Genomic DNA, 55070 nt, shown 5'->3' on the forward strand with positions numbered 1-55070 from the left:
GGCGGTCGTCTACGAGAGGGATGGGCGGTACGACCCCGACGCCGAGAACCCGCACTTCGGGGCGTACGACCGGTTAGACGAGTTCTTCGCCACGGCGGAGCCGAGACTGCGGACCTCACTCGGGCGCGACCTGTTCGAGGCGGTTCGCGCGCGGTACGAGGCGGCGAAAGCCGAGCGAGACGAAGCGGACGGCGAACGGTCCTGAACCGTCTCGCGAGCGTCCGCTGACGCGGTAAGCCGCGCCGTCTCCGAAGCGTTTGAAGGGGCGGCGGGAGTCGGTTCCGGCGTGGCACTCCTCTCTATCTTCGCGACGGCGATTCTCCCCATCGTCACCGTGGGCGCGGTCGGGTTCGTCCTCGGGCGCGCGACGGACGTCGAGACGGACTCCATGAACACCGTCGTCGTCTACGTCCTCGCGCCGGCACTCGTCTTCCACAGCCTCGCCACCACCTCCCTCGCGCGTTCGACGCTCGTCGAAGTCGCCGTCGCCGTGACCGCCTACCACCTCGTGATGATTCTGCTCGCGGAGGGCGCGGGCCGCCTGTTCGGCGAACGCGACCCGCTTCTCAGCGCACTCGTCCTCGTCGCGGCGTTCCCGAACTCCGGTAACTACGGCATCCCCGTCTCGAACTTCGCGTTCGGGGCGACGGGCCGTTCGACGGCCGTGCTCTTCCTGTCGGTGCAGAGCGTCCTCATCTACACGCTCGGCGTCTACATCGCCTCCCGCGGCGGCGGAAACAGCGGGCTCGAAGGCGTGAAGCGCGTGTTCAAGATACCGCTCGTCTACGCCGTCGTCGCCGCCTTGCTGGCGCGGTGGGCGGGCGTCGTCCCCCCGGCGGGGTCGACGGCGATGGAGACGCTGAAACTCGTCGGCGACTCCTCGATTCCGCTGATGTTGCTCATCCTCGGCGTCCAACTGGCGAAGACGGACGTGGGGTCGACGCTCTCGGAAGTCGGCGTCGTGACGGTGCTGAAGATGGCCGCCGCGCCGGCGGTGGGCGTCGCCATCGCCCTCGTCGTCGGGTTCGCCGACCCGACCGTCGGTCGGACGTTCGTCTTGGAGTGCGCCATGCCCGCCGCGGTGACGCCCCTCATCCTCGTCGGCGAGTTCGCGGAGGGCGACGTGTCGGGCGTCCCCGTCGCCGAGTTCGTCTCCACCGCCGTCTTCGTGACGACGCTGGTCAGCGTTCCGACGCTGACGCTCACCATCGCACTGCTCGAATCGGGCGTCCTCCTGTAGTCGCCCGTCCTCCGGTCCCCGTTCGTCGCCGCCCCGCCGCGCGCCGCCCTCCCGAACCCGTCGGAACTCGCCACGGTTTTGTTCCGACCGCCCGACGTTCGGGTATGACCATCGGATTCATCGGCGGCAGCGGTATCTACGAGGCCCTGCCCCTGCAGGAGACGCGCGAAGTCGACGTCGAGACGCCCTACGGCGACCCCTCCGCGCCCGCCGTCGTCGGCGAGTTCGGCGACACCGGCCGCGAGATCGTCTTCCTCCCGCGGCACGGCCCGGACCACCAGCACTCGCCGACGACGCTCCCGTACCGCGCGAACATCTACGCCCTGAAGGAACTGGGCGTGACCCACGTCATCGCCAGCAACGCCGTCGGCAGTCTGCGCGAGGACCTGCCGCCGCAGACCCTCGTGATCCCCGACCAGATATACGACCGGACGAAGCACCGCGACCTGACGTTCTTCGACGAGGGCGTCGTCGTCCACCAACCGTTCGCCGAACCGTACTGCCCGGAACTCGCCGACGTGATAGCCGACGCGGCGGAGGAGGCGGCGGACGCCGACGTGGTTCGCGGCGGGACGTACGTCTGCATCGAGGGGCCGCAGTACTCCACACGCGCCGAGAGCGAGTTCTACCGCGAACAGGGGTGGGACGTCATCGGGATGACGACCATCCCGGAGGCGAAACTCGCCCGCGAGGCGGAGATGTCCTACGCGACGGTGACGGGCGTCACCGACTACGACGTCTGGAAAGAGGACTCCGAGGTGACCCTCGAAGAGGTGTTGGAGAACGCCGCCGCCAACGAGACGGCCATCAAAGAGACGGTGGAGGCGGCCATCCGCGCCCTCCCCGAGGACCACGAGTGCGACTGCCACTCCTCGCTGGAGGGGACGATAAACACGCCCGACGACGCCATCTCCGAGGAGACGAAGGCGGACTTAGACCCCCTCATCGGCGAGTACGTCGACTAACGGTCGCCGGGGGCGTTCGGCGCGACGCGTCCGTTTAGGCAAACCAAAAGTAATTTAGCCCCGTTTAGGGTTGCCTAAAACGACATGACCGACGCGCCTACGCGACGGACGTATCTGCGCCGAACCGCCGCGCTCGCCGGTGCCGGCCTCGTGGCCGGGTGTACGGGCGATGGGACCGGCGACTCGACGGACGCGCCCGAGACGGGCGGGGGCGGTTCGGCGACGGAGACGAGCGAATCGACCGCCGGGGGGAGCGAGGGGTCGCACTCGGCGTCGATGAAGCCGATGGGGACCGTCGAGTTCGACGGCGTCCCCGAACGCGTCTTCACCGTCTTCCCGCAGTACGCCGACATGGCCGTCGCCCTCGGGCACGGGGAGAAGGTCAACTCGGTGTACGTCCCGGAGATGTCCGGGACGACGATGAACCACTACTACCACCACTTAGACGGCGTCTCCTTCGAGTGGAAGGGGCTGTCGGACCCCCTGAGCGAGGGACTGCGCAAGGAACTGCTCTTCGAACTCGACAGCGACGTTCACCTCGCGGACCCGGCGTGGGCGTCGACGCAGGACAACTGGGACTCCGGCGACGTCGAGGAGGTGTCCTCCCAAGTCGCCCCGTGGTTCGGTAACTTCTACAGCGGAACGCGGGCGGCCCCGCCCGAGGGGTACGACTACGAGTACTACACGCTCTGGGATCTGTTCGGCAACGTCGCCGACGTGTTCCAGGAACGGAAGCGGTACGAGGCGCTGGCGTCCGTCCACGAGGAACTCGTCTCCTCGATTCGGGAGTCGCTCCCGCCGAAGGAGGAGCGTCCGACGGCCGTCCGCGTCACCCTCGCGGCGGAGAGCGACACGTTCTACACGTATCACCTGAACAAGCCCGGCTACTGGCTGGCCGACACCCGGCCCCTCGGCGCGAACGACGCGTTCGCAGAGAAGGACTGGGGAAGCCTCTGGGGGACGGTGGACTACGAGACGATGCTGGAGGCGGATCCGGACGTCATCCTCCACCTCTGGGGGATGACGCCCAACTACAACATGGAGGACACGCTGGCGTCGCTTCGGGACCACCCCGTCGGGAGCAAACTGACCGCTGTGAAGAACGACTGGGTGTACCCCGCCGGGATGCGCTATCAGGGCCCCATCATGAACCTGTTCCAGATAGAGATGGGCGCGAAGCAACTGTACCCCGACGTCTTCGGCGAGTGGCCCGGGTACGCGAACGGCGAACCCTACCCGGACGTGCCCGCGGAGGAACAGTTGTTCGACCGGCAACGCGTCGCCGACGTGATCAACGGCGACTTCTAAGGCGCGGGCCGGAGCGGAGCACTCAGTCCGCTATCGCTTCGACCGGTTCGTCCTCGTCCTCGTCGCCGCCGCCCGCGGCGTCCTCCTCTTCTACGGCGTCGGGGTCCTGCACCCACAGGTCGCCGAACAGGTCGTCCTGTTGGAGGCGCACCGTCCCCCGGTGCGAGAGGAACAGAAGCGAGAGGTACGTCGTCACGGGCGTCTCCGTGGCCGCCCGAATCTCGCGGAAAAGCACCTCAGCGCGGCCGTTGGCGTACTGTTCGCGCAGCGCCGCCTCCACCTCGCGGATGGAGGACTCGATGTCCTCGGTGTGGGCGGTGTCGGTGACGTCCGCCGCCGACGGTTCGTCGTCGTCGCGGAAGTCGTCGGCGCTTCGGTAATCGAGCGTCTGCGTGCCGCGCTGGTAGCCCCGCGGGGAGTTCGAGGTGTCGTACTCGCGGCGGCGCTTCCACCACGACCCGCGTTCGGCGTCGCGGAGTTCGCGGACGAGTTCGTCCAGCGTCTCCGGCGACCCGCGGGCGTGCTTCCGGTCGAGGCGGCGGTCCATCTCCTCCTCTAAGGCGTCCACCGGGTCGAATCCGGGTGCGTCGCCCTCGTCGCCGCCGGCCATCGGGCCGTCGGGGCCCTCCAGCGCCGCCTCCCACGGTTCGAGTTCCTCCTCCGGTTCCTCGTCGGGTTCGAGCAGCGCGTCGCTCTTCATCCGCAGGAGGACCGCGGCGTAGAACAGCGCTCGCCCGGACGTTCGGAGGTCCGTCGAGTCGAGGCGGTCGAGGAACGCGTCGGTCACGTCCACCACGTCGATGTCCCACGGGTCTATCTCGCCCTCTTCGGCGAGTTGGACCAGCAATTCGACGGGTTCGACCTTTTCCGCGTCCTCGTCGGGAGCCTCGACGCCCTCGGGCATCACTTCGTCGCGCGGGTCAGTCATCCGCCGGAACCTCCTGTTCGGCGTCGGTTCCGTCACCGTCGCCGTCGCCGCCGTCACCGCCGTCGTCGTCGCCGCCGTCGCCGTCACCGAGTTGGATGCCGGTGACGGCGCTGACGTTGTCGCCCTGCATCGTCACGCCGATGGCGCGTTCGGAGCGTTCCAACAGCGCCGAGCGGTGCGAGACGACGACGAACTGCGCCCGTCCCGCCAAGTCGTCCACCATCTGGCCGACCCGTTCGGCGTTGGCGGCGTCGAGGAACGCGTCGACCTCGTCCAGCGCGTAGAACGGCGCGGGGTTGTGTCGCTGGATGGCGAAGATGAACGCGAGCGCAGTCAGCGACTTCTCGCCGCCGGACATGGCGTTGAGGCGCTGGATGGGCTTGTCGCCCGGTTGCGCCTTCATCGTCAGGCCGTCCTCGAACGGGTCCTCGGGGTTTTCGAGGTGGAGTTCGCCCGTCCCGTCGGAGAGGCGCTCGAATATCTCGGTGAAGTTCTCGTTGATGGCGTCGAACGCCTCCATGAACGTCGCCTTCTTCTGGGACTCGAAGCGGTCGATGCGCTCCTCGATGGCGTCTCGTTCCTCGACGAGCACGTCGCGGCGCTCCTGCAGGTCTTCGAGGTCCGACTTCACGTCGTCGTACTCGTCGATGGCGAGCATGTTCACCGGTTCGAGCGCCTCCATCTTCGCCGTCAGGCGCTCGATGTTCGACTCCACCTCGTCGTGGTCGGGAATCTCCTCGGGGTCGTACTCGCCGACCTCAGCCGCGAGTTCGTCTATCTCCCACTCCAGACGCTCGGCGCTCTCGCGCAGGTTCCGGAGGGCGGACTCGACGCGTTCGACCTTCTCCTTCTGCTCGTCGCGTTCGGACTTGGCCTCGCGGAGTTCGTCCTGCAGTTCGCGGCGGTCCTCCTTCAGTTCGGCCAGTTCCTCTTCGAGCTCCTCGACGGCTTCGCGCTTCTCTTCGAGGACGGACTCCTGCGCTTCGATTTCGGACTCCTTCTCCGCGATGACCTCCCGCGCGTCGGCCTTCTTCTCTTGGGCCGTCTCGACCGTCTCGTTGAGGTCCTCGATGGCGTCCTCGGCGTACTCCTTCTCTAGTTGGAGCTCGTTCAGGCGGCCGTCCAACTCGTCCATCCGGTCTTCGAGGTCGGAGATGTCGGCGCGGATCTCGTCGGCCTGCGAGGTGAGCTCCGGAATTTTCGAGTCGGCGAGCTCGGCTTCGAGGTCGTCTATCTCGGCTCGGACCTCCTCCATCTCCGACTCGCGTTCGTCTATCTCCCCGTCGAGCTCCCGCATCTCCTCGTCCACGGACTCGCGCTCCTCGCGGAGCTCTTCGAGTCGGTCTTGGAGGCTCTCGATCTCGGATTCGGCCTCCTCGACCTCGGACTCGGCCCGTTCGATGTCGGCCTCGACCGAGCGAACCCGGTCGTTCGCGTCGGCCAGCTTCTCGCGGGCGTCGTCGATGTCGTTCTCCACGTCGCGGAGCTCCGCTTGGAGTTTCTGCCGGTCGTCTTCGAGCGAGGAGATCTCCTCGGCGAGGCGTTCGAGGCGGCCCTTCCCGGACTTCGAGAAGGAGTACCGCGACCCGCCGCCGGACCCGCCGGTCATCGCGCCGGAACGCTCGACCAAGTCGCCGTCGAGCGTCACCATGCGGAAGTCGCCCATCAGCTCCCGCGCCGTCTGCATGTCCTCGACGACGAGCGTCGAACCGAGGACGTACGAGAAGATGGGTTCGTACTGCGCGTCGTACTCCACGAGGTTGCGCGCGAAGTCCACGACGCCCGGGTTGTTCGGCTTCCGTGGCAGTCCCCGGTCGTCCATCTTCGTGATGGGCAGGAACGTCGCGCGACCGGCGTTTCGGGACTTGAGGTAGTCGATGCACGACGACCCGACGCCGTCGTCGTCCACGACGACGTGCGCGAGGCGGCCGCCCGCCGCGGTTTCACAGGCCGTGGCGTACTCGCCGGTGACGGACCCCAGCTGGCCGACGGTGCCGTGGACGCCGGAGAGGCCGGCGTTCAGTATCGTCGTCACCGACCGCGGCCACGAGTTGTCGCCGTCGCGTCCGGCTTTCGTCTCCAGCTCGGCGTACTGCGACTGCTTGCGTTGCAGTTCGTCGGCCACCTCGCCGAGTTCGTCCTTGACGTCCGCCCGTTCCTCTTTCAGGTCGTCGACGACGCCGCGAATCTTCTCGCGGTTCTTCTCGGCCTTGTCGAGCTCCGAGTGGAGGTCGGAGAGTTTCGCCTTCAGGTCGGGCAGTCGCTCCTCGACCTCCTCTACCTTTCGTTGGGTCTCGGTTATCTCGTTGGAGCGACGGCGCGTGTCGTCCAGCAGTCGATCCTTCTCTCGCTGGAGGTCGTTCTTCGCCGTCTTCAACTCCTCCAGCCGCGACTTCCGGTCTTCGAGTTCCGCCTTGAGTTCGTCGTACTCGGTGTCGACGCTCGCTATCTCGGCTTTCACCTCGGCGAGTTCCGTCTCCTTCGACTGTACGTCGGATTTGACCGACGCCTTCTCGACTTTGACAGAGCGGATGTCGCCTTCCAGGTCGTCTATCTTCTCCTGCTTGCGGTCGAGTTCGACGAACGCCTTGCGGCGCTCGTTCTCGGCGTCATCGATGCGCTCCTCGGCGTTCTCGATGGCCGTCTCCAGGCGGGTTATCTCGCCTTTGACCTCCTCTATCTCGGATTTGATGCGGAGCTGTTCGTCTTCGCCCTTCCGCTCTATCTCCCGGGTGAGGTCGTCGAGTTCCTCCTCCAGACGGGTGACGCGACCCTGCCGTTGGTCGAGTTCCTCCCGGAGGTCTTCGAGGTTCGCCTCCTTCTTCTCGGCGCGGTTCGTCGTCCGTTCGAGGTCGGCGCGCTTGTCTTCGAGTTCGGCGGCCTTCAGGTAGCCCTCGTACTCCTCTCTCTCGTCGCGGAGCGACTTGTACTCTAACGCCGTCTCGCGTTCGTCTTCGAGTTGGTCGAGGCGCGTCTCCTTCTCCTCAATGCGGAGGTCGGCCTCGTCGATTCGCTCTTCGACGGCCTCCAGTTCCCCGAAGGCGTCCTCCTTCTTCGCGTCGAACTCGGCGACGCCCGCTATCTCGTCGATGATGCCCCGCCGTTGGTAGGCGGTCATGTTGATAATCTCGGTCACGTCGCCCTGCATGACGACGTTGTACCCCTCGGGGGTGATGCCCGCCTGCGAGAGGAGGTCCTGGATATCAGAGAGGTTGCAGGACCGACCGTTGAGGTAGTAGTACGAGTAGTAGTTGTCGTCCGTCTCCTTGACGCGTCGCTTGACGCGTATCTCGGAGGCGTCGCCGACGTTGTCGCTCCCGGCGGCGTTGACTATCTGCGACCGGTCAAGTTTGCCGTCGGAGTTGTCGAGGACGACGGTGACGCTGGCCTCTCTGGGGCCGGACGACTCGCCGTCGCTGCCGTCGGCGTGACCGGGGTTGTAGATGAGGTCGGTCAGTTTTTCGGCCCTGATACCTCGCGTCCGCGCGAGGCCGAGGGCGAACAGAACGCCGTCTATGATGTTCGACTTGCCGGAGCCGTTCGGACCGGTGACTACCGTGAAGTCCTCGTAGAACGGGATTCGGGTCTTCCGCCCGAAACTCTTGAAACCGTCAAGGACGAGCTCTTTGATGTGCATGGGTTGCTCGCGAGGGACGGAGCACCCGGTTACGCGACGATGATGTCCGAATCGTCGGTGGTGTCCGCCTCGTCTTCACTCTGGCCCTCGTCCGACTTATCCTCGTCGTCTGCGGCGTCGTCGATGTCGAACTCCTGGGAGTCGGCGTCGATGAAGTCGGCGTCGGTCCCCGGATTATCCGACGTCTCCGACCGCGATTCCGTCTGGGCGGGCGACTCGCCCGGTTTCGCCTTCGCCTTCGACTGAGACTGAGACCGCGACTGCTGGTTCGACTCCGCCGCCGGTTCGGCGTCGGCCGACCCGTCGGACGGCGACCCGTGACCGACCGGGCGCGTGCCCGTGCTCAGGTCCACTTCCACTTGGTCCTCGAGCAGTCGAACGCGCTCTTTCGTCTCCACCAACTCCTCCGTCAGGCCGTTGACGGCGGCCTGCAGTTCCGCAACCTTCGATTCGAGTTCCTCCACCCTGTTACTCATGTGTGCATACCCCGTCGGAGGTCACATAAACGTACGTCAGACACGTAGACGCAACTTGACAGTTCCTGTCTGCGCGGCGACGAGTCAGCGGAGGTGACGGTCGAGGAACGCCTCGGTCCACGCTAGCGTCCACTCGAACTGTTCGAGGTGGACGTCGTGGCCCGCGCCCTCCGCGACGACGCACTCGGCGGTGCCCGCCGACGCTTCGAGGCCGTCGTAGAACAGTTCCGACGCCATCGAGGGCGTCACGTCGTCCTCCGCGCCGTGCAGGAGGAGAATCGACGAGGCGTCGTCCGCGCCCACGTTCCGGAGGTGCGTCGAGGGCGAGGCGAGTTCGTACGCCTCGGGCACTTCCGACCGCGACCCGCCGAGGAGCGACCGTATCGACTCCCTCTCGGGCGTGTGCTCGAAGTTGTACAGACCGGCGACGCCGACGGTGGCGGCGAGGGCGTCCGCCGACCCGTCGCCGTCGAACGACGCCTCGCCGACGAGGTGGTCTGCGTCCGGCGCGAGTTCCGGGTGGCCGGGCGTGAGGGCGGCGAGGACGGCGAGGTGCGCGCCGGCGGCGTGGCCGAACGCGCCGACCCGGTTCGGGTCGAGGCCCGCCCGGTCCGCGTTCGCCCGGAGCCAGCGAATCGCCGCCTTCACGTCCCGAATCTGCGCGGGGAAGGCGGCGTGGTCGCTGCCCCGATACTCGACGGCGGCGCAGGCGAACCCCCGTTCCGCGAGGGCGAGACCGAAGCGCGACAGGTCGTCCCTGTCGCCCTCACGCCACTCGCCGCCGTAGACGAGAACGACCACCGCCCGGCGGGCGTCAGCGGCGTCGCCGCGGGGCGGCGCGGGCCGGTACAGGTCGAGGTGAAGCGTTCGCTCTGGCGGCGACGCGAACGGAACGCCCCTGAGTACCTCGACTGCGGCACCCGCGCCGAGAGAGTCGCGCATCGGGACGCGAATCGTCGCCCGCGGGACAACTAGCTTGCGCTTCGACGCGGTTCGGCGTGAGTGGTGGTCGATGCGTTCAGAGCGCCGGCTTATCACCGAGAGCGAGGAGAGGGTTCTTCGCCGTGTCGCCCGAAACGTACGTATGCAGACAGCAACCGACGATGGCCCGGTTTCGGCGGCGTACCGGTGGCTGCGCGAATTCTGGGAGTACTACCGAGGGTACACCCACACCGCGATTCACACGGCTTCGGCGGCGGCGCTCACCGGGTTCGGACTGCTCATCTTCGTCGACTCGCTCTTCGTGGCGCTGGCTATCGCCGCGTACGTCTGTCCGCCCATCATCCTGTACTCTCTCGGCGTCGACGTCGGGGCGGAGGCGGACTCGTCCGGAGAGACCACCGCCCACGGCGAATCGCGGACGGAGTCGGACGGCGATTCAGACAGCGATTCGGACAGCGACGACGGAGACAGCGATTCGGACAGCGACGACGGAGACAGCGATTCGGACGGAACCGACACGGACGCCGATGGGTCGGACACCGACACCGACACGGACGGGTGACCGCCGCCCCGCGACGAGTCCCGTTAGTCTTTAGCCGTGCGCCGTCAAATCCCGCGTAATGACCGCGAAGGCGCTCCAACAGCGCGAACTCGCCACCGTCATCGGGTTGGAGGTCCACGTCCAACTCGAAACGGACACCAAGATCTTCTGCGGGTGTTCGACCGACGCGGCGGCGGACGAAGAACCGAACACGCGGACGTGCCCCGTCTGTCTGGGTCTGCCGGGCGCGCTTCCCGTCCTGAACGAAGGTGCCGTGGAGGCGGCGGTGAAGGTCGGCAAGGCGTTAGACGCCGACATCGCCGAACACACCCAGTTCCACCGGAAGAACTACTACTACCCCGACCTGCCGAAGAACTTCCAGATCACGCAGTACGACGCGCCCATCTGCTCGGACGGCCACCTCGAAGTGTCCGTCGAGGGGACGCGCCGCGAGATCGGCGTCGAACGCGCCCACCTCGAAGAGGACCCCGGGAGCCTCCAGCACAAGGGCGGCAGCATCGACACGGCGGACTACACGCTCGTCAACTACAACCGCGCGGGCACGCCCCTGATGGAGATCGTGACGAAGCCCGACTTCCGGAGTCCCAAGGAGGTCCGCGGCTTCCTCGCCAAGTTGGAGGAGGTCCTCGAATACCTGGGCGTCTTCGACGCGACGCGCGACGGGTCGCTCCGCATCGACGCGAACATCTCGATGGTGCCGGCCGACGAGATGGCCGACGACGGCTCTCTGACCGAGGAGACCCTCGAATCGGCCAACCGCACCGAGGTGAAGAACATCTCCAGTCACAAGGGAGCGGAGAAGGCCCTCGCCTACGAGGTGACCCGGCAGAAGAACGCCATCGAACGCGGCCGCGCCGTCGAACAGGAGACGCGCCACTGGGACGAGACGCGCGGCATCACCGTCTCCATGCGGTCGAAGGAAGAGGAGAAGGACTACCGCTACTTCCGCGAGGCGGACCTGCCGCCCCTCGAAGTCGCCGATTGGAAGGAGAAGATATCCATCCCGGAACTCCCCGACGCCCGCCGCGACCGGTTCGAGGAGGAGTACGGCTTAGACGCCGAGTCCGCCTCGAAGCTCACCTCCACGAAGGAAGTCGCGGACTTCTTCGAGGAGGTCGCCGAGAGGTACGACGCCGACCTGGCCGCGACGTGGGTCGCCGACAACCTACTGGGCGAACTCAACTACCGCGACATGGCCATCACGGACGTGGACGACAGACTCGACGAGTTCACCCGACTCGTCGAACTCGTGGACGCGGGCGACATCACGACGAAGAACGCCGAGGAGATAGTGCTCCGCGAGATGCTCGACGAGGGCGCGCACCCCGACGATGTCATCGAGTCGGAGGGCCTCGGGAAGGCGGACGAGGACGAAGTCGAAGTCGCCGTCGGCGAGGCCATCGACGAGAACCCCGACGCGGTGGAGGACTACTACGAGGGTGAGGGCGGCGCGATTAACTTCCTCGTCGGACAGGTCATGCAGAAGACGGGCGGAAGCGCCGACCCCGGCGCGGTGAACCAGATGCTCCGCGACCGGTTGGACGAGTGAGATAGCCGCCGCTCCGACGGTCGCGGTTCGCCGGCGACGTCGACGAGCGAGCAACGCTCGTCGGGCCACCGGACTGCGTCCGGTGACGCCGCCCCCTCAGATGCCCTCGTTTTGGTGCTGGTAGACGAACCGTTCGATGCTGACGAACGCCGTCTCGCCGCAGGCCGAACAGGTGTCGGGCGCGCGGAAGTCCGCCGAATCGCCCTGCCCCTCCGGCGTTCCGGCGAAGATTGCGTGGCAATTCGTGCAGACGAATCGCTCCGGCATGTCTGGACTGTGTGCCATGTGACATCATCCGTCGGAAACGGGTTGACGTTTTTGTGCGGTTCAGACGACAGTCTCGTCCGCGAGGGGTGCGGCGGCGTCGCCGTCTACGTCATCGTCCGGCGGGTGCAGTGCGTCGTCCGGCGCGGGGAGAAACGCCGAGGAGAGCGGAGACGAACGCCGAGAGGCTTCGTTGCCATTGTCTCCCGCGTGCGCGCGAACGCGACGCCCGGCGCGCACGCCCGTTCTCGCGCGCACGCCGGCGCTGTCGGCCGATTTCCGTCGGATTCGGCGCGAAAGGTTTAGGCCGCCCCCTCACATATCGCCGCCCGATGAGCAACGGCCCGGAACTGATAATCACTGAGAAGGACAACGCCGCTCGGCGTATCGCCGACATCCTGAGCGGCGAGTCCGTGGAGGCCGAGCGGGTCAACGGGGTGAACGTCTACAAGTGGGGCGGCAAGCGCTGCATCGGATTGTCGGGCCACGTCGTCGGCGTCGACTTCCCGCCGGAGTACAACGACTGGCGAGACGTAGAGCCGGTCGAACTCATCGACGCACCCGTCGATAAGCACCCGACGCAGGAGAACATCGTCGCCGCGTTGCGCCGCCTCGCGCGGCGCGCCCGCCGAGTCGTCATCGCGACCGACTACGACCGCGAGGGCGAACTCATCGGCAAGGAGGCGTACGAACTCGTCCGCGACGTCAACGAGGACGTGCCCGTAGACCGGGTTCGCTTCTCCTCCATCACCGACCGCGAGGTGACGGAGGCGTTCGAGAACCCCGACGAACTCGACTTCGACCTCGCGGCCGCGGGCGAGGCGCGGCAGATAATCGACTTGGTGTGGGGCGCGGCGCTGACGCGCTTCCTCTCGCTTTCGGCCCGCCAACTCGGCGACGACTTCATCTCCGTCGGCCGGGTGCAGGGGCCGACGCTGAAGCTGATCGTGGACCGCGAACGCGAGATAGACGCGTTCGACCCCGAGGACTACTGGGAGCTGTTCGCCGACTTGGAGAAGGACGGCGAGGGCTTCGAGTCGCAGTACTTCTATCTGGACGATGACGGCAACGAGGCCGAACGCGTCTGGGACGGAGACGACGCCGAGGCGGCGTACGAGACGCTCGAAGACGTGGCGGCGGCGACGGTCGAGTCGGTCCGCCGCCGGACGCGGACGGACGAGCCGCCCGCGCCGTTCAACACCACGCAGTTCATCCGCGCGGCGGGCTCTATCGGGTACTCCGCCCAGCGAGCGATGAGCATCGCGGAGGACCTCTACACCGCCGGCTACATGACGTACCCCCGGACGGACAACACCGTCTACCCGGAGGATCTAGACCCCGAGGAGCTCCTCTCGGAGTTCAGCGGCCACCGCACGTTCGGCGAGGACGCCGACTCGTTGCTCGAACAGGAGGAGATAGAACCGACCGCCGGCGACAACGAGACGACGGACCACCCGCCGATTCACCCGACGGGCGAGCTCCCCTCGCCCTCCGACCTCTCGGAGGACGAGTGGGAGGTGTACGAACTCGTCGTCCGGCGCTTCTTCGCGACGGTGGCCGAGTCCGCCGAGTGGGAGCACCTCCGCGTCGTCGCGGACGCCGACGGCCTCTCTCTGAAGGCCAACGGCAAGCGCCTCGTGGAAGCGGGCTACCACGCCGTCTACCCGTACTTCAACTCCAGCGAGTCGTTCGTCCCCGCCGTCGAGGAGGGCGAGGAACTCGCGGTGACGGACACCCGAATCGAGGACAAGCAGACCCAACCGCCGCGGCGGTACGGTCAGTCCCGCCTCATCGAGACGATGGAGAAGATGGGCATCGGGACGAAGGCGACGCGGCACGACGTCATCCAGAAGCTGTACGACCGCGGCTACATCGAGAGCGACCCGCCGAAACCGACGCGGCTGGCGCGGTCCGTCGTCGAGGCGGGCGAGGAGTTCGCGGAACTCATCGTCTCAGAGGAGATGACCGCGCAACTGGAGCAGGACATGCAGGCCATCGCGCGGGGCGAAGCCACCTTAGAGGGGGTGACCGACGAGTCCCGCGAAATACTCGAAGACGTCTTCGAGGGGCTGATGTCCTCCGGCGAGGAGGTGGGCGAACACCTCCAGAAGTCGCTGAAGGCCGACAAGACGGTCGGCACCTGCCCCGACTGCGGCGGCGATCTCGTCATCCGAAAGAGCAGGCGCGGGTCGTACTTCATCGGCTGTGACTCCTACCCAGACTGCACGTACACCCTCCCGCTTCCCTCCACGGGCAAGCCTCTCATCATGGAGGACACCTGCGACGAACACGAACTGCACCACGTGAAGATGCTCGCCGGCCGGAAGACGTTCGTCCACGGTTGTCCGCTCTGCAAGGCCGAGGAGGCCGACGAACAGGAGGACCTGGTCATCGGCACCTGTCCGGAGTGCGGCGAGGAGCACGGCGGCGAACTCGCCATCAAGCGCCTCCGGTCCGGGTCGCGCCTCGTCGGGTGCACGCGCTACCCCGACTGCGACTACTCGCTTCCCCTCCCGCGCCGGGGCGACGTGGAGGTCACGGACGACTCCTGCGAGGAACACGACCTGCCGAAGATACGCATCACCTACGACGACGACAGGGAACCGTGGGACCTCGGCTGCCCCATCTGCAACTACCGCGAGTACCAAGCCCAACAGAACGGGTCGGAACTGGAGGCCGTGAAGGGTATCGGCGAGAAGACGGCCCAGAAACTCCAAGACGCGGGTATCGGCGACGTGAGCGCGCTGAAGGAGGCCGAACCCGACGCCCTCGCCGACGCGGTGGACGGCGTCGGACCCGACACGGTTCGGGAGTGGCAGGCGAACGCGGACTGAAACTCACCGCTCGTCGTTCGTCGGCCGAAAAGCGTTCCTCGATTTTCGCACGGTACGGAGCGGTTCGCACGAGGACGGCCCGTCGGGGTCGTCTCCGAACGGTTGCCATTCTGCCGCAACCGACTCGCTCATCCGCGCCATTTTTAACGCCTCCGGGGAGAAGTAGGTCCAATGACCGGGCCATGGACGGAGTGGGACCACGTCTTGAAAGTGGATCCAGACAAGGACCTCGTGGAAGGCGAGACGTTCGAGGACGTCTGCGCCACCGGGACCGACGCCATCGAAATCGGCGGGACGCTCGACATCACGACCGAGAAGATGCAACGCGTCGTCGACGCCTGCGCGAAGTACGACGTCCCCCTGTACCAGGAACCGTCGAACCCGGGCGTCGTCATCGAATCCGACGGCCTCGACGGCTACCTCATCCCGACGGTGTTCAACGCCGAGTCCTCGTTTTGGGTCACCGGCGCGCACAAAGAGTGGGTCCGGATCGACGGCCCCTTGGACTGGAACCGGACGACCACCGAGGCGTACATCGTCCTGAACCCCGAGGCGTCCGTTGCGGAGCTGACGGAGGCCGACACCGAACAGAGCGCCGACGACGTCGCGTCGTTCGCCGCCGTCGCCGAGAAGATGTTCGGACAGGAGATAATCTACGTCGAGTACTCGGGCATGTTCGGCGACACGGAGAAGGTCGCCGCCGCGCAGGACGCCCTCGACGAATCGACGCTGTTCTACGGCGGCGGCATCCGCGACTACGACGCAGCCTACGAGATGGGCAAGCACGCCGACACGGTCGTCGTCGGCGACCTCCTCCACGACGAAGGGGTGGACGCCGTCCGCGAGACGGTCGAGGGCGTCAACGACGCCCACGCGGAGCAGATCGAAGCCGAGTGAGCGGTCTACTTCTGTAACTCGACGGACGCTGACGCCCATCGCCGCGTTCTCCGTCTACTCGTGAACACCGTCGGCCGCGGTTCCGGACGAGACGTGAAACGGGAGGCTGCCGTCTGGTCCGCCGGGGCCGCCGGCCGACGAACACGCGTGTCCGACGACCGACGCGCCGACGACGAGTGCGAGGAACGAGACGGCCGCGCTCGCCGGTTCGCCGACCAACGGAACGGCGGCGACGACGCCGCCGAGAACGTGTCCGACGGTGCCCGCGGCGAGAGCCACCGAGAACGCGCGGGCGTACGCGCCGTCCCGAGCAACTTCGAGCGCAGTTTCGACGAGGCCGACGCCCACCGAGCGACGATGCGCCACGGCGACGAGAGCGGCCACGGAGAGGTAGCCGGCGACGATTTCGAGGACGACGATGGCGAGGACCCCCGCGAACAGGTCGAGAGCGGGGAGGACGCCGTTCCGGAGGTCCGCAAAGAGGTACGGCGAAACGAGGTGCGCGCGGTCGAATCCGATGGCGAATCGGAGGACGACCAGTCCGGGGAGGTGAAGCGGAAGCACCGCGAGGGCCGCCCGGCCGCCGGTGAGGAGAACGTCGCCCCACCCCCCGAACGTCGGCAACGCGGCGTCGGACTCGGCCGCGGAGCGAACGACGCAGACGGCGTATCCGAGGAGAGCGATACCGAGGATCGGAGCGACGGCCGACCCGAGCGTGAGCAACGCACCGACGATGACGGTCTCGGCTCGGCGTTCTGCGGTCGATAGCGACTCCATCGTGGCGGTGAGCGTCCGTCTCATCGTGGGCCGGAGTGGTCCCGTCTCCGTATATAAACCTCCGCTCGGCGGTCACCGGCGGTCACCGGCGGCGGCGAACGGGCCGAAGTGTGCTTAGCACTCCCACTCCGAGGTGAAACGACCGTTTTTAAGACTCGCCGGCGGAAACGCGGTCACATGCAGAACCGAACGTACACGGCAGACGCCGAACCCGGCGACACGGTGACCGTCGCGGGGTGGGTCCACGAGGTCCGCGACCTCGGCGGCATCGCATTTCTCATCCTCCGCGATAAGACCGGCAAGATTCAGATCAAGTTCGAGAAGGACGAGATGGACGAGGAGCTCGTCGAGACCGGTCTCGGCGTCCACCGCGAGAGCGTCATCTCCGTCACGGGCGAGGTGAAAGAGGAGCCCCGCGCGCCGACGGACGTGGAAGTCGTCCCCGAGTCCATCGAGGTCCTCGCGGAGGCCGACACGGAGCTTCCCCTCGACCCCTCCGGGAAGGTCGACGCGGAGCTTTCGACCCGACTCGACAACCGGACGCTCGACCTCCGCAAGGAGGAGGTGAAGGCGGTCTTCGAGATCCGCGCCGAGATTCTCCGGTCGGTCCGTAACGCCTTCCGCGAACTCGGCTGCACCGAGATCAACACGCCGAAGATAGTCGCCACCGGGACGGAGGGCGGCACCGAGCTGTTCCCCATCACGTACTTCGGCGAGGAGGCGTTCATGAACCAGTCGCCGCAGCTGTTCAAGCAGCTGATGATCGGGTCGGGCCTCGAACGCGTCTTCGAGGTCGGTCCCATCTTCCGCGCGGAGGAGCACAACACCCCGCGGCACCTGAACGAGGCGACGTCCATCGACTTCGAGTCGGCGTTCTTCGACCACACCGAGGCGATGGACGCCTGCGAGTACGTCGTGAAGGCCGCCTACGAGGGCGTCGCCGAGAACTGCCAGCAGCAACTCGAAGCGCTCGGCTTCGCCGACGACTTCGAGGTGCCCGAGGGCGAGTTCCCCCGTCTCACCTACGAGGAGGCCATCGAGCGGATCAACGCGACGGGCGAACTCGACGAGCAACTCGTCTGGGGCGACGACCTGCCGACCGAGGGCGAACGCGCACTCGGCGAGGACGTCGGCGAGCACTACTTCATCACCGACTGGCCCTCCGAGATAAAGCCGTTCTACATCAAGGACCACGACGACGACGAACAGCTCTCGACGGGGTTCGACATGATGCACCCGCGCATGGAACTCGTCTCCGGCGGGCAGCGTGAACACCGCTACGAACGCCTCGTGGAGGGCTTCGAACAGCAGGGTCTCGACCCCGAGTCGTTCGACTACTACACGAAGATGTTCAAGTACGGCATGCCCCCGCACGCGGGCTGGGGCCTCGGCGGCGAACGCCTCGTCATGACGATGCTCGGCCTCGACAATATCCGGGAAGCGGTGTTGTTCCCGCGGGATCGTCAGCGACTCTCTCCGTAGAGTTGCTACCGACGAGCGGGAACGGCGAGCAAATCTTCGATTTGCGAGTGAGTTCCCGCGAGACAGACAGCGTCTAAATCCGTAGGGCGAAGACGTTGAGAGCCGACGAGAGTCGCTAACGCTCCTCTCGTCGGACCGGCAGCGACTCTCCTCTTCAGTCGAGCGACTTTCGGTAGAAGAGAATCTCGAACGATTCGTCCGCCACTCGAACGCGGTCCCGCAGGACTTCCTCGAACGAGTTGCGTTCGTAGAGACGCCGCGCTCCGACCTGTTTCGGCGTCGTATCGAGGACGACGTCGGAGAAGCCGCGTTGTCGCGCGCGGCGTTCGAGTTCCTCGTACATCCGTTGTCCGTACCCGCGACGCTGGTGGTCGGGGGCGACGCGCATCCGCTTGAGTTCCGCCGTCGTCTCGGGCAAGTCGTCGAGGAAGTCGGTGACGTACCCCTCCGCCGGGCGGAACGCGCCCATTGCGACGATTCGGCCGTCCGCCTCGCCGACGAGGAACTCACCGCCTCCGTCAAGGTACGTCCCCCGGACGTCTTCGAGGTCCGGGTCGGGAACGCCTTCGACGAAGGAACCGACGTCGCGCATCGCTTCCTCGTGCAGTTCGAGAACGCGGTCGTGGTCTGCGGGTCGGTAGCGCCTGAGACGCAGCGACGGGGACATACCGGAAGATGACCCGCCGGCGTAATCGGTTTTTCGCGCCGTCGAGTCCCACGCCCCGCGGCCGTTTCACTCTTGCACGCAGCGACCCACGTTCCACTACAATGAGCGACGCACCTCCGCCGTCGAATCCGGACCTCTCGGAGACGGTGCTGGACGAACTCGCGGGACGGAGAGAGTCCCTTCTCGTGGGGGATCTGGTCATCCTCGCGGAACAGTACGACGAGGAGTACGCCGACGAGAGGGGCGTCCCCGTGGACCGCCTCGTCGCGTACGTCGAAGAACTCGCTCGAAACGGCTACTCGTTCGACCCCGACGGCGTCCGCGAGGGACTCGACGAGAAGGCCGTCGAGTCGGACTCCTTCGTCAGTACCGACAACGTGTACTGGGTCGGAGAGGACCGCGTGAGCGCGTTTCCGCCGCGGTGGCACGACGAACTCGAAGGGGAGACGGACGTCGCGCGGTACGTCGAGGTGATTCTCGACGACGTGGACGACTCGCGGTCGGCGTTCGACCACGGCGGGGCGGGCCGGGGAATCCCCGTTCAGGACTTGGTGAACGCCGTCGTCGCGATGAGCGAGATGACGCGAGAGCAGGTGACGACCGAAATCCGCCACCTCCACAACGAGGGGGTACTGGCCGAGAACACCAGCCAACACCCGGAAGCGCGGGTGCTACCGGCCGACGAAGGAGAGGGGGACGCTTCGTAACGGGGGCGTTCCGGGCCCCCCACGGCGGGCAGAAGACGACTCCGCGCATCGCCGACTCCTCCTGACTTCGAAGCGTACCAGACATAACGCTCGGGGAATCAATAGCAGACGATGACCGACGAGGCGACGGCGTTCGTCCCCGGGCACGTGACGGGGTTCTTCAGCGCGCACCCGGACGAGAACCCCGCGATCGCGGGTTCTCGCGGTGCAGGCGTGACGCTCACCGACGGGGTTCGCGTGACGGTTCGGCGGGACGAACGAGGAGACGACGGCGGTACGACAGAGAGCGACCCGAGGACGGGCGAGGCGGCCCGGCGGGTGTCGCCCGCCATCGTGACGTTGAACGGCGAACGCGTCCGGGTGGACCCCGTCGGAGGCGTCCTCGACGCACTCGGTGTGGACGAGGGGCGCGTCAGCGTCGCGGCGGAGACGCCGCTTCCCGTCGGCGCGGGGTTCGGCGTCAGCGGTGCCGTCGCCTTGGGCGTCGCGTTCGGCGCGAACGTCCTGTTCGGGCGCGGGCGGTCCGAGAACGAACTCGTGACCGTCGCCCACCGCGCGGAGGTGGAGGCCGGAACCGGCCTCGGCGACGTGGTGGCGCAGGCTCGCGGGGGACTCCCCATCCGCCTCGACCCCGGCGCGCCGGGGCACGGCGCGTTGGACGGCATCCCCGAACGCCCGCGCGTCGAGTACGTCACCTTCGGCGAACTCTCGACGGCGGCGGTGCTCTCGGGGGACACGACGGCGTTGACCGCCGCGGGGGAGTCCGCGCTGGGGGACCTGCGCGAGGAACCCACCGCGTCGCGGATGGTCGCCCTCTCGCGGCGGTTCGCCCACGAGGCTGGACTGCTCACCGACCGGGTGGCCGACGCCATCGACGACGTTCGGGCGGCGGGCGGTGACGCGTCGATGGCGATGCTCGGCGAGACGGTGTTCGCGTTCGGCACCGGCCTGTCTGACGCCGGGTACGACCCCGCGGTGTGCGACGTCCACACCGCGGGCGCGGGACTCCTGCCCGAGGAGTGAGCGCCCTCGAAGCCGAGTCGCGACGGACCGACCGACGACGACGCATCGTCCCGTTTTTCACCGCTTCGAACCAATCGCCGACAATGAGCGACATCGAGATTCCCGAGAGCCACCCGCGGTACCAGTCGCTTCTGACGCGACACCGCATCGAGGAAGGGGTGGAGAAGGGCATCACGAGCAGGCAGGGCCTCATCGCGGAGGGGCGCGGCGAGGCGTTCGACTACCTCCTCGGGGAGCGAACCCACCCCGCGGCCGACGAGGCGGAACGCGCGGCGGCGGCGCACCTCCTCCTCGCCGAGCGTCCGGTGCTCTCGGTGAACGGCAACGTCGCCGCACTCGTCCCCGGCGAGATGGTCGAACTCGCGGCGGCGGTGGACGCCGACGTGGAGGTGAACCTCTTCAACCGAACGGAGGAACGACTCGAAGCCATCGCGGACCACCTCCGCGACCACGGGGCGGAGGAGGTGAAGGGACTCGCCGCGGACGGCCGGATTCCGGGACTCGACCACGAACGGGCGAAGGTGGACGCGGACGGCATCGGCGCGGCCGACGTGGTTCTGGTCCCCTTGGAGGACGGCGACAGGGCGGAAGCGCTCGGAGCGATGGGCAAGACGGAGATAGTGATCGACCTGAATCCGCTCTCGCGGTCCGCGCGGGCCGCAGCGGTGCCGATAGTGGACAACATCATGCGCGCGGTGCCGAACATCACCGCGCACGCGCGAGACCTGAGCGACGCCTCCCGGGAGGAGTTAGAGCGAATCGTCGCCGAGTTCGACGCCGACGGCGCACTCGCGGCGGCGGAGGAGGCGATTCGGTGCGGTTCGCTCGACGACGCGGAGGCGGACGCCGAGACGGAGGCGGACGCCGAGGCGGCGCGGACGGACAACTGAGGCCGACGCGGTGGTTCGCTACCGGAATCCGCTCACCAATACCGCCGTCCACTGCGCGGCGTCGCGGCGGCGGCGCACCTCGATTCCGTCGACCCACTTTATCCACTGGAAGCCCCGGCGGTCCGGCGCGACCAGACGGAGAGGAAAGCCGTGGCCGTGCGAGAGTCGTTCGCCGCCGACGTGCGTCGCCAGGAGCATCCCCCGGGCCTCCTCGATGGGGAACGACCACCGGTAGCCCGTCACGGAGTGGACCGTCACCCACCGGGCGTCGTCGGCGGGCCCCGCCGCGTCCAGAATCGACCCGAGGCGGACGCCGCGCCAGTCGCGTTCGGCGTACCATCCGCTGGTGCAGTCGAGGAGGACGCGCCGTTCGTCGTCGGGCGCGAGTTCGTCTGCGGAGAGATCCAGCGTCGAATCGGTCAGGCCGCCGACGCGCAGGCGCCACGACTCCTCGTCCACGGGGTCGGGGTCGTCGGCGACCCAACTCGTCACCGGGAACGAGGCGTTCCCCGCTTCCGTCTCGCCCTCGGGTTCGAGTCCGTCCCCCTCAACGGGTTTCGACCCGGTGAAGCGCCGCCGCCGTCCGGGCGTCTCCAACGCGACGGCGAGGAGTTCCTGCGCGCGAAACAGGAGTGCGCCGCCGACGAGAAGCGCGCCGTACCGGAGCGCGGTCCTGCGGCCCTCGAAGTCGGTTCGGCGGGGCGGTCGAAAGCGCGTGACGAGGTGCGCGAGTACGAGAGGCAGGAGGACGAGTCCGAGTCCCACGTGGAGGTTCAGCAGGTTCCAGTACGCGAGGACGCGGGCGTTACCGCCGAGGACCCACCAGACGCCCGTGGCGAGTGCGGCGACGGCGACGGTCGCGGTGAGAACCGAGAGCGCCGTCGCCCGGTCCCACAGGCGAGAGTCGGTGACGCGAGTACGCACCCGGCGGAGTTTGAAGAACAACAGGAAGACGAACGCGACGCCCACGACGGAGTGGACGTAGAACACCGGCCAGTGTTCGGGGCGTCCGGCCCCGAGGCTGAGGACGCCGCTTCCGAACTCGACGAGGACGCACGCCAACAGCGACCAGTCGACCAGTCGCGGCGGCGGTTCGACTCGCGCGAAGAGGCGGCGGACGCTCCTGTCCGTCATACCGCCGTTAGGGGGTCGGAGAGAAAGAAGGCGTCGCCGCGCGGTGCGTCGGGGTCCGGGAAGTACAACGCAACTCGTCTACCAAGACTCGATTCGCGATACTTGATGAGATTGTTCTATCGAAACGCTCAGGACGTGACAGGAACGGTGTGCTGACTACAGAGGGTGCATCCATCGCAGACACCTCGTTTATTCCGTCTCTTCAACTCTGAACTAACCGCTAAGTAGCGCGTGCGAACGGTGCGAATATATAGGAACTCGTCTGATACGACGTATGGTACTAAGCTTGGCTGCGTACGTCTACGCTTCAATTAGAACAGACAACCACGATCTCAACGGTGGCTTCGCATTCATTCTCTTCCTCGCGGATTCGTTTACCGCAGCCGCCTTTGGCCCACCGTTACTTTAGACACAGTGTACTCTACGTCGGTTACGTTCCCGGAAGTTCTATTCGAACTGTATAGCTCCTGTACTCACCGACTCGGCTGGTTCATATCGAGTGCTGACCCGATGACCGACTCGCGCCCTCTATTCAGCACAACTTGGCGGTACTCCCAATCCGCCAGCATGAGGACGGCTACGGGTGTCTCATCCAACCAACCCGCGATTGAATGGACGGATCGCCATCGGTGGGCGCTCACGACCCGGCACACCCATGAGGATGTCCTCACCGACCGTCAGTTCGAATTCTTGCTGGAAGCGTGTTCGACACTTTCAGCGCCACACGATTTCGAAGCGAGATTCATCTGTCTCATCGTAGGGCGACTCGGGCTTCGCGCTGGCGAGATTGCACACTTTCAGACTGCGTGGGTGAACGGGGACCGACGGACGATCCGCATCCCACAACACGAACCGTGCCGGTGCGGATACTGCCGACGACAGGCCCGACAGGAAGCCACCCACAACGACGACCTCTCTGTCGAGGATGCTGTCGCGTCCCGGTGGCATCCGAAGACCGTAGCCTCAGCTCGACTTATCCCATTTGACCTCTCGCTTCGGCTGGAGCTGTGTATCGAGCGTTTTGCTAACCGGTACGATGCGTTTCCCCGCTCGCGGTCAACGATTAACAGACGAGTGCAGGCTGCCGCAAGCGCGGCTGACCTCTCGGGGCGGGTCTATCCACACTGTCTGCGAGCGACCGCTGCCAGCTATCACGCCTACAAAGGCGTCGCCCGGGTGCCGCTCCAAGCTCTGATGGGGTGGGGCGATTTAGCGACTGCACAGAAATACATCCGTATCTCCGGGACAGCGACTGCCGACGCGCTGCGTCGAGTCCACCACCGATAGGGACTCCTCAAACGTCCCTCAGTGACGGCGTGCCGGATACAGAGGATGAGTCCAACAATAGTCAGAGATTGCATCTACTCTGTACCTTCTGGAAACGTCTCATTACTACCGAGTAGGAACTTTGAGGAAGATGACGGGAGAGTAGAGAGTCATGAGTCCAACCGTCCACGAGGTTCGGAACGCAATTCGAGTGGCGACGGGTCGCTTCGAACGGGAGTTCGAGGCGTCGTTCACGAAGGAGGAGCTGCAGGCGATCTGTGAGGCACTCGAAGTCGATGTCGATGAGGCGGGGTGGCCATCGACAACGCGGATGCGCCGACTAATCCGGGCACAGGTCGGCATCGCGGAGTCACTGGAGGCGGCGGACGACTCCACGTTCCGGAAGGGCGAGCTTCAAGCGATTGCTGACGGGGTCGGGGCGTCATCCGAGCCGTAGTCGCCAGTCTCTCGATCAGTTTGCCTGCTGTGAGTCCCGATCCGAAGCTCTCGAGTGAGAGCGCCTTCTCTGCAGCACAGCCACTGAAACCTACTCAAAAGCTGTCAAAAGCGACGTGCTGACTACAGAGGATGGATTGATCAACCTGGCAGCCCGGCCGGTATCAAGCCGAGTAGTTACGACCCCGCCGTCGCGTTCGCCGCCCAGTCCGGTTTCTCAACGTCGGTGCTCCCCACGTCGGACAGGGTGTACGCCTCCGTAATCCTCCGGGTGGAGTAGTCAGTCCAGACGAATTCGTACTCATAGTGGCGGATGACGCCGTTTTCGTCGATCAGGAGTGTCGCTGAGAACTCCTCGTACCACGAACTCGCGTTCTCGCCTCCTGGCAACGAGGCGGACAGCGCGTCGACGCCGGTGGCCTCGTAACGCATCACCGGAACGCCCTGGAACGTCTCGACGCCTTCACGCTCGTAAGTGGCGTCAATCGCAGCAAACGCGTGCTGGCCTCCGCTGTCGTTGTTGAACCATCCACGCCAGAGATACCGCTCGCCCGACTCGTTGAACACCGGGGCGCGGAAAGAACTCACTCCCGACCCGTTCTCCGTCCGGGACAGGGTGTACTCCGCACTTCCGTTCGAGTAGACCGAACGGTTCCCCGAAAAGTAGCCGGTGGTGTGTCCGAGGTACTGTGAGTCGCCGGGCTCAACGAGAAACCGGGCCGTCTCGTTCATGTACGTGAAGTTCCTTTCTGAAGGGTGGAGAACGCGATCCTTCCGGGTTTTCTCGATCAAGAGCGTGAAACTCGTGTTCGCTAGCGCGTCCGCGTGGGTGTCGAACACCGACTGGTCGATGGCCGACGCGTTCGGGAAATCGGCAGGGGACGCATCGGGCGACGCTCCGTTCCCACCCGTGCCTTGAAGTCCAGTACATCCTGCGAGGACCAGGAGGGCGACGACGGCAATCGCTGAGAGCAGGGACGTACGCATAGGCTTACTATTCAATTATCTACAATTAAGGCTGACGGGTAATTCCACCTCTCGGACACAGAGCGATGCCACCCTAACCCCATGTTGTGATTCTCAGGAGAATCAGCCCCGAACCGATTGCAAGATACGCGCACTCTATTCAGCATCGACAGAACAGATTATTCTAGTGTTGATAGGAACGGAGTGACCGATACAGAGGGTACACCTCTCAGGGAGACTTCGTTTATTTCGTCTCACCGGTGCTGAACTAACCGTTAAGTAGGTGTGCGAATGTCTCACCGACACCTACTCAATCGTGAGTGTTGTTCTTGGACCATGCCCTCTGAAAACCCCAGTATTATCGACCGTATTGGTCAAACCCTCGTTGTTGCTATTCTCGTATATCTGACGACATTTATCCTTCTCGTAGGTATTGGCTCCGTCGGGGCGAGTATCAACCCACTATTCGCAATTCTTCTCGGACTCTTTGTCACGTATGTTGGATTCTCCCTCTATTACTATCGGAATCCAAGCGAAGTTGAGTTGTAGACGCTCTGCACAAAGCATTTAGTTAAATAATAGGGCTGTTCACTCATGCCCCTCCGACCATCACGCCGACAGTCCATCCTTCTAATAACCTCCGCCCTTAGCGCAACCGCTGGCTGTCTTGACTCATCTAGCGACACGGAATCCACTAATGAATCACCCACCTCTGCTTCACCTGCTGAGACCCCTCTTGAGACACGTACCGACGTTCAGTTCACACTCTGGAATAGAGATGATGAATTACATACTATCTCGCTAATCGTTACTACTGGCGGAGAACAGGTGGTTGAGCAGTCAAGAGAGCTGAGTTCACATACGAGTGTAGATGTTTTTGAAGCCCTCAAGCAGAACGGAACATATACCGTAACAGCACAAATCGAAACGGGAGCTAAAACTACAGTAAGGGTTGAGGACCTCTGCGCGAAGAATGAATATCTACAGATACAGGTAGAGAATGAAGAAACCGTGACGGTTGTTCGTAAAATGCAGACTGTTGACCCACAACCTACTTGTTAGAGAGTGTGTGCTGAGTAGGAAGTAACCTACCTGTACCGACCGATTCTGACAATCAACGCCACACTGGGTCCCCATGACCGAGACGCGCTATCTATTCAGTACGGCCTCGTCAAGCTATCACTAATCGAGTATCTCTATGAAACGGACGAGACGGGGGATTTGCGCTAAAATATGACCAAAACAACCGCTCCGGGCAGTCGTACCGCGACGAGCGGAGCGAGTCGCGGAATGTTTTCGGTCGAGCTTTTTGCGATGTTCACGAGACGCATGGCGTCTCGTGCGCCAGCGAGAACGCTCGCGTTCTCGCGAGAGCGGTGCGCCCGCGGCGCACCCGAATCTGCAAAAAGCTCGTTAGTCGTCGGCGCGCGCGGCGTCGCCCGTTAGGTCCGAGGGGAGGTTCGCCTCCAGTCGGTCCCTGTCGTGCGGCGCGTCGAAATCTATGTCCGGGCCGACGGGGACGAGTCGCTTCGGGTTCAGGTCGGCGTGACTCTCGTAGTAGTGCCGGACGATGTGGTCGAAGTTGACCGTCTCCGCGACGCCGGGCAGTTGGTACAGTTCCTTCGCGTAGTTCCAGAGGTTCGGGTACTCGTGGATGGGCCGGCGGTTGCACTTGAAGTGGGTGTGGTAGACGTGGTCGAAGCGGACGAGCGTGGCGAACATCGCGACGTCGGCCTCCGTCAACGCGTCGCCGACGAGGTATCGCTGTTCGTTCAGCACCGTCTCCCACCGGTCGAGGGCGTCGAACAGGTCGGAGACGGCCCGGTCGTACGCCTCCTGCGTCTCGGCGAATCCGGCGCGGTAGACGCCGTTGTTGATGGGTTCGTAGATCGCGTCCAAGGCGGTGTCCACCTCGTCGTGGTAGCCCTCGGGCCAGAGGTCAACGTCCCGCGTCGCGTACTCCTCGAACTGCGTGTCGAGCATGCGCATTATCTCCCGGGACTCGTTGTTCACGACGGTCTCTTCCTCTTTGTCCCAGAGGACGGGCACGGTGACGCGCCCGGTGAACTCGGGGTCCGCGCGGGTGTAGATGTCGCGCAGGTACGGTTCGTCGTAGAGGGGGTCGGGGTACTCCTCGGAGAACTCCCAGCCGTCGTCGATGCGGACGGGTTCCACGACGGACAGGGATATCGCGTCCTCCAGTCCTTTGAGGCGGCGCGTCATCGCGGCCCGGTGCGCCCACGGGCACGCGCGCGAGATGTAGAGGTGGTAGCGGCCCGACTCCGCCGGGAACTCGGCGTCCGAGTCCGCCCGAATCCGGTCGCGGAACGACGTCTCCTGGCGGTCGAACTCCCCCTCCTCGTTCGTGGACTCGTAGGCGTCGATTCGCCACTCGCCGTCCACGAGCATGTTCACCGACGACCACCTCCGTGAGTCGGATGTCGCGTCATGGCGCGACGTACGGGCTCGACGGGGTAAACCGTTCGGCGGTCTGGCGGCGGCCGTACAGGGACGGACGAGTTAGAATCTGACACATTCACTGAAACACATCGATTTAGTGACGTTTATGACCGATACTGAAGAACACGCCTATGGAGCATGGTATCAATAGACATAGACACGGAAGACGGGCAACGCGAGATACTCCGACGCATGCTCACCATCAGGGCGTTCGACGACAAGGTGGGCGAACTGTTCGAGGACGGCGAACTGCCGGGGTTCGTCCACCTGTATATCGGCGAGGAAGCCGTCGGCGTCGGGGCGGCGGCGGCGTTAGAGGACAAGGACCTCATTGCCTCAACGCACCGGGGTCACGGCCACTGCATCGCCAAGGGACTCGACCCCGAGGGGATGATGGCCGAGGTACACGGCAAGCAGAAGGGGTACTGCAACGGCAAGGGTGGGTCGATGCACATCGCAGACGTCGACGCCGGGATGCTCGGCGCGAACGGCATCGTCGGCGCGGGGCCGCCGTTGGCGACGGGCGCGGCGCTTTCGGCGCAGATGCGCGACTCCGACCAAGTCGCGCTGGCGTTCTTCGGCGACGGGGCCGTCGCGCAGGGGCAGGTCCACGAGTCCATCAACCTCGCGGCGACGTGGGACCTCCCGGCCGTCTTCCTCGTCGAGAACAACAAGTTCGGCGAGGGGACGCCCGTCGAGAAGCAACACAACATCGAACACCTGAGCGAGACGGCGGAGGCGTACGACATCCCGGGCTTCACCGTGGACGGCATGGACGTCGTCGCGGTGAACGAGGCGGTCAGGGAGGCCCGCGAACGCGCCGCGAACGGCGAGGGGCCGACGTTCATCGAGGCGGACACCTACCGCTTCCGCGGGCACTTCGAGGGGGACCACCAACCCTACCGCGACGAGGATGACATCGGCGAGTGGCGCGAGGGCCGCGACCCGATACAGAACTTCAAGAACCGCCTGTTGGAGGCGGAGACGATAGACCAAGACGAGTTCGAGTCGATGCGCGAGGAGGCGCACGACCGGATAGCGGCGGCCGTCGAGTCCGCACAGGCGGCGGACGACCCGGCCCCGCACGAGGCGTACGAGGACATGTTCTCGATGCACGTACCGGACATCGACCGATTCGCGCGGTCCGCCGCGACCGACGGCGGGCGGAATAACGGAGGAGAGAGCCGATGAGCACCGAATCACGACCCGGCGACAGCATAGACCAGACGGAGACGATGACGATGCGGGAGGCCATCAGGGCGGCCCTCCGCGAGGAGATGCAGGACGACGAGAACGTGTTCATCATGGGCGAGGACGTCGGCGAGTTCGGCGGCGTCTTCAGCGTCACGGACGGCCTCGTGGACGAGTTCGGCGAGAACCGCGTCCGCGACACGCCCATCAGCGAGGCGGGGTTCACGGGCGCGGGCGTCGGCGCCGCCGCGACGGGGATGCGACCCGTCGTCGAGATAATGTTCTCGGACTTCCTCGGCGTCGCCTCCGAGCAGATAATCAACCAGATGGCGAAGATGCGCTACATGTTCGGCGGGAAGACGGAGATGCCCATCACCGTCCGCACCACCGAGGGCGGCGGGATGGGCGCGGCCAGCCAACACTCCGGCACCCTCCACACGTGGTTCGCGCACTTCCCGGGCCTGCTTGCGGTGGCACCGGGAACGCCGCGGGCCGCCAAGGGCTTGCTCAAGTCGGCCGTTCGCTCGGACGACCCGGTGTTCTTCTTCGAGAACAAGATGATATACGAACAGGAGGGCGAGGTGCCGACGGACCCGAACTACACCGTCCCCCTCGGGCAGGCGAGCGTCGAACGCGAGGGCGAGGACGTGACCGTCGTCGCCACCCAGCGCATGGTCGGCGAATCGCTGGACCTCGCCGAGGAGATGGCGGGGCAAGCGAGCATCGAGGTCATCGACCTCCAGTCTCTGTACCCCCTCGACACGGACACGCTGGTCGAGAGCGTCGAGAAGACCGGTCGCCTCGTCGTCGCCGACGAGAGCCCCCTCTCCTACGGCACGCATGCGGAGGTGATGGCCCGCGTGATGGAGGACGGGTTCTACAGTCTCGACGCGCCGCCGATGCGCGTCGGCGTCGCCGACACCCACATCCCGTTCAGTCCGACCTTAGAGCAAGAGGTCATCCCGTCCGCCGAGGACGTGCGAAGCGCGGTGGAGAAACTGGTGTAGAGTGACCGCCCGAGTCGGGCTGGTCGTCAACCCCGCGGCGGGGCGCGACATCCGCCGCCTCACCGGCGGGGCGAGCGTCAGCAACAACTACGCCAAGCGCCGCACCGCCGAGTGCGTCCTCGCCGGCGTCGGCGTCGTCGAGGGCGCGGAGGTGCTCGCGATGCCCGACGCCTCCGGCATCGCGGAGCGCATCCTCGATTCGGCCCCCGACGGCGTCGAGACCGGACTCCTCGACTTCGCACCCGAGGGCGGCCCCCGAGACACGCGCCGCGCGGCCGAACGCCTCCGAGAGGCGGCCGACGCGGTGGTCGTCCTCGGCGGCGACGGGACGAACCGCGACGCGGGGACGAACGTCGGCGACGTGCCCTTAGTGTCCGTCTCGACGGGCACGAACAACGTCGTCCCGACGGCGGTGGACGGCACCGTCGCGGGGATGGCCGCGGCCCTCGTCGCCGACGGCGCGGCGGACGCGGAGGCGGTCAGTTACCGGCACGGAACCGCCGTCGCCGAGGTGGACGGGCGCACCGGTCGAGAGACGGTCACGGGCCTCGCCACCGTCGGCGTCGTGGACGAGGCGTTCGTCGGCACGCGCGCGCTCTTGGACTCGGAGAGTCTCGTCGGCGGCGTCGTCTCCCGCGCCGCCCCCGGCGAGATAGGCATCTCCGGCGCGGCGGGCGCAGTCCACCGCGTCGAACCGGACGACCCCGGCGGCGTCGGAATCCGCTTTGCGCCCGCCGGGGAGGCGTCGCGCCGCGTCCGCGCCGTCACCGTCCCGGGCGTCGTCTCGGAACTCGGCGTCGCGGAGTGCCGCCGCCTCGACACCGAGGAGTCGTTCGCCTTCGAGGCGGAGACGGCCGTCGTCAGCGCCGACGGCGAACGCGAACTGGAGGTCCGCGACGCCGAAATCGCGATTCGCCCGGTGGACGACGGCCCGCGAATCGTGGACGTGGACGCCGCACTCGCCGCCGCCGCGGAGGGGGGGTTCTTCGTCGGGCGGTAGGCCGCCGACGCGTCGTCCGCGCGGACGTTCTCCCCCGCACCCAACACACTATTTCACGAACTACCATTAAGAATCTCGCATGGACTCGGACTCGATACCGAACCTCGACATCGACGTACCGGAGATAAGCCAAGTCGCGTTCGTCGTGGAGGACATCGAAGACGGGATGGACCGCTTCGGCGGCGTCCTCGGCGTCGGCCCGTGGCAGGTGTACCACTTCGAACCGCCGACGCTCCACGACACGACGTTCCGCAGCGAGGAACGGGAGTACTCGATGACGCTCGCCCTCGCGGACGTGGGCGGGACGATGATAGAACTCATCGAACCGTTGGAGGGCGAGAGCCTCTACACCGAACACCTCGAAGAACACGGCGAGGGCCTCCACCACGTCGCCTGCTTCGCGTTCGAGGACCCCGAATCGGTGGTCGAAGCGTTCGAGGACGAGGGGATGCCCGTCGTCCAGAGCGGTGTCTACGACGAGACGCCGTACTGGTACTTCGACACGGAGGAGGAGCTGAACGGCGTCGTCTTCGAGACGGCGGCGAACGTCGAGGCGATGGGAGAACCCGACGAAGAGTACAGGTAAGCTCAGGCGGGAGTCGCGGCGTCCCGCACCTCGACGTCGCGTCGGGCGGCGACGTGACCGCGAATCGTCAGCCTCACCGGCCCGTCCTCGAAGGCGGTGTACGAGGTGTCTATCTCCACGGACGCCGTCGTCTCCTCGCCCGCGGCCACGTCGCGTTCGACCACGCGCGACTCGTCGTCGTCGGCTATCACGTGCGTCGGCCAGTAGACGGCCGCGAGGAACCGACCGTCCGTCTCGGAGACGTTCCGCGCCGTCAGCGAGACGGAGAGGGTCTCCCCCTGCGACACCGACTCGGGGACCCCCAGCGAAACGAGTTCGAACCGGGGCGACGGCGCTTCGAGGCGGTCGGCCATCCGAGTCGGAAGCGACCACTCCGAGTCGTCCGGTTCGAACCGAATCCGGGGGTTCGAGGCCGACAGCGGAGACGGCACCTCGAAGGCGAGGAACGACCGGTCACTGCCGCCGAAGTTCTGCCCCACCGGACTGCCCTCCCGACCCGCGACGGAGCGGTTTATCCCTCCGGCGGTGTCGGAGAGGCCGGGGTTCCACGAATCGGCGTCGGTGCGGAAGGTGAAATCCGACCCCGAGAGGCCGTCGGGCGGTCGGACCGACGCGACGACGTACTGCCGTCCCTCGACGGCGAGGACGCCGCCGGACCCCATCATCGACTCGTACGTCACGGCTTTCCTGACGACGGGGTCCTCCACGACGACGCCCGAGACGGGCGTCGAATCGGTCCTGTCGGGCGTTTTGTCCGTTCCTCCGTCCGTCGATTCGTCGGTTCCGCTCTCCGATTGCAACGACGCGCGCGAGAGACACCCCGCGCTCCCGGAGACGCAGAGTCCGCAGAGGGCGAGCATCCGTCGGCGGTCCATATCCGGCCGTTTCGCACGCCGAGATAAGTACTTTCAGTAGATTCGAAGAGGCGTTTTCCCGTTCCGACCGGCGCGCAGTCGTCGGGAACGGACGTTCTTGTCGCCGCCATCGTCGTCGGAATCGTCGGCGTGGTGAACTACGGGTGCGCGCCGTCAGAAACGGTCTCTAGACGGCCGTCGCCGGGTGATTCGCGGGGCGGTTCATCGCCCCAGTGAACGCCGTCACGCCCGCCGCCAGTCTAGGGAGACGGGCAGGTCCTCGCGGAGGAGTTCGTTGACGTGGCAGGTTCGCTCGCCGTTGCGCACGATGCGCTCTACCGTCTCGTCGTCGGCGTCGGTGTCGAGCACCGCGGTCAGCGATACCGACTCGACGGACCCCTCCGGCGGCGTCGCCTCCGCCTCGACGGTGACGTTCCGCACGTCCGCGTCGCGGATGTCCGCTTGGACGCCGATGCTCGCAGAGAGGCAGGCCGCCAGCGAACTGACGAACAGGTCCACCGGCGTCGGCGCGGTGCCGCCGCCGAACTCCTCTGTCACGTCGAAGTCGTACTCGAACGAACCCGCCTCGACCGTTCCCTTCAGGTCGGGGCCGACGGACGCCGTCGCCGCCGCCTCCGGGAGTTCCGCCGGTTCGGGTTCGGACGCCTCCACGCCGTCTAAGAGGGGCCACGGGTCGTCGAGGTGGTCCGAGAGGGTGGCCATGAAGCGCGCCGCGTCCGCCCCGTCCACGACGCGGTGGTCGAACGACAGGTCGAGGGGGAGCATCCGGCGGGTGGTGAAGTCGTCGGAACCGCCACCGTCGTCCGGGACGACCCGTTCTTCGACGGCGTTGACGCCGAGGATGGCCACCTGCGGCGGGTTGATGACGGGGTCGAACGACTCCACGCCGAGGACGCCGAGGTTCGAGACGGTGAACGTCCCACCCGACAGGTCGTCCATCGAGTAGTCGCCGTCGAGGACGCTCCGGGTCACCTCCCGACGCGTCTCGGCGAGTTCCGACAGGGAGAGCGAATCGACGCCGCGGACGACGGGCGCGAGCAACCCCTCCTCGACGTCCACGGCGACGCAGACGTTCTGGTCCGCGTGGAGGCGGTGGGTGTCGTCTCGGAAGGTGGCGTTGAACCCCGGATGCTCCGCGAGCGTCGCGGACAGTGCCTTCAGGAGGACGTCCGTCAGCGACACGTCCGCGCCGAGTTGCTCCGCCGCGGCGTCCGCCGCCGCGAGGGCCGTCTCCGCGTTCATCGTCCGGTGGACGGTGACGTGGACGGACTCGCGGTAACTCTTCCCGAGTCTGTCGGCGATGGTGCGGCGCATCCCGGACAGTTTCCGCTCCTCGGTCACCGCCGGGCCGGCGGATTCGCCGGCCGCCTCCCCGCCGCCGGATTCGGCCGCCGTCTCCACGTCCTCCTCTGTGATAGCGCCGCCCGGGCCGGACCCCTCGACGCTCCCGAGGCGCACGCCGAGTTCCTCCGCGCGCTTCTTCGCCCGCGGACTGGCTTTCACGTCCTCCTCGTCGCCCGGACCGCCGGATTCGGCCGCCGCCTCCACGTCCTCCTCCGTAATCGCGCCGCCGGGACCCGACCCCTCCACCGTCGAGACGTCCACGCCGAGTTCCTCGGCGCGCTTTCTCGCGCGCGGACTGGCCTTGACGTCCGCCGCGGACCCGGAACCGCCCCCGGAGTCCGCGCCGGCCGCGGTTCCGCCGCCTTCGCTCGTCTCCGCGCCGGATTCCGCCGTCTCCGTTCGCTCCTCCGCGTCGGGCGCGTCCTCGACGGCCCCCGCCTCGAAGTCGGCCATCAGCGAGGAGATGTCCTCGTCCGCGCCGGCGACGATGCCGAGTGCGGCCCCCGGCGGGACGGACTCGCCCGCCTCGACGCCAACGTGCCTGAGAACGCCCGACTCGCGCGCGTCTATCTCCGCCGTCGTCTTCTCGGACTCTATCTCCGCGACGGGGTCGTCCTCCGCCACCTCGTCGCCCTCCTCCGCCAACCACTCGACGACCGTTCCGGAATCCATCTCCAGCCCTAACTTGGGCATCTTGACGACGTACGACATGGCGCGAACTACACCGCAATCCATGTTAAACGATAGCACGCGACGCAAATCGTGAGAGTCGCCGCGAGCGACGAACCCGCACAGTTATAGTAGTGGATGATACTACCTAGTGGTATGTCCGGCAAGATGTCAGACTTCGACGGATTCGCGGACGTGAGCGAGGCGCAGGTGACGCGAGCGATCGCGACCGATTGGACTGAGGAGTTCCTCGACAGGATAGACACGGAGGTAATCGTCGTCGGCGGCGGTCCCTCGGGTCTCGTCGCGGCGAAGGAACTGGCCGAACGCGACGTGGACGTGACCATCGTCGAGAAGAACAACTACCTCGGCGGCGGGTTCTGGCTGGGCGGCTTCCTGATGAACAAGGTGACCGTCCGCGACCCGGCCCAGGAGGTACTCGACGAACTGGGCGTCCCCTACACCGAGAGCGACGAGGCCGAGGACCTGTACGTCGCCGACGGCCCGCACGCCTGTTCCGGCCTGATAAAGGCCGCCTGCGACGCGGGCGCGACGGTCCAGAACATGACGGAGTTCACGGACATCGTCGTCCGCGACGGCCACCGCGTCGGCGGCGTCGTCCTCAACTGGACGCCCGTCCACGCCCTGCCGCGCGAACTGACGTGCGTGGACCCCGTGGCCGTGGAGTCCGACCTCGTTCTGGACGCGACGGGCCACGACGCCGTCGTCATCTCGAAACTCGCCGAACGCGGCGCACTCGACGCGCCCGGCATCGAACACGCCCAAGAGCACAACACCGGGATGGATCAGACCGACGAGGGCGAGTACGGCGCGCCCGGCCACGACTCGCCCGGCCACGACTCCATGTGGGTCGGAAAGAGCGAGGACGAGGTGGTCGAACACACCGGCGTCGTCCACCCCGGCGTCGTCGCCTCCGGGATGGCCGTCGCCACCGCCCACGGCCTCCCGCGGATGGGGCCGACGTTCGGCGCGATGCTCCTCTCGGGCAAGCGCGCGGCGCAGTCCTGCCTCGACGAACTGGGCCGCGACGCCCCCGCCGTGGAGTACGGCGCGACGCCCTCGCCCGCCGACGACTGAACGCCCTGCTCGAAAACGACCGCCCGCACCGCTGACGAACCGACCGACCCTCCACTCCCTTTCCGGCGATAGCTCACGTTCCGTCGCGGTTGGCCTCCGACTCGACCGCGTCCTCCCGAACCCTCCCGCCGCGGACGCGCGCGAACCCGAGTGCGCGAACGTCGCGCCGGACGCCCGTACAGAGGCGTTCGAGTTCGGAGTGGGCGGCGACGAGTCTCTCGTCTAAGAGCGTCGCGGGCGAGTCCATCCGCCGGCCCCCGCCGGGCGGCGTGGTGGCGCGGACGAGGCCCGCGAAGACGGCGTTCAGCGGTCGGCCGAGCGGAGACGTGCTCCGGCCCAAATCGCCCAACGCGAGTCGCCCGTCGGGACCGACCAGCGTCGCCCACGTCCGCACGGCGGCGGCGGGGTCGGGGAGCATCCCCGAGACGAACGTCGCCAGAACGGCGTCCGCCTCGCAGAGGGGCGGGCGCGTCGCGTCGCCGCGGACGACGTGGACGTTCTCCCAGCCCTCGCGTTCGACTCTGTCGCGGGCGACTGCGAGGACGCCCGGCGTGAAGTCCACGCCGACGACGGTTCCCGAGGGGCCGACGCGTTCGCGGAGGTGCGGGAAGTTCGCGCCGGTGCCGCACCCCATCTCGACGACCGTATCGCCCGGTTGCGGATCGAGGGCGGCGATGACGCTCTCGCGGAGGTCGGCGACGCCCGGCGTCCGTCGGGCGACGAGGTCGTACACCGTCGCGTACCGCGAGTAGAACTCCTGCGTCGCGGCGGTGCCGTCGGTCATGGGAGGAGGGTTCGGAGGGACCGCCCGGTCAGTTCAGGAGGGTGTCGCGGACGGTCCGTGCGACCGTGTGTGCGTCCGGACCGAGAATGTACGTTATGGCCTCGATGCCGTAACCGCCGGTCTGATAGATGACGAACGTCTCCGTCAGGTCGTCGCGGCCCGCCACCTCGTCGGCGATGGGGTCCGCCTCCGCGTCGGGGTCGAACTCGATGACGGTGTAGCCGGCGTCGGCCAACGCCGAGACGACGTTCTCGTCGTACCGGACGTTCAGGCCGGCGCTGACGTCCGCGCCGCCGCGGCGCGCGTCGAGGAGGACCGACGCGACGTGTTCGCTGACGCCGAACTCGGGGTCGCTCGGGACCGTGGCGCGACCCTTCACGTCGAAGATTCGGCCGGGGACGGCGGCGACGTCCTCGATGCCCGCCGCGTCGGGCAGACACTCCGCGAGGTTCGACCCGACGTTGGGGATGAGTCCTGCGAATCCGCTCGCGTTCGTCAGGGTTCGCAGGCCGCGCCGGACCGACGACCGGACGCGTTCGGCGTTTCGGAGGCCGCTGTCGGGGTCGTGGACGCTCAGGTCGCCGTCGTACTCGGCGAGTCCCGGCATCTCCGCTTCGTGCATCGACGCCAGCAGGTCGCCCTGTTCGAGGCGGCGGATGAGCACCTCCGCCTCGACGAGGGCCTGCACCGGCGTCATGTCGCCCGTCGCCAGTCCCTCGCCGATCCGGTCCACGAGCTCGACGACCCGTTCGTCTTCGAGGAACGCCTCGCGGCGGCCCACCTCGCCGTGGGCGTACTTCGAGACGGCGCTTTGGCTGATTCCGAGGGCGTCGGCCACCTCGCGTTGGGTGAGGCTGCGTTCGCGGAGGTCCTCCGCGAGCATCGACCGGAACGTCGGGAGGAACTCCTCGACGACAATCTCCTCGACGAACCTCATCGATCCTCCCCCGCCCGTTCGCGCGCGCCGACGAACTCGGGGTCGTCGCCGATTCGGGAGGCCTGCGGCCCCGTCTGGTTCTGGTACTTCGACCCGCGGTCGGACCCGTACGGCCGGTCGGCCGCCCGCTTCAGTTCGGTGAAGACGAGTTGGGAGACGCGCATCCCCGGCGTGAGGGCGACGGGCGCGGTGCCGAGGTTCGACAGTTCGAGCGTTATCTGCCCCTTGTAGCCGGGATCGACGATACCCGCGGTGGCGTGGATGACGATGGCCAGACGGCCGAGCGACGACCGGCCCTCGACCGTCGCCAGCAGATCCGGCGGAATCTCGACCCGTTCCTTGGTCGTCCCGAGGACGAAGTCGCCGGGGTGGAGGATGAACTCCTCGCCCTCCTCGACGTACGTCTCGGTGACGTACTTGCTCACCTCGTCCTCGCGGTTGGGGTGGATGCAGGAGATGTTCGTCCGTTGGAACTCCAGGAACTCCGTTCCGAGTCGCAGGTCGATGCTCGCCGGTTGGACCTGCATGTCGATGTCGTCTATCGGGTCCACGACGAGGTCGCCCGCCTCCAGGCGTTCGAGGATGTCCGCGTCGGAGAGTATCATACAGGAGTGAGGGCGTCGGTAGCGGGTAAAATCTCTCATTCTCGTCGCCTCCGAAACGCGACGCCCGCGGCGCGCCGTTCACGCCGTGAACGTCGTTCACGGTTCGACACGCGTTCGACCTGTGAAAATGAATCGTCGCGTGCATAATTTTCTGGACAAATATATGCTCTAACCGCGGATAATACGGCGTAATGGCAGTACATTCGACCGGCGCGGGTGGATTGCGCGAGGGGAGCGACCGGGAACGTCCGGGGACGACGGCGGCCGCAGAGGCAACGGCCGAGGGCGAAACGAAGGGCGTCTTCGACCGCGTCCTCGTCGCCGTCGAGGGAGACACCCACGAGGAGGTGGCCGAGGTGGCCGTCTCGGTGGCCGCGAGACACGGCGCGAGCGTGGACGCGCTATCGATAGTTCGGATGAACGCCTCCGTGGACCACTGGGACGTGGTGGTCGAACGGCGAGAGCGAAGCGCCGAGGCGGCACTCGACGCCGCGGGAGACGCCGCCGCGGAGGCGGGACAGTCGGTCGCGAAGCGACTCCGGTACGGCGACCCCGCCGAGGAGATAACGCTGTACGCCGAGGGGAACGGCGTCGATCTGGTCGTCCTGGGCGAACCGAACCGGACCGGCCTCCGGCGGTTCCTCTCGCCGAAGAGCGTCACCGACCGCGTGCGCAAGTCGGCGTCCGTGCCGGTTCTCACGGTCCCCGCCGCGGACGGCGCGTCGGAGACGACCGATCCGCGCGCCGCGCCGGAACCCGACTCGACGGCGTAGGCGGCGTCGGCGTCCGCCGCCCCGGAGAGAAGAACCTTTAGCCGGCGGCCGTCGATTCGGGGTATGAAACAGGCCATTGTCGCCCGCGCGGACCTCGGCATGGGCCGCGGGAAACTCGCCGCCCAGGTGGCGCACGCGTCGCTTTCGGCGTACGAGGACACCGACGACCGGACGCGCTCTCAGTGGAAGGGAAGCGGTCAAAAGAAGATCGTCCTGAAGGCCAACGGCGAGTCGAAGCTGTTCGAACTCGCGGACGCCGCCGAACGGGAGGGACTTCCCCACGCGATAATCCGCGACGCCGGGCACACGCAACTCGACCCCGGAACTGTCACCGCACTCGCCGTCGGCCCGGGGCCCGAGGACGCGGTCAACCGGGTGACGGGCGACCTCTCCCTGTACTGATATCGCCGCTTTCACATTGAACGGGCCAAATTGCTTACCTAACGGCAGGTTCCATTCCGAACGATGAAAGAGTTCGCCGCGTCTAACCCGGACGAGACGCTTCTCGACGTGTTGGAGAACGCCAACGACGTCATCACCGTTCGGGACGCCGAGACCGGCGAGACTCTCGCCGTGAGCGGGGGCGTCGAGGAGATGTTCGGCTACACCCCCGAGGAGTTCACCGCCCGGAGCATCGAGGAGTACAGCGCCGACGCCGAGGCGTTCGACCGGGAGGAGATCGAGACGCGGTTCGAGGAGGCGCGGCGCGAGGGGGAAGCCACGTTCGAGTGGAAGGTGAAGGCGAGAGACGGCACCGAGTTCTGGACCGAGGTGAACCTCTCGCGGACGGAGATCGGGGGCCGCGACTGCCTCCTGAGTGTCGTCCGCGACATCGACGACCGAAAGGAGAAGGAGAGCGAGTTAGAGCGGTACAAGCGACTCGTCTCTCTCGTCTCCGATCCGGTGTTCACCATCGACGAGGACGACCGCATCGACTTCGTCAACGACGCCGCCGTCTCGCTCAGCGGGTACTCCCGCGAGGAACTGCGGGGGGCCGACCCGAGTCGCATCGTCGAGTCCGAGGAGGACGAAGACGAGTTCGAGAAGATTCACCGACTGGCGGACGCCCCCGACGACTCCGTCAGACTGGAGGGGACCGTCCAACGCCCGGACGGGAGCACCCGAACCATCGAGGCGAACATCGCCCCTCTCCCGACCGAGAACGGGGAGTTCAGCGGTGCCGTCGGCGTCGCACGCGACATCACGGCGCGAAAGGAGAGGGAGGAACACCTCAAACGGTTCGCGAGCGTCCTCTCGCACGACCTCAGAAACCCGCTGAACGCCGCACAGGCGCAGGCGACGCTCCTCAGGGAGGCCGAGGGCGTCGAGAGCGACTACCTCGATACGCTGGATCGGCTCCACGAACGGATGGCCGACATCGTAGACGACGTGTTGACGCTGGCCCGCGAGGGGACGACGGTCGAGGACCCCGAACCGGTCGAACTGCGGCGGGCCGTCGAGAAGGCGTGGGAATCGACGCCGTCCGACGAGGGCACAGTCGTCGTCGCGGACGAACTCGGCACCGTCCGCGGCGACCCCCGGCGCGTCCGCCGCCTGTTCGAGAACCTCCTCGACAACGCCGTCACCCACGCCGGGCCCGACGTGACCGTCCGCGTCGAACCCCTCCCGGACGGCTTCGCGGTCACCGACGACGGACCGGGCATCCCGCCGGAGGAACGCGACAGCGTCTTCGAGTACGGCTACTCGACGGCCGAACGCGGGACCGGGTTTGGACTGAACATCGTCGCCGAGATAGCGAAGGCCCACGGGTGGTCGGTCTCACTCGGCGACGCGGACGCCGAAGGCACGCGGTTCGAGGTGACCGGCGTGTCGAGGTGACCGGCGCGGACGGGGTGACGGCGAGGCGGGGACGCCACGGTTATGTATCGGCAACCGAGAACGTCTACAATAGCACGATGACCGGGGACCGACCGACCGTCCTCGTCGTCGAGGACGAGGAGACGGTCGTCGAAGCGTACGCACTGTGGCTCTCGGACACGGCGGACGTCCGTACCGCGACCGACGGCGAGGAGGCCCTCGAACTCGTGGACGACGACGTGGACGCGGTGCTCCTCGACCGGCGGATGCCGGACCTCTCGGGCGACGAGACGCTGGCGAAGATACGCGAACGCGGCTACGACTGTCGCGTCGCGATGGTCACCGCGGTGGATCCCGGCGTGGAGGCGACGGAGGGGTCGTTCGACGCCTACCTGACGAAGCCCGTGACCAGAGAGGAGATAGTAGACACCGTAACGGAGCTTCTCGAACTGGTGCGCGATGACGACGCCGGGGAGTAGGCTACGCACACCTCCGAGGACTCGCTTCGCTCGTCCTCGCACGAACCGGAGGGGCCTTGTCGGTCCGGCCGGAAGGTGCGACGACCGGACCTGCCGGGGAGACACAGATGCGAGAGGCACACCCACTCGAACGGCGCGTCGGCATCGAACGGTACGTGAGCGACGCCGCGGGGACGGGCGGCCGTCTCCGGGCGTCGCCCGAGGACTTCAGGGTCCGCGAACTGGAGGCGATGGACCCCGAGCCAGCGGATTCGGACCCCGGCGACTACCCCCACCTCCTCCTGCGGGTCACCCTGCGCGGGTGGGACACGAACGACTACGCGCGCCGCCTCTCGGACGCCCTCGGCGTCAGCAGGGAACGCGTCGCGTGGGCCGGAACGAAGGACAAACACGCGGTCACGACGCAACTGTTCACCGTCCGCGACGTGGACCCCGACGAGATTCCCGAGGTGCGAGACGCCGACGCGGACGTCCTCGGACGAGTCGGACGCGACCTCGGGTTCGGCGACTTGGCGGGCAACGCCTTCGAGATTCGCGTCACCGACGCCGACCGCCCGGAGAACGCGGCAGCCGTCACCGCCGAACTCGCGTCGTTCCTCGCCGACGAGGGCGGCGACGCGAAGGACGGCGCAGGGGCCGCCGCGGGCGGTGACGGCGGCGATCCGTCGTCCCCCGCCGCCGTGGCCGTCCCCAACTACTTCGGCCACCAGCGATTCGGCAGTCGCCGCCCGGTGACCCACGAAGTCGGCCTGAGCGTCGTCCGCGGCGAGTGGCGCGAGGCCGTGTTGACGTACGCCGGCAATCCGTTCGAGGCGGAACCGGAGGGGACGCAGGAGGCGCGGCGGTTCGTGGACGAACAGGCGGCGTCGTCGGACCCCGACTGGGCCGCCGCCGTAGAGCGGATGCCGAACCGCCTGCGGTACGAGCGGTCGATGCTCCACCGCCTCGCCCAAGACGGCGCGGAGACGGACGACGACTGGCGGCACGCCCTCGAAGCCGTCCCGCGGAACCTCCAGCGACTGTTCGTCAACGCCGCCCAGTCGTACGCGTTCAACAGGATACTGAGCGAACGGCTCGAACGCGGGATGCCCCTCTCGCGCCCCGTCGAGGGCGACGTGGTCTGTTTCTCCGACCGCGACGCGCCGGAGGGCCTCTACCGACCCGACACCGACCGCACGCAGGTCGCCACCGGCCGCCGGGTGGACGTGATGGCGCGGCACTGCGAACGCGGGCGGGCGTTCGTCACCGCGCCCCTCGTCGGCACCGACACCGAGTTCGCCGAGGGCGAGGCCGGCGAGGTCGAACGCGGCGTGATGGACGAACTGGGCCTCGAACCCTCGGACTTCGACCTGCCCGGCGAGTTCGACTCCTCGGGAACGCGGCGGGCCGTCCTCCTCCGGACCGAGGTGGACGTGGAGGCGGAGTCCGACGCGTACACGCTCTCCTTTTCGCTCCCCTCGGGGTCGTACGCGACGGTGCTCCTGCGGGAGTACCTGAAGACGAGTCCGAGAGCGCAGTAAGTCGGTCTCTCGCTCTTCGTCGTCCGCACGCCCGAACCGTCTTCGCGCGAGACGGTTCGGATGACGCGGCGCTTTTATGCGGCCGCCGCTTTCCGACAAACATGGACTGTGGGCGGTGCGGGACGCCGCTAGAGAAACCGGGAGACTACTGTCTCACCTGTAACACCGCCAACTGCGACACCGTCGTCGTCGTCTTCGAACGTGCGCGCGCCGAACTGACGATGCTCGACGAGGAGGACGTGATAGGGGAGACGACGGTGACGACCATCCCCGAGGACGGCGACGAGAGTCGCGTCGTCGAACTGCGGAACTTCGCCGGACTCGTCGCCGACGAGGTGCGGCGGAAGCGCCCCGAGGAGGTGTACGCCGCGGGCGACAGAGACGTCCTCCGCGAGGCGCGCGCGCAACTGCACCACGAGTTCTTCCGCGTCGCCGGCGAGAACCCGGTCGAACGCGTCCTCGAACGGCGCGGGGAACGCGCCCTCGAAGTCGTGGAGACGCCGCCGCGGGAGAAACTCGGCGGGACGCACTCGACGCTCATCGGCGGGCGGAAGGGCCGCCGCGCCATCGGCGTCGTCGCGGGCCACCCGCACGTCAAGAAGATAATCCCCGGCCCGATAGACGCGAGCGGAAAGGGCTCCCGCACGAGTCTCCGCGCGAAGGTGACCCGCGCCGACGGCAACGGCAACGTCCGACTCCTCCTGCGCGACGGGTCGAGCGTACAGGAGAACCGCGTCGTGACGACGGCGATGGACACCGAAACCGGCGAGTTCGTCCGCGACGACCTGAACGACGCCCTGCGCGAGGCGGAACTCCAAGACGGCGCGTGAGGGGCGTCGCGGACGCCGGCGCACGCGACGGAGGCGTGCCACGCCGGCGCACGCGGCGGAGACGACTCGTAGGCTTTATCCGGCCGCCCCGGGTATCAGGCGATACTATGGCCGAAAAGAAGGCACGAAAGACCGGCAGCGCCGGTCGCTTCGGCGCGCGATACGGGCGCGTCGCCCGACGCCGGGTCAAGGAGATAGAAGCCGAGATGCGCTCCGCGAAAGTCGACGGCGACGACGTGACGCGCGTCGGCACGGGCATCTGGAAGAACGAGGAGACGGGCGAACTGTTCACCGGCGGCACGTACCGCCCGCAGACGCCCGGCGGAAAGCAGGTCCGTCGCTCCATCCGCGCGGCGCTCTCGTCGGACGACGACGAGTAACGCGGAAGATACAACACGCTTCACCACTCACGACACACAATGAGCTACAAGTGCTCTCGCTGTAAGCGCGACGTCGAACTGGACGAGTACGGCGGCGTGCGCTGTCCGTACTGCGGGCACCGCGTCCTCCTGAAGGAGCGCGCGCCCGACGTGAAGGAAGTCCCGGTCGAGTAACTCCGCTTTCTTTCTCTCTCGACTCGATGGACGGCGCGTACGACGCGACGCTCGAATTCTCCTACGCCGACGAGCGACGCGCCCGCGCCGTCGCCGAGAGCGTCCGCGTCGAAGTCGGCGAGATAGACGACGCCCGATCGGCCGCGAGCGTCGAACGCGAGGGGCGACTCGTGCGCGTCCGCGTCGACGCCGCGGACCTCGTCGCCCTCCGGGCGGGGACGAACTCGTGGCTCCGCCTCGTCTCCGTCGCGGAGACGGTGGCGGCGGACGCCGACCGGCGCTGAGACCGAGGCGCACGACGCGTCCCGGGGTCCCACTCAGCGGGCGGAATACGGGCCTTTTTCAGTCAGCATCCCGTCGGCCCGAGTATGCAGGGTAGTCTGCCGCCGGAAGCACAGGAGAAACTCGAGGAACTGCAGGACCTGCAGGAGACCGCACAGCAGGTCGCCGCGCAGAAACAGCAGGCCGAGTCCACGCTCACCGAGTCTAAGACGGCGCTCGAAACGCTCGAAGACGTCGACGAGGACACCGTGATGTACCGAGAGATCGGCGAACTGCTCGTCGAGACGGAGTACGACGAGGCGTACGACGACCTCGAAGAGAAGGTCGACACGCTCGAGATCCGCGTCGAGCAGCTCAAAAAGCAGGAAGAGCGAGTGCAGGAGCAGTTCGAGGACCTCCAGAGCGAACTCCAGCAGATGCTGCAGGGCGGCGCGGGCGGCGCGGGCGGCGGCCCGATGGGCCCCGGTGGCGCAGGCGGCGCGTAAGCGACGATGCCGTCAGACGAAGAGGTCGTGGAGACGGCCGCCGAGGCCGCGGAAGGCGTCATCTTCGCGCGCTACAAGCAGTCCGAGGTCACCGACTTCGACGTGACGGTGACGTTCGAGGACGGCGTCCTCGACGTGGACGTGTACGTCAACGCGCCCGACGACGCCGACGCCGATGCCGACGAGGTGGCCGACGAAGCGGCCCTCGCGGCGCGGGACGCCGTGGACGAACTGTTCGACGAAACCGACGCGACCGAGCAGTAACGGCCCGGTCCGCGCGGAGCGACTTTTTGACGACGTCCACTCGTTCATGAGAAATCATTATATTTCTCTGTGCTATATGGTGTCATATGGCAACGAGAAACCGAGGCGGTGGGACGCCGTTGGAGCGACTCCGAACGCACTACGAACGCACTCGGATGCGGTGTACGGCCTGCGGATACGAGGACGAGGACGGCGAGTGGACGGCGACGACGACGGGTCGTCGGGTGAGGTACGAACACGTCTGCCCGAGTTGCGGAACGGTCGATACCGCCGAGATACGGCTGTAGATCGACCGGAATCCGGAGAGAGGAAGACGGGGAGTGGCTACGCGAACAGGAAGATGAGGACGCTGACGGCCATCGCAGCGAGGATGACGGAGGCGGCGAACGCGCCGCCCATCGAGACGACGGCGTTGGCGTGACTGGCGAGCGTCTCCGTGCGGTCGTTTCCGAAGACGGTCACCTCGGCGAGTTCGACCGCCACCCCCGCCTCGACGGGTTCGCAGTCCTCCCGAGCCTCCGCCACGAGGTCGGAGACGAGCGTCCGGAGTTCGTCCCAGTCTATCGCCGCGCCGACCTGGTTGTCGGCTTTCACGGTGTTGACGATGTGGGTGTCCGTCGTCATCACCTCCGCGATATCGACCGCGTTCTCGCCCTCGGTGAGGTCCGAGAGCAGTTCGTCGCGGAGCCCCGGTTCCATGTTGTTGCCGTCCACGAGGACGTACGCCGTCGTCTGCCCGTTCACCTCGGTGACGGAGACGCGGATGCCGAGGGGGCCGATGCCCTCCATCGGCGTCCACTCCGTCCGGTGCCACGCGACGCCGAGGGAGACGTCGCCGCGTTCGGCCTCGCGCAGTTCCTCGCCCGCCAGTCCCGCGGCGGTTATCATGTCGAAGGAACGCCGCGACCCGGGGGTGACGTGACCCAAGTCGGGGCCGTCGAGGCCGTTGTTGCAGTTGTGCGCGTCCACGAGGAGGACGTCGTCCAAGCCTCTGGTCCGCGCCTCCGCCGCCGCCGAGAGGCCGACGGCGTACTCCACGTCGTCGGCGAACCCCGGCGCGTACGTCGAGACCAACACGGCGTCGTCGCCGAACCCCTGTCCGAGCATCTTCGCCTCCCCGGACTCCGTGCGGACGCTCTCGGTCGCTTCGGTGCCGTACTCGATGCTCCGGTAGGCGTCCTCGGCGGTGTCGAGGATGGTGTCCACCTCGCGTTCGGTGACGAGGTTGAAGTCGTGGCCCGCGGTGGCGTGCGGCGGGAACGCCAGCCCCTCCGAACGCCGCGCGACGCGTTCGGGGAAGTTGCCGCCGCCGATTTCGCCCATCGGCCCCGGGTGGATCATCGGCAGGACGAACCGCGCCTTCTCGGAGCCGCCGGGTTCGCGGAACGACAGGACCGTGACGGGCACGACGGCCTCCTCGCCCAGTTTCTCGAAGAACGTCTCTAACTCCCGGGAGCCCTCCGCGACGTGGCCGATGAACCCGCCGAGGAAGTCGAGCATGGAGACGCCGAGACTGCGCCGCCACGGCCGGTCCACGACGACGACGAAGCCGTAGACGAAACCGGCGTACACCGCACACATCACGCCGAGGAGGAGGAAGTGGTCGGGCGAGAGACCGGAGAGCGCGGCGGGGGCGTGGTCCGCCCGGGAGAGGTACGGCGTCAGGTACGCGCTGAGGAGCGACCCGCCGAACGAGAGAAAGCGGAGCGTTCCGCTGTAGACGAACAGGAGCACCGCCGCCGTCAGCGTCTGGATGCTCGCCGGCACCGCCGCGACGAGAATCGACAACTGCGAGACGGCCATGATGACGAGCAAGCGGAAGGCGAACACCGACGCGAGGGCGACGACGAGGGCGTCGAAGACGAACCGCTGGTCGAGGGGCGTGAACACGGAGACGGTGGCGGCGACGGTGACGATGGCGACCATGATCACCTCCGAGACGAGGGCCAGGAGCGACGACCGGTTCGGGGTCAACTTCCCCCCGACGAACCGGTCTACGCCGGTCGTGCCGAACACCGCGACGATGGTCGGGATGCCGATGAAGAAGATGCCCTCCCACGCGTCCTTCCCGAGGAAGAACAGGCCGCGCCACGTCCGGGCCGCCTCGCCCGTGTCGAACGCGGCGACGCCCGCCATCGCGGCCAGGAGGAGGGCGAACCCGAGGCTGGCGTACCAACTCGGGGCGCGGAAGATGAACCGCGATAGCCCCGCGAGGTCACTTTGAGTCGCCGTCATGCTGAGACGTTCACGTCTTCCGTAGTAAAACTCGTGCGACTACTGTTCGCAGATGCCGAGGAAGTTCTCGAACACCGCTTGGCCCTCCTCTGTGTGAGCGACTTCGGGGTGCCACTGGACGCCGTACAGGTCGCGGTCGGTGTCGCTCATCGACTCGATGCCGCAGACGTCGCTCGTTCCGGTGTGGACGAACCCCTCGGGGAGTTCCTTCACCTCGTCGGCGTGACTCGCCCAGACGCGCGTCTCCGGCGCGAGCGACCCGACGAGGGGATCCTCGTCGTCGAGGATTTCGACGTTGACGTCGGCGTACCCGCCGTAGTCGCCCGACCCCACCGCGCCGTCGAGTTCGGCGGCGAGGATCTGCATCCCGAGACAGATGCCGAGGACGGGAACGTCGAGTTCGAGGTAGTCCGCGCAGTTGCCGATGCGGTCCATGTCGGGACCGCCGGAGAGGACGACGCCGTCGGCGTCTATCTCCTCCGCGGGGGTGTCGTTGTCGAGGAGTTCGACGTCCACCCCGAGGTCGCGGAGCGCCCTGTGTTCGAGGTGGGTGAACTGACCGTGGTTGTCGATGACGACGATGCGGGTCATCAGTTGCACACCGCTAGTCGGGAAGCAGACAAAAAGCGTCCGGAACGCCTCGGCGGGGAGGCGTCGCCGAAGTCGGACGGTTCGGCGTCGTTCCGGGGAAACCCCGACAGGTAAAGTTCTCCGCCCTCTTGCGTGGGGACGTGGACACACCCGGCGTCCGTTCGTACACGCGCCTCCGACCGGCGGCGAGGGCGGCCATCGGTCTCGTCCTCGCCGTCGCCGTCCTCGCGGTGTTCGTCTGGTTCACCGGCGGCGTCGCCGTGCTTCGGGCCATCTCGCGGGCGGACCCCGGCCTCGTCGCCGTCGGGAGCGTCGCGGGCGTGGCGGCGATTCTCTCGTGGGGGGAGGCCCTCCGGCGCGCCCTCGGCGGGACGAGACCCATCGGCGGCCTGAAGTACCGCCTCACCTACCTCTCGGGCGACTTCGCCCGGCAGGTGCTCCCGATGGGACGCCTGAGCGGGTCCGCGATAATCGCGTACGCGGTGAGCAGACCGTTCGACTACGAGTACGAGGAGGGACTCGCCGCGGTGACCGTCACCGACCTCCTGAACCTCGTCTCCGCCATCTCCCTCTCGACGCTCGGCCTCGCCATCGTGTTCCTCCGCGCGGGCGTGGGCGACGTGCGGACGTTCCTCGGCGGCCTGACCGGCGCACTCGTCGTCGCCGTCGGCGTCGTCGCGTTGGTGACCCGGCGGCGACGCGCCGTCGAACGCGCCGTCGAACTCCTCTCGGGCATCGTCTACCGCGGCGCGGTTCGCCTCGGCGTCGAGTCCGTCGCCCGTCGGTTCGAACCGGAGACGATGCGCTACCGCGTCGCGAGTTACTTCGGCGCGTTGGACGCCGTCGCGGACGACAGGCGGCGCGTCGCCGCCACGGCGTCGTTCGTCGTGGTCGGGTGGATGGCGTTCGCCGCGTCGTTGACGGCGGCGGCGGCGGCGTTGGGCGTCGGCGTCCCGTTCGCCGCGGCGTTGTTCGCCGCGCCCGCCGCCGGCCTCGTCGGGTGGTCGCCGCTTCCCGGCGGGACCGGCGGCGTCGAGGTGGCGGTCACCGCCGGGTTGGTCGCCGTCGCCGGCGTCTCCGTCGAGTCCGCCGCCGCCGTCGCACTCCTCTACCGCGTCTGCAGTTACTGGGTCGTCGTCGCCGTCGACGCCCTCGCGACGGGTCTGCTGACGGCCCTCGAAGCGAGCTGACCCCTTTCAGAGCGACTCCGGGTCGAACCGCCGGTTCTCGCCGTCCCACTCCGACCTGTCGTTCTCCTCGCGGGTGTCGAGGTACACCTCCACGCCGTTGCCGTCCGGGTCGTCGAAGTACAGTGCTTTGCTGATGCGGTGGTCCACGGGGGCGAACTCGACGCCGCGGTCGGCGAGGCGTTCGGCGGTCCGCCGGAGGGCCTCGGGGGACGGCACCTCGAACGCGGCGTGGTAGAGGCCGACGCCCATCCCCGGCCCGGACGCCTCCGGACCGACCGCTTGGAGGGCCACGTCGTGGTGGTGGTCGCCGAAGGTGAGAAAGGCGTAGTTCACGTAGCGTTCGGCGACGGAGAGGCCGACGACGTCGCGGTAGAACGCGACGGCGCGGTCGATGTCGCGGACTTTGAGGTGAACGTGTCCGAGTTTCGAGGGCGCGGCCTCGGCGGGCGTCCCCCCGGTGGGCGTCTCGTCGGCGGGCGCGTCGTCGTCCATACGGCGGGTACGCGTTCGACCGTCAAGACGTTCACTCCCCCGGACGGGCGGACGGCCCTCACTCGTCGCCGAACCGGTCCGCGGCCGACTGGAAGCCGAACTCCGCTTGTTCCTTCGTCCGGCGTTCCTCGCGCGCGGCGAACGCCTCCGGGTCGGGCGAGGCGTCGTCGTCGATGCGGGCGAACGACTTGTGGACCTTCGTGTGACACCACCGACAGAGGGCGACGGTTATCTCGTGGTTCGGTTCGTCGGCGTCGCGAGACGAAGCCTCGCGGCCCGACGAGCGTCGCTCGTCGACGTCGCTACTGCTCCCGTACGACAGGTGATGTTCCTCCAACAGCGGTCTGCTATCGGACTCGTGGGCCATCCGGACCTCTTCGAGTCCGCACCGGACGCACTCGCGCCCGTCGGTGGTCGAACGGTAGTGCGGGCAGTCGCGCCAGTCGCACTCCTCGTCGGCGACGAGGCACTCGTAGTCGTCGGCGCGGCGCGCGGCGGCGAACGCCGGGTCGTCGCCCGCCCTGTCGAGGGCGAACCGGCACCGCCCGTCGCCCGTGAGGTGGTCGCAGACGCCCGCGTGGTCGTACGGGTCGTCAACCCCCACGGGCGTCCCGGTGGGCGTCTTCTCCATGTCCGTCGCTTCGGACTCCGGAGGCCTTCGTTCTTCCGTCGCGAGGCGGCGGGGCGTCCGCCGGAGTCGGAGCGACCGTCCAGCCGGTTATCCGACACGTACGCGACCTGAACTGTTTTGTAGGACGACCGCAGAAGGCAACGCGTGCAGGTCGAACACCTCCGAAACGGGAACACACGAACGCTGGCCGCAGACGTCGACGTGGCCGACTCCTTCCTCGCGAAAGCCCGCGGGCTGATGTTCCGCCGGGACGTCCCCGACGACTACGCCCTGGTCTTCCCCTTCGACGACACCGACAGGCGGAGTCTCCACATGGTGTTCGTTCCGTTCCCCATCGACGCCCTCTGGCTCTGCGGCGGCGAAGTCAAGAAGAAGAAGCGCCTCTCCGCGTGGACGGGCGTCGGGTTCGGCGTCGCCGACACCATCGTCGAACTCCCCGCGGGGGCGGCCGACGACGTGGACGTGGGCGACACGATTCGCATCGAGTGAGGCGCGAATCCGACGGACAAAATCTGTCGGGAGGGGTCGTTTTAAGTACATCCACGGCAACGGAGTGTGTGAGCACATGACTCGTGGTCGATTTATTCGGGGGTAACCCCAACAACACCCCTACATCCGTTTTGGATTCAGACGACCGGGTACAGCTTCTAGACACGACTCTGCGCGACGGAGAGCAAGCGCCGGGTATCTCGCTGACGCCCGACGAGAAGGCGGACATAGCCCGCGCTCTCGACAGGGCCGACGTCCCGTACATCGAGGCCGGTAGCGCCTGCACCGGCGAGGGCGAACGCGAGACCATCCGCAAGGTCACGTCGCTCGGACTCGACGCGACGGTGACGAGTTTCGCCCGCGGCGTGCAGAACGACGTCGACCTCGCACTCGACTGCGACGTGGACGGGGTGACCATCGTGGTCCCCGGAAGCGACAAGCACATCGAGCGAAAGGTCGGCACGACGCACGACGAGGTGGTCGAGAAGACCCAAGCGCTCGTCGCCTACGCGAAGGACCACGGCCTCTGGGTCGAGGTCATCGGCGAGGACGGGTCCCGCGCGGACCTCGACTTCCTCGAACGCCTCATGCGCGCGGCGTACGACGCGGGCGCGGACCGCCTCTGTTACGCCGACACCGTCGGACACGCCAGTCCGGAGACGACGTACGAGTACGTCGCCCGCCTGGCGGACATCGGTCCCACGTCCACCCACACCCACGACGACTTGGGGTTGGGGATGACGAACGTCTACGCCAGTCTGGCGGCGGGCGCGGACCTCGTCCACGCCACCGTCAACGGCATCGGCGAACGCGCGGGCAACGTCGCACTCGAAGAGGTCGCCATCGCGCTGTCGCACTGCTACGGCGTCGAGACGGCGAAACTCGACGAGCTGTACGACCTCGCACAGAAGGTGGCGATGGCGACGGGCGTGCCCCTGCCGCCGAACAAGGCCGTCGTGGGCGAGAACGCGTTCACCCACGAGAGCGGCATCCACACGGACGGCACGCTGAAGGACGACACGATGTACGAACCGTACCCGCCGGAGACGGTGGGTCGGGAGCGTCGCCTCGTCCTCGGCAAGCACGCCGGCCGCGCGGGCGTCCGTGCCGCACTCGAAGAGCACGGCGTGGACGTGAGCGAGGAGGAACTCGCCGCCGTCGTCGAACGCGTGAAAGCGCTCGGCGACCGAGGCAAGCGCGTCACCGACGCGGACTTGCTCGCCATCGCCGAGGACGTACAGGGCCGCGAACGCGACAGGCGCGTCGAACTGGTGGACCTCACCGCCGCGTCGGGCGGCGGGACGCCCACCGCGAGCGTCCGCCTCCGCGTGGATGACGAGGAACGCGTCGCCTCGGGCACGGGAAGCGGACCGGTGGACGCCGCCGTCGAGGCGGTTCGCTCCGCCCTCGGACCCGACGCCGACGCGCAACTGGACTCCTACCACGTCGACGCCATCACCGGCGGCACGGACGCCGTCGTCACCGTCGAGGTGGAGATGAGTCGCGGCGACCACTCCGTCACCGTCGCCGCGTCGGACGCGGACATCACCCGCGCCAGCGTGGACGCAATGGTGAACGCCCTCGACCGACTCCTGCAGGCGGAAGCCGAGGAGTCGAAACCCGCGCCGCAGGCGGACGACTGACCGGGGTCGCCCGGTAGTCGGGCACCTCGCCCGGCGACTCGTTCTCCCCGACGCCGCACGCCGCCAGCGACCGCTCTCTCGTCCGTCGATAGCGGCGAAGAGTCGAAGCCGTCAGCGGTCCGCTTCGGCGACGAGGTGGGTCCGTCCGGGGCGTCGCTCGAATCGAACGTCCATCCCTTCGAGGTTGGACCGCGCGAACTCCGCTACGTCCCACGTGGAGACGTCCGTCACGTCGATTCGTTGCGTCTCGCTCGGACGGACCGCTCGTTTCTCGACTGTCTTCGCGTGCATACTTTCACTACGGCGTGAAATGATATGTACCTCAGCCTAGGAGAGTGAAAGTAAAAACCGACCGAGGGCGCTGGTGCGGCCCAGAGATGGTACGTTCGTGGTAACTTCCGCCCGAGGGGGTCGAGCGCGCGGTTCAATATCTCGCGTCGCCTCCTAGAGCGGCGATGAAGCGAATACAGACCGAGATGGACATCGACGCGCCGCCGGAGGCGGTGTGGGACGCCCTCACCGACGTATCGGCGTACAGCGAGTGGAACCCCCAGACGGTGTGGGCGTCCGGCGAGGTTCGGGAGGGGGGCGAGGTGGCCCTCCGGGTCGAACCGAGTCGGTCGCGCCCCGCGACGCTCAAAGCGCGCGTCGAGACGGTCGAACCGGAGCGAACGCTCGTCTGGACGGCCCGACTGCCCGTCCCCGGCCTGTTCGCCGCCCGCCACGCCTTCGAGTTGGAACCGCGGCCGGACGGCGGCACGCGCCTCCGAAACACCGAGACGCTCTCGGGACTCCTCGTGCCGTTCGTCGTCCGGAAGGACGCGGAACGGGACTACCACGCGATGAACCGCGCCCTCGCCGACCGGTCGAAGTCGGTGGCCGTCGGGGGAAGCGACGGAGCGCAGAAACGCGCCGCTTGAGGGTCGAGTCTGCGAGAACGCGCCGGGGGTGAGATTGTGAACCTCACTCGCTCACTGCGTTCGCTTGCTGGTTCAAATCTCAGTAGGGCGCACAACGCACGTCACGCGTAGCGAGAGACACGGAGGTCTCTCGCCGGGTGACGTTCGGAGAAGCGCCGAGGGTGAGATTTGAACTCACGTGTCCGAATGGACAGTAGATTTCGAATCTACCGCCTTGGCCGGGCTAGGCTACCTCGGCTTGCACACGTTCGTAATCGCGGGGTTCATTAATCGGTTTCGATTTTCGCAGACATCGGGGGCGTGACCCAGACTACTAAGTCGCGTGCGGACGCGTGACAGGCATGGACATCCCCGACGCGAGCGAAGCGTGCAACGAGGTACTCCGCGAGGTGTCGCGGGCCGTCGTCGCCGACAATGCGTTCCTCGAACGAATCCTCCTCGGCGTCCTCGCGCGCGGTCACGTCCTGATAGAGGACGTGCCCGGGACTGGCAAGACGCTCACCGCCCGAAGCGTCGCCACCGCCCTCGGCCTCTCCTTCTCGCGCGTGCAGTTCACGCCGGACCTCCTCCCCTCGGACGTCACCGGGACCAACATCTACAACGAGTCGGACCGCACGTTCGAGTTCTCCGAGGGCCCCATCTTCGCGAACGTGGTCCTCGCCGACGAGATAAACCGCGCGCCGCCGAAGACGCAGGCCGCGTTGCTGGAGGCGATGGAGGAGGGGCAGGTGACGGTGGACGGCGAGACGCACGCCCTCCCGGACCCCTTCTTCGTCATCGCGACGCAGAACCCCGTCGAGAGCGAGGGAACCTTTCCCCTCCCGGAGGCGCAGGTGGACCGCTTCGTCGTCAAGACGGAGGTCGGCTACCCCGACGTCGACGGCGAAGTCGAACTCCTCCGCCGCCGCCTCGGACGGGAAGCGCGGAGCCCCGAGGTGGGGTCCGTCCTCCGCGGCGACGACGTGGCGGAACTCCGCCGCGCCCCCGAGGCGGTGCGCGTGGACGACGACGTGCTCAGGTACGTCGCGGACGTGGCGCGGGCGACTCGCACCGACCGGCGCGTCGAGGTGGGCGTCTCCCCCCGCGGGACGCAACGACTGCTCGAAACCGCCCGCGCGCACGCCGTCCTCGCGGGCCGCGAGTACGTCACCCCCGACGACGTGAAACGCGTCTCCCCGTCCGTGCTGGCGCACCGACTCGTTCTCACGCCGGACGCGCAGGTGAACGACATGCGGAAAGCCGACATCGTCGCGGACGTTCTCGAACGCGTCGCGGTGCCGACGCTCGACTGATCAGCGCCGGCGTCCGCGTCCGACCCTCCGGTCGGACTCGCCGCTTCCGCGAAGCGCGGAGACGAGAGCCACCGCGCCGAGGAGCAACAGGACCACCGCGGAGACGGGTTGGCCGCCGCCGACGGCGAGGTAGACGGCGTAACAGACGGCGGACCCGAAGACGCCGACGAGGAGCGTCGTCGCCGCGTGGACGGCGACGAGGCGCGAGGAGTCGGTTTCGCGCCCGAGTTGCTCGCCGACGCCGAGGGCGTGGTCCGCGGTGTCCCACGCGAACGCGGTTCCGAGCGCCGCCAGAAGCACGGGTTCCGGGGGGCCGCCCCGCACGCCCGCGAGGAGGACGCTCGCGAACAGGGCCGCGGCCCCCCACGTGAGGAGGCGGCGCGAGGCGCGGTAGAGGCCGACGCCGAGGAGGAGGACGCCCGCCGCCGCCGGCGCAACCGCGCTCTGCGATGCGAGCGTCGCCGAGACGAGGGTGACCGTCGCCGCGAGGAGGGCGAGCGACGACCCGAGGACGGGCGGCGAGCGGGTTATCTCGCTCACGCGGACCACCGCCGCGCGGCGCGGGCGAGTTCGGTCGCGAGGGGTTCCTCCCCCCAGTCGAGGACGCGGATGCCGGCCCGTCTGAGCCCGTCGATTCGGTTCTCGCGCTCGATTCGGGCGAGGCGGCGTCCCGGACTGTCACCGGCCGTCGGGTCCGGGCTGACAACGGTCACGAGGTGGCCGTAGGCGTCGATGCGCCGGGCGGTGAGCGTCGCCACGTCGTCGGCCAGCGGAGAGAAAAAGAGCACCTGCGCGTCCGTCGGGAGGCGGCGGCGGAGGCGGCGGATGGAGACGGCGACGAAGTACGCCTCCTCGGAGGGCGTCGGCGCGAGTGCGGGGTGAGAGCCGAACAGTTCGCGGGCGCGGACGCGGTGGTCGTCCCCCGTCCCGGGCGGGAGCCAGCACTCGTGCGGCGAGAGGGCGGCGACGCCCACCCGGTCACCGCTATCGAGGAGCGACGAGAAGGCCTGCGTCGCGGCGTCCACGCTCCGTTCGACGGCGTTCCGGTCGCCCTCG

General features: G+C 67.3%; 59 protein-coding genes and 1 tRNA gene (2 of these 60 only partly in view). 37 read left to right on the forward strand and 23 right to left on the reverse strand.

Annotated elements, in window-relative coordinates; genetic code table 11:
- The 4 genes from ACFQEV_RS15840 to ACFQEV_RS15855 form a co-directional block, all read left to right on the forward strand.
- Nucleotides 1-205, forward strand: partial view of an HD domain-containing protein gene (locus tag ACFQEV_RS15840; protein ID WP_379698088.1) — the end only. Its footprint begins 434 nt before the window's first position; the window shows 205 of its 639 coding nt (coding positions 435-639); the start codon falls outside the window, past its left edge; the stop codon is at nt 203-205.
- Between the two features lie 81 nt (nt 206-286).
- A complete protein-coding gene (locus tag ACFQEV_RS15845; RefSeq protein ID WP_379698090.1) occupies nt 287-1240 on the forward strand; it encodes an AEC family transporter in 954 nt (317 codons plus the stop codon).
- 104 nt (nt 1241-1344) lie between these two features.
- Entirely contained in the window at nt 1345-2205 is an 861-nt protein-coding gene (gene mtnP / locus ACFQEV_RS15850; RefSeq protein ID WP_379698092.1) for an S-methyl-5'-thioadenosine phosphorylase, read from the forward strand.
- Between the two features lie 84 nt (nt 2206-2289).
- Nucleotides 2290-3513, forward strand: a complete 1224-nt coding sequence (locus ACFQEV_RS15855) for an ABC transporter substrate-binding protein (protein ID WP_379698095.1) — start codon at nt 2290-2292, stop codon at nt 3511-3513.
- A 22-nt stretch (nt 3514-3535) separates the two neighbouring features.
- On the opposite strand, the gene ACFQEV_RS15860 is transcribed toward ACFQEV_RS15855, so the two are convergent.
- The 4 genes from ACFQEV_RS15860 to ACFQEV_RS15875 all read right to left on the reverse strand — a co-directional run bounded on the left by ACFQEV_RS15860 (nt 3536) and on the right by ACFQEV_RS15875 (nt 9496).
- Nucleotides 3536-4441 (reverse strand): segregation/condensation protein A, encoded by a 906-nt coding sequence (locus tag ACFQEV_RS15860; protein WP_379698098.1) that lies wholly within the window; start codon nt 4439-4441, stop codon nt 3536-3538.
- Nucleotides 4434-8078 (reverse strand): chromosome segregation protein SMC, encoded by a 3645-nt coding sequence (smc, locus tag ACFQEV_RS15865; RefSeq protein ID WP_379698100.1) that lies wholly within the window; start codon nt 8076-8078, stop codon nt 4434-4436. The genes ACFQEV_RS15860 and smc overlap by 8 nt, the downstream gene beginning before the upstream one ends.
- Before the next feature lie 29 nt (nt 8079-8107).
- A complete protein-coding gene (locus ACFQEV_RS15870) occupies nt 8108-8554 on the reverse strand; it encodes a DUF7518 family protein (RefSeq protein WP_379698103.1) in 447 nt (148 codons plus the stop codon).
- Nucleotides 8555-8638: 84 nt separating this feature from the next.
- Entirely contained in the window at nt 8639-9496 is an 858-nt protein-coding gene (locus ACFQEV_RS15875; protein WP_379698106.1) for a prolyl oligopeptidase family serine peptidase, read from the reverse strand.
- A gap of 142 nt (nt 9497-9638) precedes the next feature.
- Here ACFQEV_RS15875 and ACFQEV_RS15880 point away from each other — a divergent pair, with 142 nt between their 5' ends.
- Together ACFQEV_RS15880 and gatB are read left to right on the forward strand one after the other, a co-directional pair.
- Complete coding sequence (locus ACFQEV_RS15880; protein ID WP_379698108.1) at nt 9639-10058, forward strand: hypothetical protein; 420 nt, start codon at nt 9639-9641, stop codon at nt 10056-10058.
- Between the two features lie 58 nt (nt 10059-10116).
- Nucleotides 10117-11607: an Asp-tRNA(Asn)/Glu-tRNA(Gln) amidotransferase subunit GatB gene (gatB, locus tag ACFQEV_RS15885; RefSeq protein ID WP_379698110.1), complete on the forward strand. Its 1491-nt coding sequence runs from the start codon at nt 10117-10119 to the stop codon at nt 11605-11607.
- A 96-nt stretch (nt 11608-11703) separates the two neighbouring features.
- Here gatB and ACFQEV_RS15890 read toward each other — a convergent pair whose 3' ends face one another.
- Nucleotides 11704-11892, reverse strand: coding sequence for a hypothetical protein (locus tag ACFQEV_RS15890; protein WP_379698112.1), 189 nt, complete (start codon nt 11890-11892; stop codon nt 11704-11706).
- Between the two features lie 311 nt (nt 11893-12203).
- Between ACFQEV_RS15890 and ACFQEV_RS15895 the strand changes: the two genes are divergently transcribed.
- Complete coding sequence (locus tag ACFQEV_RS15895) at nt 12204-14705, forward strand: DNA topoisomerase I (RefSeq protein ID WP_379698114.1); 2502 nt, start codon at nt 12204-12206, stop codon at nt 14703-14705.
- A 171-nt stretch (nt 14706-14876) separates the two neighbouring features.
- Entirely contained in the window at nt 14877-15602 is a 726-nt protein-coding gene (locus ACFQEV_RS15900) for a phosphoglycerol geranylgeranyltransferase (RefSeq protein ID WP_379698117.1), read from the forward strand.
- A gap of 54 nt (nt 15603-15656) precedes the next feature.
- Here ACFQEV_RS15900 and ACFQEV_RS15905 read toward each other — a convergent pair whose 3' ends face one another.
- The gene (locus ACFQEV_RS15905) at nt 15657-16403 is read right to left on the reverse strand and encodes a DUF4013 domain-containing protein (RefSeq protein ID WP_379698119.1); all 747 of its coding nucleotides are present in this window, start codon (nt 16401-16403) and stop codon (nt 15657-15659) included.
- 153 nt (nt 16404-16556) lie between these two features.
- On the opposite strand from ACFQEV_RS15905, the gene aspS reads away from it, so the two are divergent.
- Nucleotides 16557-17861, forward strand: a complete 1305-nt coding sequence (gene aspS, locus ACFQEV_RS15910; protein WP_379698122.1) for an aspartate--tRNA(Asn) ligase — start codon at nt 16557-16559, stop codon at nt 17859-17861.
- A gap of 154 nt (nt 17862-18015) precedes the next feature.
- On the opposite strand, the gene ACFQEV_RS15915 is transcribed toward aspS, so the two are convergent.
- Nucleotides 18016-18528 carry a GNAT family N-acetyltransferase gene (locus tag ACFQEV_RS15915; protein WP_379698125.1) on the reverse strand — a complete coding sequence of 171 codons (513 nt, stop codon included), beginning with the start codon at nt 18526-18528 and terminating at the stop codon, nt 18016-18018.
- Between the two features lie 101 nt (nt 18529-18629).
- On the opposite strand from ACFQEV_RS15915, the gene ACFQEV_RS15920 reads away from it, so the two are divergent.
- From ACFQEV_RS15920 to ACFQEV_RS15930, 3 genes are all read left to right on the forward strand, one after another.
- Nucleotides 18630-19235 (forward strand): hypothetical protein, encoded by a 606-nt coding sequence (locus ACFQEV_RS15920; RefSeq protein ID WP_379698128.1) that lies wholly within the window; start codon nt 18630-18632, stop codon nt 19233-19235.
- A gap of 111 nt (nt 19236-19346) precedes the next feature.
- A complete protein-coding gene (locus tag ACFQEV_RS15925; RefSeq protein ID WP_379698131.1) occupies nt 19347-20258 on the forward strand; it encodes a pantoate kinase in 912 nt (303 codons plus the stop codon).
- Between the two features lie 83 nt (nt 20259-20341).
- Nucleotides 20342-21148, forward strand: a complete 807-nt coding sequence (locus tag ACFQEV_RS15930) for a 4-phosphopantoate--beta-alanine ligase (RefSeq protein WP_379698133.1) — start codon at nt 20342-20344, stop codon at nt 21146-21148.
- 18 nt (nt 21149-21166) lie between these two features.
- Here the strand turns inward: ACFQEV_RS15930 and ACFQEV_RS15935 are convergent, their stop codons facing one another.
- Nucleotides 21167-22282 (reverse strand): molybdopterin-dependent oxidoreductase, encoded by a 1116-nt coding sequence (locus ACFQEV_RS15935; RefSeq protein ID WP_379698135.1) that lies wholly within the window; start codon nt 22280-22282, stop codon nt 21167-21169.
- Nucleotides 22283-22849: 567 nt separating this feature from the next.
- Between ACFQEV_RS15935 and ACFQEV_RS15940 the strand changes: the two genes are divergently transcribed.
- Both ACFQEV_RS15940 and ACFQEV_RS15945 read left to right on the forward strand, forming a co-directional pair.
- Complete coding sequence (locus ACFQEV_RS15940) at nt 22850-23569, forward strand: tyrosine-type recombinase/integrase (RefSeq protein WP_379699911.1); 720 nt, start codon at nt 22850-22852, stop codon at nt 23567-23569.
- 151 nt (nt 23570-23720) lie between these two features.
- The gene (locus ACFQEV_RS15945; protein ID WP_379698137.1) at nt 23721-24005 is read left to right on the forward strand and encodes a hypothetical protein; all 285 of its coding nucleotides are present in this window, start codon (nt 23721-23723) and stop codon (nt 24003-24005) included.
- A gap of 176 nt (nt 24006-24181) precedes the next feature.
- Here the strand turns inward: ACFQEV_RS15945 and ACFQEV_RS15950 are convergent, their stop codons facing one another.
- Nucleotides 24182-24991: a DUF7537 family lipoprotein gene (locus ACFQEV_RS15950; RefSeq protein WP_379698140.1), complete on the reverse strand. Its 810-nt coding sequence runs from the start codon at nt 24989-24991 to the stop codon at nt 24182-24184.
- Between the two features lie 573 nt (nt 24992-25564).
- Here ACFQEV_RS15950 and ACFQEV_RS15955 point away from each other — a divergent pair.
- On the forward strand, nt 25565-26032 hold the full coding sequence (locus ACFQEV_RS15955) for a hypothetical protein (protein ID WP_379698143.1): 468 nt from the start codon (nt 25565-25567) through the stop codon (nt 26030-26032).
- 351 nt (nt 26033-26383) lie between these two features.
- On the opposite strand, the gene ACFQEV_RS15960 is transcribed toward ACFQEV_RS15955, so the two are convergent.
- Complete coding sequence (locus ACFQEV_RS15960) at nt 26384-27385, reverse strand: glutathione S-transferase family protein (protein WP_379698146.1); 1002 nt, start codon at nt 27383-27385, stop codon at nt 26384-26386.
- 183 nt (nt 27386-27568) lie between these two features.
- Between ACFQEV_RS15960 and ACFQEV_RS15965 the strand changes: the two genes are divergently transcribed.
- From ACFQEV_RS15965 to ACFQEV_RS15980, 4 genes are all read left to right on the forward strand, one after another.
- Nucleotides 27569-28621: a thiamine pyrophosphate-dependent dehydrogenase E1 component subunit alpha gene (locus tag ACFQEV_RS15965; protein ID WP_379698149.1), complete on the forward strand. Its 1053-nt coding sequence runs from the start codon at nt 27569-27571 to the stop codon at nt 28619-28621.
- Nucleotides 28618-29628 carry an alpha-ketoacid dehydrogenase subunit beta gene (locus ACFQEV_RS15970; RefSeq protein ID WP_379698152.1) on the forward strand — a complete coding sequence of 337 codons (1011 nt, stop codon included), beginning with the start codon at nt 28618-28620 and terminating at the stop codon, nt 29626-29628. Before ACFQEV_RS15965 ends, ACFQEV_RS15970 begins: the two co-directional genes overlap by 4 nt.
- A 1-nt stretch (nt 29629) precedes the next feature.
- Complete coding sequence (locus ACFQEV_RS15975; protein WP_379698155.1) at nt 29630-30628, forward strand: NAD(+)/NADH kinase; 999 nt, start codon at nt 29630-29632, stop codon at nt 30626-30628.
- Between the two features lie 79 nt (nt 30629-30707).
- Nucleotides 30708-31214, forward strand: a complete 507-nt coding sequence (locus tag ACFQEV_RS15980) for a VOC family protein (RefSeq protein ID WP_379698158.1) — start codon at nt 30708-30710, stop codon at nt 31212-31214.
- A 2-nt stretch (nt 31215-31216) separates the two neighbouring features.
- Here the strand turns inward: ACFQEV_RS15980 and ACFQEV_RS15985 are convergent, their stop codons facing one another.
- Complete coding sequence (locus tag ACFQEV_RS15985) at nt 31217-32089, reverse strand: hypothetical protein (RefSeq protein ID WP_379698160.1); 873 nt, start codon at nt 32087-32089, stop codon at nt 31217-31219.
- 222 nt (nt 32090-32311) lie between these two features.
- Nucleotides 32312-34144: a 2-oxo acid dehydrogenase subunit E2 gene (locus ACFQEV_RS15990; protein ID WP_379698163.1), complete on the reverse strand. Its 1833-nt coding sequence runs from the start codon at nt 34142-34144 to the stop codon at nt 32312-32314.
- Between the two features lie 126 nt (nt 34145-34270).
- Between ACFQEV_RS15990 and ACFQEV_RS15995 the strand changes: the two genes are divergently transcribed.
- Nucleotides 34271-35200: a sulfide-dependent adenosine diphosphate thiazole synthase gene (locus ACFQEV_RS15995; RefSeq protein WP_379698166.1), complete on the forward strand. Its 930-nt coding sequence runs from the start codon at nt 34271-34273 to the stop codon at nt 35198-35200.
- 73 nt (nt 35201-35273) lie between these two features.
- On the opposite strand, the gene ACFQEV_RS16000 is transcribed toward ACFQEV_RS15995, so the two are convergent.
- From ACFQEV_RS16000 to dcd, 3 genes are read right to left on the reverse strand one after another with little or no spacing between them, the layout of a single operon-like run.
- A complete protein-coding gene (locus ACFQEV_RS16000; RefSeq protein WP_379698168.1) occupies nt 35274-35984 on the reverse strand; it encodes a class I SAM-dependent methyltransferase in 711 nt (236 codons plus the stop codon).
- Between the two features lie 28 nt (nt 35985-36012).
- Complete coding sequence (locus ACFQEV_RS16005) at nt 36013-36921, reverse strand: thiamine-phosphate synthase family protein (protein WP_379698171.1); 909 nt, start codon at nt 36919-36921, stop codon at nt 36013-36015.
- Nucleotides 36918-37526, reverse strand: coding sequence for a dCTP deaminase (gene dcd / locus ACFQEV_RS16010; protein ID WP_379698174.1), 609 nt, complete (start codon nt 37524-37526; stop codon nt 36918-36920). Before dcd ends, ACFQEV_RS16005 begins: the two co-directional genes overlap by 4 nt.
- A 191-nt stretch (nt 37527-37717) precedes the next feature.
- Between dcd and ACFQEV_RS16015 the strand changes: the two genes are divergently transcribed.
- From ACFQEV_RS16015 to ACFQEV_RS16070, 12 genes are all read left to right on the forward strand, one after another.
- Nucleotides 37718-38299, forward strand: coding sequence for a universal stress protein (locus ACFQEV_RS16015; protein ID WP_379698177.1), 582 nt, complete (start codon nt 37718-37720; stop codon nt 38297-38299).
- A gap of 63 nt (nt 38300-38362) precedes the next feature.
- Nucleotides 38363-38701, forward strand: coding sequence for a peptidyl-tRNA hydrolase Pth2 (gene pth2 / locus ACFQEV_RS16020; protein WP_379698179.1), 339 nt, complete (start codon nt 38363-38365; stop codon nt 38699-38701).
- Between the two features lie 63 nt (nt 38702-38764).
- Complete coding sequence (locus tag ACFQEV_RS16025) at nt 38765-40138, forward strand: PAS domain S-box protein (protein WP_379698181.1); 1374 nt, start codon at nt 38765-38767, stop codon at nt 40136-40138.
- 77 nt (nt 40139-40215) lie between these two features.
- On the forward strand, nt 40216-40596 hold the full coding sequence (locus ACFQEV_RS16030; RefSeq protein WP_379698184.1) for a response regulator: 381 nt from the start codon (nt 40216-40218) through the stop codon (nt 40594-40596).
- Between the two features lie 107 nt (nt 40597-40703).
- Nucleotides 40704-42116 carry a tRNA pseudouridine(13) synthase TruD gene (gene truD, locus ACFQEV_RS16035; protein ID WP_379698187.1) on the forward strand — a complete coding sequence of 471 codons (1413 nt, stop codon included), beginning with the start codon at nt 40704-40706 and terminating at the stop codon, nt 42114-42116.
- A gap of 101 nt (nt 42117-42217) precedes the next feature.
- Entirely contained in the window at nt 42218-42946 is a 729-nt protein-coding gene (locus tag ACFQEV_RS16040) for a DUF2103 domain-containing protein (protein ID WP_379698190.1), read from the forward strand.
- A 107-nt stretch (nt 42947-43053) separates the two neighbouring features.
- Complete coding sequence (locus ACFQEV_RS16045) at nt 43054-43326, forward strand: eL43 family ribosomal protein (RefSeq protein ID WP_092537642.1); 273 nt, start codon at nt 43054-43056, stop codon at nt 43324-43326.
- Nucleotides 43327-43365: 39 nt separating this feature from the next.
- Nucleotides 43366-43500 (forward strand): DNA-directed RNA polymerase subunit P, encoded by a 135-nt coding sequence (locus ACFQEV_RS16050; protein WP_089764242.1) that lies wholly within the window; start codon nt 43366-43368, stop codon nt 43498-43500.
- Between the two features lie 26 nt (nt 43501-43526).
- Nucleotides 43527-43784, forward strand: coding sequence for a KEOPS complex subunit Pcc1 (locus ACFQEV_RS16055; RefSeq protein WP_379698194.1), 258 nt, complete (start codon nt 43527-43529; stop codon nt 43782-43784).
- An 84-nt stretch (nt 43785-43868) separates the two neighbouring features.
- Nucleotides 43869-44267 carry a prefoldin subunit beta gene (locus ACFQEV_RS16060; protein ID WP_379698195.1) on the forward strand — a complete coding sequence of 133 codons (399 nt, stop codon included), beginning with the start codon at nt 43869-43871 and terminating at the stop codon, nt 44265-44267.
- Between the two features lie 6 nt (nt 44268-44273).
- Nucleotides 44274-44531: a DUF3194 domain-containing protein gene (locus tag ACFQEV_RS16065; RefSeq protein WP_379698198.1), complete on the forward strand. Its 258-nt coding sequence runs from the start codon at nt 44274-44276 to the stop codon at nt 44529-44531.
- A gap of 86 nt (nt 44532-44617) precedes the next feature.
- Nucleotides 44618-44818 carry an HVO_0649 family zinc finger protein gene (locus tag ACFQEV_RS16070; RefSeq protein WP_379698201.1) on the forward strand — a complete coding sequence of 67 codons (201 nt, stop codon included), beginning with the start codon at nt 44618-44620 and terminating at the stop codon, nt 44816-44818.
- Nucleotides 44819-44855: 37 nt separating this feature from the next.
- Here ACFQEV_RS16070 and ACFQEV_RS16075 read toward each other — a convergent pair whose 3' ends face one another.
- Nucleotides 44856-46766, reverse strand: coding sequence for a DUF2070 family protein (locus ACFQEV_RS16075; protein ID WP_379698204.1), 1911 nt, complete (start codon nt 46764-46766; stop codon nt 44856-44858).
- A 39-nt stretch (nt 46767-46805) separates the two neighbouring features.
- Nucleotides 46806-47357 (reverse strand): GMP synthase subunit A, encoded by a 552-nt coding sequence (locus tag ACFQEV_RS16080; RefSeq protein WP_379698207.1) that lies wholly within the window; start codon nt 47355-47357, stop codon nt 46806-46808.
- A gap of 140 nt (nt 47358-47497) precedes the next feature.
- Here ACFQEV_RS16080 and ACFQEV_RS16085 point away from each other — a divergent pair, with 140 nt between their 5' ends.
- Nucleotides 47498-48547: a flippase-like domain-containing protein gene (locus tag ACFQEV_RS16085; RefSeq protein ID WP_379698210.1), complete on the forward strand. Its 1050-nt coding sequence runs from the start codon at nt 47498-47500 to the stop codon at nt 48545-48547.
- A gap of 6 nt (nt 48548-48553) precedes the next feature.
- On the opposite strand, the gene ACFQEV_RS16090 is transcribed toward ACFQEV_RS16085, so the two are convergent.
- Together ACFQEV_RS16090 and ACFQEV_RS16095 are read right to left on the reverse strand one after the other, a co-directional pair.
- On the reverse strand, nt 48554-49039 hold the full coding sequence (locus ACFQEV_RS16090; protein ID WP_379698213.1) for a VOC family protein: 486 nt from the start codon (nt 49037-49039) through the stop codon (nt 48554-48556).
- A 58-nt stretch (nt 49040-49097) separates the two neighbouring features.
- Entirely contained in the window at nt 49098-49670 is a 573-nt protein-coding gene (locus ACFQEV_RS16095; RefSeq protein WP_379698215.1) for a DUF7097 family protein, read from the reverse strand.
- 144 nt (nt 49671-49814) lie between these two features.
- Between ACFQEV_RS16095 and ACFQEV_RS16100 the strand changes: the two genes are divergently transcribed.
- Entirely contained in the window at nt 49815-50159 is a 345-nt protein-coding gene (locus ACFQEV_RS16100; RefSeq protein WP_379698218.1) for a DUF192 domain-containing protein, read from the forward strand.
- An 83-nt stretch (nt 50160-50242) separates the two neighbouring features.
- Nucleotides 50243-51802 carry a (R)-citramalate synthase gene (locus tag ACFQEV_RS16105; protein WP_379698221.1) on the forward strand — a complete coding sequence of 520 codons (1560 nt, stop codon included), beginning with the start codon at nt 50243-50245 and terminating at the stop codon, nt 51800-51802.
- Between the two features lie 111 nt (nt 51803-51913).
- On the opposite strand, the gene ACFQEV_RS16110 is transcribed toward ACFQEV_RS16105, so the two are convergent.
- Nucleotides 51914-52093 carry a hypothetical protein gene (locus ACFQEV_RS16110; RefSeq protein WP_379698224.1) on the reverse strand — a complete coding sequence of 60 codons (180 nt, stop codon included), beginning with the start codon at nt 52091-52093 and terminating at the stop codon, nt 51914-51916.
- Between the two features lie 164 nt (nt 52094-52257).
- On the opposite strand from ACFQEV_RS16110, the gene ACFQEV_RS16115 reads away from it, so the two are divergent.
- Nucleotides 52258-52722, forward strand: coding sequence for an SRPBCC family protein (locus tag ACFQEV_RS16115; protein WP_379698227.1), 465 nt, complete (start codon nt 52258-52260; stop codon nt 52720-52722).
- A 153-nt stretch (nt 52723-52875) separates the two neighbouring features.
- Here the strand turns inward: ACFQEV_RS16115 and ACFQEV_RS16120 are convergent.
- Nucleotides 52876-52960: transfer RNA gene (locus ACFQEV_RS16120), tRNA-Ser, on the reverse strand.
- A 103-nt stretch (nt 52961-53063) separates the two neighbouring features.
- Here ACFQEV_RS16120 and ACFQEV_RS16125 point away from each other — a divergent pair.
- Nucleotides 53064-54014, forward strand: a complete 951-nt coding sequence (locus tag ACFQEV_RS16125) for an AAA family ATPase (protein WP_379698230.1) — start codon at nt 53064-53066, stop codon at nt 54012-54014.
- Here ACFQEV_RS16125 and ACFQEV_RS16130 read toward each other — a convergent pair whose 3' ends face one another.
- Nucleotides 54015-54554: a DUF7519 family protein gene (locus ACFQEV_RS16130; protein WP_379698233.1), complete on the reverse strand. Its 540-nt coding sequence runs from the start codon at nt 54552-54554 to the stop codon at nt 54015-54017.
- Nucleotides 54551-55070, reverse strand: the 3' portion of a protein-coding gene (locus ACFQEV_RS16135; RefSeq protein ID WP_379698236.1) for a DUF58 domain-containing protein. Its footprint extends 755 nt past the window's final position; 520 of the gene's 1275 nt are visible here — the last part of the coding sequence; its start codon lies beyond the right edge, outside the window — the gene reads right to left on this strand; it ends in the stop codon at nt 54551-54553. Before ACFQEV_RS16135 ends, ACFQEV_RS16130 begins: the two co-directional genes overlap by 4 nt.

Origin of the sequence: Halopelagius fulvigenes, assembly GCF_042662625.1 — an archaeon.
GTDB lineage: Archaea > Halobacteriota > Halobacteria > Halobacteriales > Haloferacaceae > Halopelagius > Halopelagius fulvigenes.

Coding starts and splice junctions, on each gene's coding strand:
- ACFQEV_RS15930 (WP_379698133.1), top strand. CDS start 20,342: ATGAGCGACATCGAGATTCCCGAGAGCCACCCGCGGTACCAGTCGCTT.
- ACFQEV_RS16055 (WP_379698194.1), top strand. CDS start 43,527: ATGGACGGCGCGTACGACGCGACGCTCGAATTCTCCTACGCCGACGAG.
- ACFQEV_RS16065 (WP_379698198.1), top strand. CDS start 44,274: ATGCCGTCAGACGAAGAGGTCGTGGAGACGGCCGCCGAGGCCGCGGAA.
- ACFQEV_RS16110 (WP_379698224.1), bottom strand. CDS start 52,093: ATGCACGCGAAGACAGTCGAGAAACGAGCGGTCCGTCCGAGCGAGACG.
- ACFQEV_RS15875 (WP_379698106.1), bottom strand. CDS start 9,496: ATGCGCGACTCTCTCGGCGCGGGTGCCGCAGTCGAGGTACTCAGGGGC.
- ACFQEV_RS16045 (WP_092537642.1), top strand. CDS start 43,054: ATGGCCGAAAAGAAGGCACGAAAGACCGGCAGCGCCGGTCGCTTCGGC.
- ACFQEV_RS16005 (WP_379698171.1), bottom strand. CDS start 36,921: ATGAGGTTCGTCGAGGAGATTGTCGTCGAGGAGTTCCTCCCGACGTTC.
- ACFQEV_RS15985 (WP_379698160.1), bottom strand. CDS start 32,089: ATGGACCGCCGACGGATGCTCGCCCTCTGCGGACTCTGCGTCTCCGGG.
- ACFQEV_RS15965 (WP_379698149.1), top strand. CDS start 27,569: ATGGTATCAATAGACATAGACACGGAAGACGGGCAACGCGAGATACTC.
- ACFQEV_RS15890 (WP_379698112.1), bottom strand. CDS start 11,892: ATGGCACACAGTCCAGACATGCCGGAGCGATTCGTCTGCACGAATTGC.
- ACFQEV_RS15940 (WP_379699911.1), top strand. CDS start 22,850: ATGAGGACGGCTACGGGTGTCTCATCCAACCAACCCGCGATTGAATGG.
- ACFQEV_RS16125 (WP_379698230.1), top strand. CDS start 53,064: ATGGACATCCCCGACGCGAGCGAAGCGTGCAACGAGGTACTCCGCGAG.
- ACFQEV_RS15955 (WP_379698143.1), top strand. CDS start 25,565: ATGCCCCTCCGACCATCACGCCGACAGTCCATCCTTCTAATAACCTCC.
- ACFQEV_RS15970 (WP_379698152.1), top strand. CDS start 28,618: ATGAGCACCGAATCACGACCCGGCGACAGCATAGACCAGACGGAGACG.
- ACFQEV_RS15900 (WP_379698117.1), top strand. CDS start 14,877: ATGACCGGGCCATGGACGGAGTGGGACCACGTCTTGAAAGTGGATCCA.
- ACFQEV_RS16060 (WP_379698195.1), top strand. CDS start 43,869: ATGCAGGGTAGTCTGCCGCCGGAAGCACAGGAGAAACTCGAGGAACTG.
- ACFQEV_RS15860 (WP_379698098.1), bottom strand. CDS start 4,441: ATGACTGACCCGCGCGACGAAGTGATGCCCGAGGGCGTCGAGGCTCCC.
- ACFQEV_RS15905 (WP_379698119.1), bottom strand. CDS start 16,403: ATGAGACGGACGCTCACCGCCACGATGGAGTCGCTATCGACCGCAGAA.
- ACFQEV_RS16015 (WP_379698177.1), top strand. CDS start 37,718: ATGGCAGTACATTCGACCGGCGCGGGTGGATTGCGCGAGGGGAGCGAC.
- pth2 (WP_379698179.1), top strand. CDS start 38,363: ATGAAACAGGCCATTGTCGCCCGCGCGGACCTCGGCATGGGCCGCGGG.
- ACFQEV_RS16090 (WP_379698213.1), bottom strand. CDS start 49,039: ATGGACGACGACGCGCCCGCCGACGAGACGCCCACCGGGGGGACGCCC.
- ACFQEV_RS15950 (WP_379698140.1), bottom strand. CDS start 24,991: ATGCGTACGTCCCTGCTCTCAGCGATTGCCGTCGTCGCCCTCCTGGTC.
- ACFQEV_RS15880 (WP_379698108.1), top strand. CDS start 9,639: ATGCAGACAGCAACCGACGATGGCCCGGTTTCGGCGGCGTACCGGTGG.
- ACFQEV_RS15895 (WP_379698114.1), top strand. CDS start 12,204: ATGAGCAACGGCCCGGAACTGATAATCACTGAGAAGGACAACGCCGCT.
- ACFQEV_RS16095 (WP_379698215.1), bottom strand. CDS start 49,670: ATGGAGAAGACGCCCACCGGGACGCCCGTGGGGGTTGACGACCCGTAC.
- ACFQEV_RS15995 (WP_379698166.1), top strand. CDS start 34,271: ATGTCAGACTTCGACGGATTCGCGGACGTGAGCGAGGCGCAGGTGACG.
- ACFQEV_RS15990 (WP_379698163.1), bottom strand. CDS start 34,144: ATGTCGTACGTCGTCAAGATGCCCAAGTTAGGGCTGGAGATGGATTCC.
- ACFQEV_RS15855 (WP_379698095.1), top strand. CDS start 2,290: ATGACCGACGCGCCTACGCGACGGACGTATCTGCGCCGAACCGCCGCG.
- ACFQEV_RS16050 (WP_089764242.1), top strand. CDS start 43,366: ATGAGCTACAAGTGCTCTCGCTGTAAGCGCGACGTCGAACTGGACGAG.
- ACFQEV_RS16115 (WP_379698227.1), top strand. CDS start 52,258: ATGAAGCGAATACAGACCGAGATGGACATCGACGCGCCGCCGGAGGCG.
- ACFQEV_RS15920 (WP_379698128.1), top strand. CDS start 18,630: ATGAGCGACGCACCTCCGCCGTCGAATCCGGACCTCTCGGAGACGGTG.
- gatB (WP_379698110.1), top strand. CDS start 10,117: ATGACCGCGAAGGCGCTCCAACAGCGCGAACTCGCCACCGTCATCGGG.
- ACFQEV_RS16025 (WP_379698181.1), top strand. CDS start 38,765: ATGAAAGAGTTCGCCGCGTCTAACCCGGACGAGACGCTTCTCGACGTG.
- ACFQEV_RS16000 (WP_379698168.1), bottom strand. CDS start 35,984: ATGACCGACGGCACCGCCGCGACGCAGGAGTTCTACTCGCGGTACGCG.
- ACFQEV_RS16070 (WP_379698201.1), top strand. CDS start 44,618: ATGGCAACGAGAAACCGAGGCGGTGGGACGCCGTTGGAGCGACTCCGA.
- ACFQEV_RS16030 (WP_379698184.1), top strand. CDS start 40,216: ATGACCGGGGACCGACCGACCGTCCTCGTCGTCGAGGACGAGGAGACG.
- mtnP (WP_379698092.1), top strand. CDS start 1,345: ATGACCATCGGATTCATCGGCGGCAGCGGTATCTACGAGGCCCTGCCC.
- aspS (WP_379698122.1), top strand. CDS start 16,557: ATGCAGAACCGAACGTACACGGCAGACGCCGAACCCGGCGACACGGTG.
- ACFQEV_RS15915 (WP_379698125.1), bottom strand. CDS start 18,528: ATGTCCCCGTCGCTGCGTCTCAGGCGCTACCGACCCGCAGACCACGAC.
- ACFQEV_RS16080 (WP_379698207.1), bottom strand. CDS start 47,357: ATGACCCGCATCGTCGTCATCGACAACCACGGTCAGTTCACCCACCTC.
- ACFQEV_RS15870 (WP_379698103.1), bottom strand. CDS start 8,554: ATGAGTAACAGGGTGGAGGAACTCGAATCGAAGGTTGCGGAACTGCAG.
- ACFQEV_RS16040 (WP_379698190.1), top strand. CDS start 42,218: ATGGACTGTGGGCGGTGCGGGACGCCGCTAGAGAAACCGGGAGACTAC.
- dcd (WP_379698174.1), bottom strand. CDS start 37,526: ATGATACTCTCCGACGCGGACATCCTCGAACGCCTGGAGGCGGGCGAC.
- ACFQEV_RS15935 (WP_379698135.1), bottom strand. CDS start 22,282: ATGACGGACAGGAGCGTCCGCCGCCTCTTCGCGCGAGTCGAACCGCCG.
- ACFQEV_RS15945 (WP_379698137.1), top strand. CDS start 23,721: ATGAGTCCAACCGTCCACGAGGTTCGGAACGCAATTCGAGTGGCGACG.
- ACFQEV_RS15980 (WP_379698158.1), top strand. CDS start 30,708: ATGGACTCGGACTCGATACCGAACCTCGACATCGACGTACCGGAGATA.
- ACFQEV_RS15925 (WP_379698131.1), top strand. CDS start 19,347: ATGACCGACGAGGCGACGGCGTTCGTCCCCGGGCACGTGACGGGGTTC.
- ACFQEV_RS16075 (WP_379698204.1), bottom strand. CDS start 46,766: ATGACGGCGACTCAAAGTGACCTCGCGGGGCTATCGCGGTTCATCTTC.
- truD (WP_379698187.1), top strand. CDS start 40,704: ATGCGAGAGGCACACCCACTCGAACGGCGCGTCGGCATCGAACGGTAC.
- smc (WP_379698100.1), bottom strand. CDS start 8,078: ATGCACATCAAAGAGCTCGTCCTTGACGGTTTCAAGAGTTTCGGGCGG.